This is a genomic window from Vibrio ordalii ATCC 33509 (assembly GCA_000257205.1).
Lineage (GTDB): Bacteria > Pseudomonadota > Gammaproteobacteria > Enterobacterales > Vibrionaceae > Vibrio > Vibrio ordalii.
The window spans coordinates 1-57,671 of the sequence record AEZC01000192.1 but is presented as its reverse complement, the minus strand read 5'-3'; the positions used below and the strand labels follow the sequence as shown (position 1 = coordinate 57,671).

Below are 57,671 nucleotides of genomic sequence, written 5' to 3'. Positions count from 1 at the left end.
TTGCCTTATCGATAAAATTAATTGATAGAAAAGATGTCGAAGTGGAGGCCGAATTCCCTTGCTAAAGCAAGATATTCATCTACTTGCTATTAAAAAATGGCTAAGGAATTCGACATCCGAGTAGGTGTTAAGCTTTGGCTGGAATGTGCTCTAGTAAGGCAACCATTTGCTCCCAGAAAAGGTCGACTGTGTCGATCTTAACTTTCTCATCCGGTGAGTGAGGGAATTTAATGGTTGGGCCAAATGAAACCATATCCATATCTGGGTAAGGTTTTTTGAAAAGACCACATTCTAGGCCAGCATGGATAACCATGATATTCGGTTTATGACCGTAAATACCTTGGTACATGTCTCTGAAAACAGCCATGATCTCTGAATCGGCATCTGGTTTCCAGCCCGGATAAGCACCAGTAAAGGCAATTTCCGCATTCGCTAGCTCAGCAACGGATTTGAGCATGCTTTCAACCTGTTGGCGACCTGAATCAATCAGAGAACGAATAAGGCATAACACAGTCACAGAGTTTTCTTGTGTGGTAATCACACCGACATTCAATGAGGTTTCAACCACGCCTTCAATTTCATCGCTCATCCGTATCACACCGTTTGGACATGTGTTTAATGCGGCAATAAAACGTTGTTGATCAACAAGAGCGAAGACGTTTTTCGCATTCTCTTGTGGGTTGTTGAAGGTGACGATTCCCGTTTCCACGCGTCCAAGCTCTTCTTTCACGAGCAGGGTGTAGGCACTAAATAGTTTATCCAGTTTCACTACATTTTCTGCAGGAATGGCCACAGTGACAAAGGCTTCTCGAGGAATGGCGTTACGCAAGCTACCACCGCGAAACTCGATCAAACGTAAATCAAGCTCTTGTGCGTGACCAGCAAGAAAGCGAGCCAGCAGCTTATTGGCATTCCCTCGGCCGGTATGAATATCACACCCTGAGTGACCTCCTTTTAATCCTTTTAAAGTCAATTGACGCGTTATGTAACCGACTGGCATGGCTTGTCGTTGGATATGAAAAGTCATTGCACCATCAATACCACCAGCGCAGCCCATATACACTTCGCCCTCTTGCTCTGAATCAGTATTGAGCAGGATCTCTCCTTCTAACCAACCCGCTTCAAGGCCGAAAGCACCAGTCATACCCGCTTCTTCATCAATCGTCAGTAACACCTCAATAGGACCGTGCTTGAGCTCTTTTGACGCGAGAACAGCCAAACATGCTGCCATACCCATGCCGTTATCGGCACCTAAAGTGGTTCCTTTGGCGGTTACCCATTCGCCATCGATGTACGGTTGGATAGGGTCCTTAGCAAAGTCGTGCTGCGTGTCTTCGTTTTTTTGCGGCACCATATCAATATGAGCTTGTAGAACCACACCTTTCTTATGTTCCATTCCAACTGTCGCTGGTTTTTTTATGAAAACGTTGCCGGTTGGATCTCGGCGTACCGCTAAACCCTGCTCTGTCGCCCACTGGATGATGTGTTGGGCTAAGGCTTCTTCATGCTTAGACGGGTGAGGAATGGAACAGATTTTATCGAAAAATTGCCATACGGGTGCCGATGACAATTTACTGATTTCAGAATAGAACTCAGACACGGAATACTCCTTTTATTCGAGCTTGCCAGATCATAAACAGGCGAAATGTTTCTTTGGTAGCGATATCGACTAGATCTGAGCATGACTTGTAGTGGTGGACAGCATACCACTCCCGACAATCAGCGAGTAGCCTCACCGCTTGAGAATTGTTTTGTTGGTGTCACATTAAATCGACTGGAGCGTATAAAAGAGATGACACAATCGGCGATGAGATTCTTCCCCTTACCATCTAAGAATCATTTTTTGCTGATATTTGTGTAATTTAATTACCTGTATCTATTGATGTAGATCATTAAAATAAAGTTATGTGATTTTTGTCACGCTCAATATTGTAATTTAATTTCTTAGTGGTATATTTGTAACCAACTTCGAAAGCGAAGAAAAAATGCTCAAAGGATGAGTCCGTTTATCGCCTCCATGGAACCGAGAAATCAAATTCATGTTCAATTGATTTTATAAGGTGATAGTTATGAAAGGTTTACCATCTGCAATGTTCTGGACAAACAAGTCTGTTTACACTGGCAACTTTGCTTACCCAACAAGCTTTGGTTATTAAGACCTTAAGCATGTTACTTGAACAGTATGTTCACCCCCTAAATATTGGAATTTTTTTGTAGTCAGTTTGGCTAAAATGATTCGCCGCCACCTCAGATGAGGTGGCGTTTTTTTATCTCAATGTTCCACACTTCCTTTACAGCTCGGTGACAAGACGATATTGAAGCCTGCTTTTTATTTTTGAAGAAATGAAGCGCGACTAGGTTCATAAGCTATTAATAAAAGCATATTGCAGCCTTAATTCTATCTGGAATTTGTGATCTGATCTCTCTATAATCCTCAGCCAATCGATTACGCAACCGTTTACTCTTTACCCTTTATAGGACTCGATCATGCTCGAAAGGCTATTTAAACTCAGTGAATATGGTACAAACGTGCGCACTGAGGTTATCGCAGGAATGACGACATTTCTCACGATGGCATACATTATCTTTGTTAACCCTGCGATTTTAGCGGATGCCGGCATGGACCGTGGTGCAGTATTTGTTGCTACGTGTCTTGCGGCGGCTATTGGCTGTTTCATCATGGGCTTTGTCGCCAACTACCCAATTGCGCAGGCTCCTGGTATGGGGTTAAACGCATTTTTTACTTACGCCGTTGTGCTCGGTATGGGATATACATGGCAAGTTGCGCTGGCGGCGGTATTCGTTTCTGGTGTGCTGTTCATTTTTCTTAGTATCTTTAAAATCCGTGAGTGGATCATCGGTTCGATTCCGATGTCATTACGAACGGGGATCTCGGCCGGTATTGGACTTTTTCTTGCCTTTATTGCCCTGAAGAATGCAGGCATTGTGGTTGATAACCCTGCAACTTTGGTTTCTGTCGGCGCAATTACTTCTCTTCCTGCTGTACTCGGTGCGATAGGTTTCTTCCTGACGATTGCTTTGGTTCATCGTGGTTTAAAGGGTGCCGTAATGATCGCGATTCTTGCGGTTACTGGCCTTGGTTTAGTGTTTGGTGACGTTCAGTGGCATGGCATTATGTCGGCACCACCAAGTATTGCGCCAACTTTTTTGCAGCTTGATTTCTCCGCCGTTTTTGAAGTGGGTATGATCTCAGTGGTGTTTGCGTTTCTGTTTGTCGATCTATTTGACACGGCTGGCACCTTAGTTGGCGTGGCGCAAAAAGCAGATTTGATTGGTAAAGATGGTAAAATTCCACGTCTAAATAAAGCATTGCTTGCCGATTCTACTGCTACGTCAGTCGGTGCCCTGCTAGGTACATCAAACACAACCTCTTACATTGAAAGTGTGGCGGGTGTTGCTGCTGGCGGGCGCACAGGGCTGACTGCAGTGGTTGTTGGCATTTTGTTCTTACTTGCATTATTCTTCTCGCCATTAGCTGGAATGATCCCTGCGTACGCTACGTCTGGTGCATTATTTTACGTGGCAATTTTGATGCTTTCTGGTTTGGTCAGTATTGATTGGCGCGATTTAACAGAAGCGGCTCCTGTCGTCGTTACCTGTTTATTAATGCCGCTGACATTCTCTATCGCAGAAGGTATTTCTCTTGGTTTCATTGCTTATGCGGCTATCAAACTATTTAGTGGCAAAGGGCGCAGTGTATCGATGAGTGTGTGGGTAATGTCAGCCATCTTCATCTTTAAATATATCGCCTCTGCAATGTAATGAACGACACAGATTATTTAAATAATTAGGTTTACAACAATGAGTAATAAATTCGTTATCACTTGGGACAATATGCAGACTTACTGCCGTCAATTGGCAGAAAAACAGATGCCTGCAGAGCAATGGAAAGGTATTTGGGCTGTGAGCCGTGGTGGTCTGGTTCCTGGTGCCATATTGGCGCGTGAATTAGGTATTCGCCATGTCGATACGATTTGCATTTCAAGTTACGATCATGATCACCAGCGTGACATGACAGTGATCAAAGCACCTGAAGGTGACGGCGAAGGTTTCTTAATTGTTGAAGATTTGGTTGATAGTGGTGATACCGCACGTAAGCTACGTGAAATGTATCCTAAAGCGAAATTGATTGCGGTGTGTGCGAAGCCTTCTGGAGTCAGCTTGTTAGATGATTACGTTGTCGATATTGCTCAAGATACCTGGATTGAACAGCCATGGGATATGACGATTCAGTACGCAGAACCGATTAACCGTAAGCAAAAGTAATGGTTTTCTTTGCGTTTATTTGAGAATGGCCCTTTATCGGGCCATTTTTTTTATTACTATTAGAGCACCGCTCTCAATTGAATCGACTTATGTCTGAATCTAATAGCCAAAATCTTTCTGAAAAATTATTTCAGAAACACAAGCAAGCTCAAGAAACTTCGGCATTGATTCGCTATATGCCAAGTAGCCAAGAAATTTTGGACCTAAAAAAACAGCAAGAAGGGTACGTTTGGTATCGAAACCTTAGGCGTTTACAGTGGATATGGCAAGGTGTTGACCCAGTAGAACAAGAAGAAGTTTTCGCACGCATTGCCTCTTCGAAACATTCGCGAACCGAAGCGGATTGGCTCGATACGGTTATGGGTTATCACAGTGGCAACTGGGCATACGAGTGGATCAAACTAGGTATGCGTCACCAAAAGCGCGCTAATGGCAAACAAGATGAAGAGGCGGCCAATGAACTTTTTTCCGCGTCGCTCTGCTTTAGCATTGCTGGCTATCCACATCTAAAAAACGATAATTTATCCTTACAGGCACAGATACTGTCAAACAGCGCTTACAATGAAGCGGCTAAGCTGACTCGTTATGTGATTAAGCAGGTTGAAGTACCCTATAAGAATAAAAAAATAGTCGCTAATTTACATTTACCTAATACCGATAGGCCTCATCCGGTCGTTTTGGTTAGCGCTGGTTTAGACAGTTTGCAGACCGATATGTGGCGTTTGTTTAGAGATTATCTCGCGCCTAGAGATATTGCGATGTTAACCATTGATATGCCCTCTGTCGGTCATAGCTCCCATTGGCCTTTAACCGAAGACTCCTCATGCCTGCACCAAGCGGTACTCAATGAACTGGAAAGCTTACCTTGGGTTGATCATCGAAAAGTGGGGCTTGTTGGATTTCGATTTGGTGGTAACGCTATGATCAGGCTCTCTTTTCTAGAGCAAGATAAAATCAAGGCTTGTGTTTCATTAGGTGCACCTATCCACGATATTTTGGCCTCGCCAGAAAAATTGAAAAAAATGCCTAAAATGTACATCGACGTACTGGCTTCTCGTTTAGGTAAAGAAGTCGTTGATATTAATAGTCTCGCTGGGTTGATGCGGGCGTGGTCACTGAAAGTGCAAGGTTTTCTAACCAGTCGGCGCACAAAGGTTCCAATCTTAGCTTTAGGATTAGAAGGCGATCCCATTTCACCCTATTCGGATAATCAATTAGTTGCAATTTTTAGTGAATATGGCAAAGCAAAACAGATAAAAAGCAAAACAATTACACAAGGATATGAGCAATCCCTCGATTTAGCGATAAAGTGGTTAGAAGATGAGCTATTTAGGTGACTTTTCTACTAAATTAGTTAAGCATGATATTGGTATGCGGTAACAAGCATATGATTAATAAAAATAATGATCGTTCTTAACATTGAAATGGAGAGTCAATATGTCAGAAATGACCCACAGCCCGACTCATTATCGCTTATTGTCTGCTTTAAAAGCTATTGGACCTTATTTACGAGAAGGCCAATGTCGTGAGGATCACTACTTATTTGATTGCCTTGCGTCTTGCGTTAATGACAAAAAATCCCCAGAAAAACGAGAGTTTTGGGGCTGGTGGCTGGAACTTACTAAGAAAGAATCAGGGTTTGAGGCTAAGTATCATACAGGACGTTACAACTTAGCTGGCGCGTGGGATGCTGACGCAATTCCTAAATCCGTGTTTTCTGAAGTCAAACGTACCCAAGAAGAGTTTCATGCCAAACTGGTAGCGAGTCTCTATGAGCGCTTTGAATTGAGTGTTGAGATTGCACAAGATTCCGCTGAATTCGTCTGATTTTCGTTATCCCCTTACCCTCGTGATGAAAAAGGTGCTTTTTAGCACCTTTTCTACTTGTGAATTATTGCTTTGATTGCTAAAACATCAGCTCTTATGTGTTTTCCATTTCAGAAGAAATCATGACAACGAATCAACAAAGCGGAAAAGCGGTGCAACTTCAAACAATCGTTGTGAAGCTAGGAACCAGTGTATTAACCGGTGGTACTTTGGCGTTAGATAGAGCTCATATGGTTGAGCTTGTCCGCCAATGTGCTGAACTGAAAAAGCAAGGCCACTCAGTGGTGATTGTATCGTCGGGCGCAATTGCCGCTGGTCGAGAGCACTTAGGTTACCCCGCACTCCCCAACGCAATGGCTAGCAAACAGTTGCTTGCTGCGGTTGGGCAGAGTCAACTGATTCAAGCATGGGAATCTCTTTTTGCTATTTACGGGATTAAAATCGGTCAAATGTTGCTGACTCGGGCCGATCTAGAAGATCGTGAGCGTTTTTTGAATGCGCGAGATACCATTAATGCTTTGGTCGAGCACGATATTATTCCTGTGGTCAACGAAAATGATGCCGTGGCAACCAGTGAAATCAAAGTGGGCGACAACGACAATTTGTCAGCCTTGGTCGGTATCTTATGTGGCGCCGATAAACTGCTGCTGCTCACTGACCAAAAAGGACTCTTCACCGCGGACCCGCGTAAAGATCCTAACGCTGAATTGATTAAAGAAGTCAAAACCATTGATGATACCTTGCGTAAAATCGCTGGGGGTAGTGGTACTAAGCTTGGTACCGGAGGTATGGCAACTAAGCTTCAGGCCGCTGATATTGCTCGTCGTGCAGGGATTGAAGTCATTATCGCCGCAGGGCGTGCCAGCAACGTTATTTTTGACTCTTTAAGTGATGCGCCACAAGGCACCCGTTTCTTGCCATGTACCGAAGCGTTAGAAAACCGCAAACGCTGGATTTTAGCGGGTCCTGCCGCTTCCGGTGACATTGTCATTGATGGCGGAGCCGTCAACGCTGTAGTCGCTAATGGCAGTAGCTTATTAGCGAAAGGGGTAGTGAATGTCAGTGGTACTTTTGCACGTGGTGAAGTGGCGCGAGTAACCGATAAAGAAGGCGTATTAATTGCCCGTGGCATCGCCGCTTATTCCAGCCAAGACTTAGCCAAAATCGCGGGCAAACACAGTAAAGATATCGGAGGCATTTTAGGTTACGATTATGGCTCAGAAGTCATTCATCGCGATGATCTTGTTGTGATCCAAGAATAGTAAGGAAAAGAAAGTGGATTTAACCATAATGGGTAAAGCCGCCAAACAGGCCGCTTTCCAGCTCGCTACCGTTTCAACGACACAAAAAAACAATGCATTAGCGATCATTGCCGATGAACTGGAGGCGCAGAGCGCCGCGATTTTAAAAGCGAATGCTCAAGATATCGAACTGGCCCGCCAAGCAGGGTTGAACGATGCCATGCTTGATCGCCTATTGCTCAATGAATCGCGCCTGCAAGCCATTGCTAATGACGTGCGTAATGTGATTAATCTCAATGACCCTGTCGGTAGTGAAATCGATAGCCGAGTGCTTGAAAACGGATTGTCATTGTCTCGCCGCCGAGTACCGTTAGGTGTGGTGGGCGTTATTTATGAAGCGCGTCCGAATGTAACCATTGATATTGCGGCATTGTGTTTAAAAACGGGTAACGCCAGTATTTTACGGGGAGGGAAAGAGACCTTTTTCTCCAATATGGCGCTAGTCAACGTTATTCAATCGGCGCTAGAAAAAGCACAACTACCAGCGGCTGCGGTGCAGTATATTGAAAAACCGGATCGCGAACTGGTTTCACAGCTGCTCAAGCTGGATGAATATGTTGATATGATCATTCCGCGCGGCGGCGCTAGCCTACATAAAATGTGCAAAGAAAACAGCACGATTCCGGTGATTATTGGTGGTTTTGGCATTAGCCATATTTTTGTTGACCAATCGGCGGATCTGGATAAATCAGTCGAGGTAATTGAAAACGCCAAAATTCAGCGCCCTTCTGCGTGCAACGCACTGGATACTTTGCTGGTTCATCAAGCGATTGCCAGTGAATTTTTGGCAAAACTGGTGCTACGACTTAATGATCAAGTGACCTTCGTTGTCGAGCCAAAAGCCCAAGCCTGCATGAGTCATGCAAGACAGTTGAGAGAGGCCGTTGAGGGCGATTTTGACACCGAATGGCTAAGTTACACTTTGGGCGTCAAAGTGGTCGATGACGTGCAGCAAGCGATTGAACATATGCGTGAACACAATGCAAGCCATTCGGATGCGATCATGACAAATGACCTATTTAATGCAGAGCTGTTTATTAATTCCGCGGGCTCTGCTGCAGTGTATGTCAATGCTTCGACGCGTTTTACCGATGGGGCTCAATTTGGTTTAGGCGCTGAAGTGGCCGTTTCGACCCAAAAATTGCACGCTCGCGGGCCGATGGGCTTAGAAGAGTTGACCAGTTACAAGTGGGTTGGCAAAGCCAATTACTTATCACGTCGCTAAGTTCTTTTTGTGATGGCTAACGGTGCGAGTTAACAAAGTGTGGCCGTTAACACAATAGAGATTGAAAAGGGGCTGATGCCCCTTTTGCGTTCAACTTGCGTACTAATTCCGGTACACTGATGCTCATTGCTATGGAGGTGATATGCATTGTCCTTTTTGTTCAGAGAACGACACCAAAGTGATTGATTCTCGTCTTGTCGCAGATGGCCATCAAGTGCGCCGTCGCCGTCAATGTTTGGCATGTAATGAACGTTTTACCACGTTTGAATCGGCCGAGCTCTTGATGCCAAGAGTCATCAAATCAAATGGAAATCGTGAACCGTTTAACGAAGATAAAATGGTCGGTGGTATACAGCGAGCATTAGAAAAACGCCCCGTCAGCGCCGATGCGATTGAGCTTGCAATCAGTATGATTAAATCTCAGTTGCGAGCCACTGGTGAGCGAGAAGTCCCAAGTAAAATGATTGGTAACTTGGTGATGGAGCAGCTCAAAGTACTCGATAAAGTCGCTTACATCCGCTTTGCCTCCGTGTATCGCAGTTTTGAAGATATTCGTGAGTTTGGTGAAGAAATCGCGAAGCTGGAAGATTAATCGCTTATGTTTACTCCTTTTGATTATCAAATGATGTCGCGAGCCATTGAGCTTGCCAAAGGTGGCGTTTTTACCACTCAACCTAACCCCAATGTCGGCTGCGTGATCACTCAAGGAGAGCAGATTGTTGGTGAAGGTTTTCATGCGCGTGCTGGTGAGCCGCATGCCGAAGTGCACGCCTTACGCATGGCAAAAGAGCAAGCGCAAGGCGCTACCGCTTATGTCACTTTAGAGCCTTGCTCGCATCATGGCCGTACACCGCCTTGCGCTGAAGGCTTGATTAACGCCAAAGTGGCGAAAGTGATTTGCGCAATGCAAGATCCGAATCCTCAAGTCGCTGGGCGTGGTATTCAAATGCTGCGTGACGCTGGGATTGAAGTCGAAGTCGGTTTGTTAGAAGCGGATGCCATCGCGCTCAATCCGGGTTTTATTAAACGCATGACAAGTGGGATGCCCTTTGTCCAATTGAAAATGGCCGCAAGTCTTGATGGACAAACGGCACTCAATAATGGTCAGAGTCAATGGATAACTTCAGCAGCCGCGCGGCGAGATGTGCAAAAATTTCGCGCCAAAGCGGGTGGGATTTTATCGACCAGCAAAACAGTGATTGAAGATGATGCTTCATTGACTGTGCGTTGGGATGAACTGCCTCCATCAGTGCAAGTGAACTACCCAAAACATCAGTTACGCCAACCGGTGCGAGTCATTCTTGACAGGCAAAACCAACTCCATGATGGTCTAAAGCTGTATCAACATTCCGGTGAAGTATTGGTGCTTGGCACTGAACATACGTCATTGCTCAATAACAACCAGACACAATTTGAGTTAGCGGATACCTTAGCTTATTTAGCTGAGCAGTCACAAATGAATCATCTCTGGGTAGAAGCTGGTGCCACACTGGCTCGTTCACTGATCCAAGCCCAATTGGTTGATGAGATCATTTTGTACTTAGCGCCTAAAATCATGGGTAGTGATGGTCGGGGGCTATTTGGTGCTTTGGGGCTATCTTCCATGGCGGATACGCTAGAGTTAATCATCAAAGATGTACGACAAGTTGGGCCGGATATTCGGATCATTGCCGTACCTAAAATAAAAGATAAATAGCATGTTTACAGGAATTATCGAGGCGGTAGGTACACTTGCCGCGATTACACCCAAAGGTGAAGACATCAGTGTGACCGTGAAAGTCGGTCATCTTGATATGAGCGATGTCAAACTTGGTGACAGTATTGCCACAAATGGTGTCTGTTTGACCGTGGTAGATTATAACAGCACTCAATATACAGCGGATCTCTCACTAGAAACGCTCAACAAAACCGGGTTTGCTCACTATCAAGTTGGTGACAAGGTCAACCTAGAAAAAGCCATGTTGCCCACCACTCGTTTTGGTGGACACATTGTTTCTGGGCACGTTGACGGTGTTGGTGAAATCATTGAACGTAATCCTGTTGGTCGTTCGATAGAGTTTTGGGTAGCGATCCCACCAGCATTGAATAAATACGTGGCTGAAAAAGGCTCAATTACAGTAGATGGTATCAGCCTCACTGTGAATGATTTAAGAAAGAATGCCTTTAAGCTGACCATAGTGCCTCACACTTCTGCCGAAACGACCATTGATGCGTTTCATGTTGGGCGTAAAGTGAATTTGGAAGTGGATGTGCTCGCGCGTTATATGGAGCGTTTGCTGCAAAACCAGCAAGATGAAGAGACACCAGAGTCGAAAATTAGCTTAGCATTTTTACAACAAAATGGTTTTGCGTAAACCGCGCATTGTCCCATGCCACCACGGTCGTGGATAAATCTAAGTCAGAGACTGTGCGGAAAATAGTTCAGCGATAGGAAAATAGAGTATGCCAATAAGTACCCCGCAAGAGATCATTGAAGATATTCGCCTTGGGAAAATGGTCATTTTAATGGATGACGAAGATCGTGAGAACGAAGGTGACTTGATCATGGCCGCCGAGCACGTTACTCCTGAAGCGATTAATTTTATGGCTAAATTTGGTCGTGGCCTGATCTGCTTAACCATGACTAAAGCTCGTTGTCAGCGTTTAGGCTTGGCTCCTATGGTGCAGGATAATAATGCTCAATACACCACCAACTTTACCGTCTCGATTGAAGCGGCCGAAGGCGTAACCACCGGCATTTCAGCGGCCGATCGCGCCGTGACGGTACAGGCTGCGGTGGCGAAAGAAGCGAAAGCTTCAGACTTAGTGCAACCTGGGCACATTTTCCCACTGGCTGCGCAAGAGGGGGGCGTTTTAACTCGCGCGGGGCACACTGAAGCCGGTTGTGATTTGGCGCGCCTTGCGGGATTAGAGCCCGCCTCTGTAATCGTCGAAATTTTAAATGATGATGGCACCATGGCGCGTCGTCCTGATCTTGAAGTGTTTGCCGAGCAACATGGTTTAAAACTCGGTACGATTGCCGATCTGATTGAATATCGTAACAACACTGAGACGACCATTGAGCGTGTTGCACAGTGCAAGTTGCCTACAGAATACGGCGAATTTGAACTGATCACTTACCGCGACGTGATTGATAACCAGATCCACTACGCATTGCAAAAAGGCACATTGGATGGTCAAGCGCCCTTGGTGCGAGTTCATCTGCACGATACCTTTACCGATTTGCTGCGTAGCGATCGCAATGCTGAGCGCAGTTGGACTTTAGATAAAGCGATGCAGCGTATCGGCCAAGAGGGCGGCGTATTGGTCATTTTAGGTAATGAAGAGTCGAGCGATTTATTGATCCATCGCGTTAAAATGTTTGAGCTGCAAGATAAGGGCCAAGCGCCTACTTTAGCGAAAAAACAAGGTACTTCACGCCGAGTTGGGGTTGGGTCACAAATTCTGGCGGATTTAGGCGTTCGTGATATGCGTTTACTCTCCTCAGCCAATAAAAAGTATCACGCTTTAGGCGGTTTTGGCTTGAATGTGACAGAGTATGTTTGTCAATAACCTCATCCCGGTTTAGCGCTTAGAACCTCACGTCACATTTAAAAATACACCGTGATAAACCCAATAAAGGAAGCCAAACGCTTCCTTTATTATTTCGCTGATTAGCCGCTTGGTTTGCCGTCTAAGCCGAATTTTCATTAGATATTGCTCACAAAATTGTGCTAGAATCCGGCGATTCTCACTTGTGTATATAGTTAAAGGAAGGCTTATGAAAGTGATCGAGGGTGGTTTACCCGCACCAAATGCAAAAATTGCTATCGTTATTTCTCGTTTCAACAGTTTTATTAACGAAAGCCTGCTTTCTGGTGCAATCGATACTTTAAAGCGTCACGGACAAGTTAGCGATGACAATATTACTGTTGTTCGCTGCCCTGGTGCTGTCGAATTACCTCTTACTGCTCAACGCGTAGCAAAAACGGGTAAATACGACGCTATTGTGTCTCTTGGCACTGTGATTCGTGGTGGTACGCCACACTTTGATTATGTGTGCAGTGAATGCAATAAAGGTTTGGCGCAAGTGTCTTTGGAATACAGCCTTCCAGTGGCATTTGGTGTTCTAACTGTTGATACCATCGATCAAGCCATTGAACGCGCGGGAACCAAGGCTGGTAACAAAGGTGCAGAAGCTGCACTAAGCGCGCTTGAGATGATTAACGTTCTTTCAGAAATCGATTCCTAATGGGGGCCAGTGTGAAACCAGCCGCACGTCGTAATGCACGTCAATTTGCGCTACAAGCAATTTATTCTTGGCAAATTACAAAAGAAAATGTTGCCACTATCGAAGAGCAATTCCTCTCGGGTGGTAAGTATGATGAAGAAGAGCATCATGCTGCTGAGCCAGCGTTAGCGGCTCCAGAAACCGACGTTGCATATTTCCGTGATCTACTCACGGGTGTAGTGCTAAGCCACACAGAGCTAGATAGCAAATTGCGTCCTTTCGTGTCTCGTCCAATGCAAGACTTAGACATGATGGAATTGGCGTTACTTCGTTTAGCCATGTACGAAATGACTCGTCGCGATGATGTGCCATATAAAGTGGTCATCAATGAGGCGATTGAGTTAGCAAAAGTATTTGCTGCTGAAGATAGCCATAAATTTGTGAATGGCGTGCTTGATAAAGCCGCCCCACATGTACGCAAAAAATAATAAGTCGTTTTAAAATAAAAGGTCAGCATTCGCTGACCTTTTTTATGACGGATCTTTCTCCGCGAAAGCCCTAAGCGATGAGAAATGATGTACAGAATAAAAACTCAGGGCAGGGAATTTTTTATGTTCGGTGAATTCAATTTAATCGATACCTATTTCTCTAACCGTCAGTCACAACGTAAAGATGTCTCTCTTGCTCTAGGAGATGATTGTGCATTAGTCAAAGCACCAGAAAATGTTCGGATCGCCATCAGTACCGACACCTTAGTCGCAGGCACTCATTTTTTAACCGATGCGAATCCCGCTTGGGTGGCTCATAAAGCATTGTCATCTAACATCAGTGATCTGGCTGCTATGGGGGCAACGCCTGCTTGGGTATCGATTGCACTCACTCTACCTAGTGTCGATGAAGCATGGCTAAAACCCTTTTGTGATGCTTTTTTCGAACTTGCGAACTATTACAACATTCAGTTAATTGGTGGGGATACAACCAAAGGCCCACTGAGCATTACCTTGACAGTTCAAGGTTTTGTGCCACAAGAATTGGCGCTGCTGCGCAGTGGAGCCAAAGTGGGAGATTGGGTTTATGTCACTGGCGAGCTTGGTGATAGCCAAGCAGGGCTCGATGTGGTTCTTGACCCAAGCTTACGCCATAAACCTTTTGCCCAAGAGCTTGAAAAGCGTCACTATCTCTCAACGCCAAGAATTCTTGCCGGTCAAGCATTGCTTCATTTGGCTTCTTCTGCAATTGATATTTCCGATGGTTTGGTGTCTGATCTCAAACATATTTTGCATCGTTCAAATGTTGGGGCGAGTTTAGATGTCGGTGCGTTGCCTATCTCGCAAGAGCTGTTGCAGTTTGTGGGCGAGAGACAAATAGCCCAGCAATATGCACTAACCAGCGGTGAAGAGTATGAGTTGTGTTTCACTGTTCCAGAGCATAACCGAGGTTCCATCGAAAGTGCGCTTGCTCATTGCGGTTGTAAGGTGAGTTGCATTGGCCAAATTCGCCCGCAGGGTATTTTTGAGCTCCAGCATCAAGGAAAAAAACTCAATTGGCAGTTAAGCGGCTATGATCATTTTAAGGTGAACGAATGACAAACCCTATCGCATTAATCTCATTAAAGAACCCTTGGCATCTTTTGGCCACGGGTTTTGGCAGTGGCCTATCGCCTATCGTGCCCGGCACAACGGGAACGCTCGCCTCGGTACCTTTTTATTTGCTGTTAGTACAGCTACCTATTGCTATTTATTGTGCTGTGGTTGTGCTGGCTTGCTTGGTGGGTGTGAAAATTTGCCAAGTGGCTTCTGACGACATGAAAGTGCATGACCACGGTTCAATTGTATGGGATGAATTTGCTGGTTTCTGGATAACAATGCTAGTCGTGCCATTGCTTGAACTGCCCAGTTTAGATTGGAAATGGCTGGTGACTGGCTTCGTGCTGTTTCGCTTTTTCGATATGCTAAAACCGTGGCCGATCAGTTGGTTAGATAAACGAGTGCATGGTGGTTTGTGGATTATGCTCGATGATATCGTAGCGGGTGTTGTATCGGCGATTGCGCTGTATTGGGTCGGCTTTTGGGCGGGTTGGTTATAACTCGCTCAGAGTTCAATGTTGACTGAACGCTTAGGCTTAGCAACAAAACAGCTTCCTTTGGGAACCTGTTTTGTCAGCGAAGAGTCATCTACAACAGGGTTATTCGATGCTCTGGGTATCTAAAGTTACTTTGTCGTCTCGATATTATTTTAGCTTCTTTAGGTCAGCTTCAATTTCAGCGATTTTGCTCGTGACCACTTTTTCCAAATGGTGCAAGTCGGTCAATATTTTTTGCTTCAGATCGAGATCACTCATCGGAACAGGCTTAGTGATTTTGTTCAGTTCATCAATCACCAAGGTTAAATTTCGATTGATCTCCGTCACCTCTTTGTACTGATGGCTGCCGCTATCAACTAACACATTTTTTATCTGTCGAGGGTATTTAAATTTCACGCTCTTAGCGAACAGCTCGCCTTTCTGCTTATGAAAGTAAATCTTCAGCACATCTTTATGGGCTTCTTGACGAAGTGAATAGCGCTCAATCTGTTTAGGATCTTGAATGCCTAAACCGGTGAGGTAGGGATACATAAGCGACCTCTATTGTTTTTTGTGACACATCAATGAATCATTTCAATGTAGCAGTCCATGCCCGCACGAGGTAGCTCATAGTGATATCAAAGACGCAAGTTGTGGGCAAGATCGCTTTCCTTTTTCGTTTAATTTGGCGCGAGTTCAGAAACATTTTTAATCAGTATTTCACGCAACGTGCACTCTTCTTCTTCACTCAATTTTCCGCCTTGTGAACCTGTCAGTATAAACAAGTCTTCTGCTCGTTCACCAATGGTGGTGATTTTAGCACCATGCAGGTTAATGTTTAAGTCAGCAAAGGTTGCTCCGACCGTTGCCAGTAGCCCAGGAGTATCAAGTGCGACAAATTCCATTAATGTCCTTTTGTTGCTTTTGGTAGGCAAAAAATCGACTTTAGTTTTGACTTTAAAATGTTGCAAGTTACGTGGTGTGCGGCGTAATTTCAGTTTGTTTTGCCAGCCAGTGTATAGCCCATTGAGTAGGTGTTTGATCAGCGATGGGTGACTCTCTTCATCAATCGCGTGACCGTTTTGATCCAGCACCATAAAAGTATCAAGGACATAGCCATCTTTACTCGACATTATCTGCGCATCATGGACATTGAGATTTCGACGGTCCAGTTCAGCAACCACAGTTGCAAAGAGTGCGGGTTGATCTTTAGTGTAAACAAACAATTCAGTGCCGCCACGCGTGGCTTTTTTGCTCATCAGGATCAACGGTTGGCTTGGATCACTATGTTTGAGTAGGTGCTCACAATGCCAAGCGATCTGCTTGTGAGTGTGACGCAAAAAGTAATCCGCTTTAAAGCGCTGCCAAAGCACTTCAATTTCACGTGCGCTGTAGCCTTCTTTACGAAGCAATGCGGATGCCATTTGTTGGTTGTGGCGAATGCGATCGCGCACATCTACCGGGTTTTCAAGCCCACGTCTGAGCGCCCGCTGTGTTGAATGGTAGAGCTCTGCCAGCAAGGTGCGTTTCCAACTGTTCCAAAGCTCAGGGTTGGTAGCGCAGATGTCGGCGACAGTCAGGCAAACAAGATGTTCGAGATACTCTTCATCGCGCACTTTTTTGGCAAATTCGGTAATGACATCTGGGTCGTAAATGTCGCGTCTTTGCGCCGTTACCGACATCAAGAGGTGGTTTTGTACCAGCCAAGAGACTAATTTTGCTTCAGGTTTTGATAAACCGTGTTCAATACAAAAATCATAGGCTTCTACCGCACCGATTTCAGAGTGATCGCCGCCACGCCCTTTGGCGATGTCGTGGAAAATAGCGGCCAGAATCAGCATCTCCTTTTTTTGGAGACGTGGGTAGACTTCGCAACAGATGGGGTGTTTATCGTGATTTTGTGCGTAGCTAAAGGTATTGATGTGTTTGAGAAGACGAATGCTGTGTTCATCGACCGTATAAACATGGAATAGGTCGAACTGCATTTGTCCAACAATTTGGCTCCATTGGGGAAGATAAGCGGCAAGCACGCCTAATTTATGCATTAGGCTGAACGCACGATGTAGTGCGTTAGGGTGACGTACCAATGTCATGAATTTTTCACGTGCTTCTGGAATGGTGTGCAAGAACTTATTGAGCCTCCTTCTGGCTGTGCGTAACTGGCGCATGGTTGTGGGCGCGACGCTTTCGATGCTGGAATCATTGGCGATATGAATAAACATATCTAAAATCGTTTCAGGGCGAGCTTGGAACAGCGCCGGTTTACGAGCTTCTATCAAGTTGCCACGACGTTGAAAATCATCATCTAAAATTTCTGCTGCGGCTTCTTCGCCGTTATTGAGTATGGCTTGATCAAACAGACGCAGTAACATTTTGTTGAGTTCCGCAACACGACGCAGCGTGCGGTAGAACTCTTTCATCATCATCTCGACTGCGCGATTCCCTTCACCAGTAAAACCAAGATGTTCTGCCACTTGAGCTTGATGATCGAAAATGAGCCGATTGTCATAACGTTTTAATTCAATGTGCAGCGCAAAGCGCACGCGCCATAAAAAGTCTTGGCACTCTACTAGCTCACGATATTCTGCATCAGTTAAAAAACCAAAACGACTCATTTCAAACAGAGATGTCGCACCAAAGTGGCGTCTAGCTACCCAGCTTAACGTATGAATATCCCTTAAGCCTCCTGGCGTCGATTTGATGTCGGGTTCAAGGTTATAAGTGGTGTCATGGTAACGAGCGTGGCGGTTACGTTGTTCTTGAATTTTGGCGCGGTAAAAGGTCTCGCTTGGCCAAAATGACTCGGAATGAATCAACATTTTGAGTTTATAAAATGTCTTTTCGCTGCCACATATTAACCGAGCTTCTTGTAAGTTTGTTGCGACGGTTAAATCTTCACGGCCAATCTCAGCACACTGTTGTACGGTACGCACGGCATGGCCGACTTCTAAACGCAAATCCCACAACAGGGTGATGAATTCGCTGATTTTACTGCCGAGTTCAGCGGGTAAAGTATGATGGGAGACGACCAGAATATCGATATCCGAAAGAGGATGCAGTTCACCGCGTCCATAGCCTCCGACAGCCACTAAGCTGATGTCAGGAACCTGCGAAAATGCGTAATGTTCCCATAACCTGTAGAGCAGTTGATCCATATATTCAGAGCGGCCTAGTACCAGGTCATTAACTGGATGATGGTGCAAAAATTGATATTTTTGATAATGAGTGAACTGGTCAAGTTGCTGCTTAAGCTCGCTGATAGTGAGCTGTGAGTCAGTAAAAGTGAGAGGAGACTGAAAAGGCATAACGGCAATCCATGCTGGTGATATGTCACAACGTAGCCTGACTGTATCAAATCGCTACAGATAAAAAAATATCCCTGCAAGAGGGATATTTTTATAAGGTTTCGTTTCTACGCAATTAGGCGTTGTTCATCAGACGCGGAATGGTTTCTTCTTCACGCAGCGTCAGTACTTCGCAGCCGGTGGCGGTAACCAAAATGGTGTGTTCCCACTGCGCTGAATTTTTACCATCGGCGGTATAAACCGTCCAATTGTCTTCATCATCAAGGCGGCAACCAAATTTACCCGCATTAATCATTGGTTCGATAGTGAAAATCATCCCTTCACGCAGTACGGTTCTGTCGCTGTTCTTATAATGAACCACTTGTGGGTCTTCATGAAATTGAGCGCCAATACCGTGGCCGCAATAATCCTTCACAATCGAGAATTTGAGGCGAGGGTTATTCTTATTGTTGGTTTTAATGTGTTTTTCTATTGCTGTACCAATCTCACCTAACTGAACGCCGGGTTTGACCTTTTTCATGCCGATATAAAGACACTCTTGCGCAACAAGACATAGGCGCTTATCTGCTGGGGATGCTTCACCGACAAGGAACATTTTTGAGGTATCACCGTGGTAGCCATCTTTAATAACTGTGATATCGATGTTTAGAATATCACCCTCTTTCAGCACTCCAGGGCGCTGTAATTGCCCATACTGCTCATCTTGAGTGGCTGGAATTCCATGGCAAACAATGTGATTGATAGAGGTACAGATCGATTTAGGAAAACCGTGGTAATTCAATGGTGCTGGAATAGCTTGCTGCACTTCAGTGATGTATTTGTGGCAGATCTGGTCTAGCTCTTCAGTCGTTATCCCCACTTTTACATGCGGTTCAATCATCTCAAGGACATCGGCAGCCAGTTTACCCGCAATGCGCATTTTGGCTATTTCTTCAGCAGTTTTGATTTTTACAGACATCGGCTTTCTCTATGCATTAATTCTTAAGCACGCAAATGTGCGAATGGGCGTTATTCTAGCAGTGCAGCGATGAATCGCAAGGGATCCCTGTCGGTAAGTAAGAATTGTTTGCATAAATACAAGGCGACTAACTCGTGATGTTGAATATTTTTTTCTAGCCAGTGTGAGGCAAAATATGATATAAAGCGCGCCGGAATAGAAGTGCGTTTTCTTCTGAAATGACGAAACCCACCTTCCTTTCTAAACACATTATCTTTAAATCACACACATTCCGACACGTGTTCCGGGGTGCTCCAACAAGAAAACTATCGGTAACAACCGAATAGATGTTAGGAGTCGGATTCATGGGGGATGTGGAGGCCTAACCCCATAGAGGATTTTCAAATGGCAACTGTATCAATGCGCGACATGCTAAAAGCTGGTGTTCACTTCGGTCACCAGACTCGTTACTGGAACCCAAAAATGAAGCCATTCATTTTTGGTGCTCGTAGCAGTGTTCACATCATCAACTTAGAAAAAACTGTTCCTATGTTCAACGAAGCTCTAGCTGAGCTACACAAAGTTGGCGAGAAAAAAGGTAAAGTTCTTTTCGTTGGTACTAAACGCGCAGCATCTGAAGCTGTTAAAGAAGCGGCTATCGCAAGCAACCAATTCTACGTTAACAACCGCTGGTTGGGCGGCATGCTAACTAACTGGAAAACTGTTCGTCAGTCAATCAAGCGTCTAAAAGAGCTTGAAATTCAAGCGACAGATGGCACTTTTGATAAACTAACTAAGAAAGAAGCTCTAATGCGTACTCGTGAAATGGAGAAGCTAGAGAAATCTCTTGGTGGTATCAAAGATATGGGCGGTCTACCTGACGCACTATTCGTTATCGATGCAGATCACGAGCACATTGCAGTTAAAGAAGCAAACAACCTAGGTATCCCAGTTTACGCTGTTGTTGATACTAACTCTAACCCAGATGGCGTTGACTACATTATCCCTGGTAACGACGACGCAATCCGTGCAATCCAGCTTTACCTAAATGCTGTTGCAGAAACGGTTAACGAAGGTCGTAACAAAGATGCAGCTGCACTTGCTGCTGCAAAAGACGGTTTCGTAGAAGCAGAATAATAGCGGCTCTGAGTCACACTTGATTATATGTGTCACACGATTGATGCATTGAACAAGTTATAGTTAGCATCAGGGGCCAAACAATCGGCCCCTGATTTTTACCACCAGAATCAACTGAGGAATAGAGAATGGCAACTGTAACTGCTGCTCTAGTGAAAGAACTGCGCGAGCGTACTGGCGCAGGTATGATGGAATGTAAAAAAGCGCTTGTAGAAGCAAACGCTGACATCGAACTAGCAATTGAAAACATGCGCAAAAGCGGCGCAGCTAAAGCAGCGAAAAAAGCAGGTAACATCGCAGCTGAAGGTACTATCCTAATTAAAGAAGCTGATGGTTTTGCAGCACTTCTAGAAGTGAACTGCCAAACTGACTTCGTAGCAAAAGATTCAAGCTTCCTAGCGTTCGCTAACGAAGTTCTAGCGGCTGCACTTGCTGAGCGTCTAGATATCGAAGCACTTCAAGCTAAATTTGAAGAAGCACGTATTGCTCTTGTTGCTAAAATTGGTGAAAACATCACTATCCGTCGCGTTCACTACATCGAAGGCGCTAAAGTAGGTTCATACCGCCATGGCGACCGTATCGGTGTTGTGGTTGCTGGTGAAGCGGATGAAGAGACCATCAAACACGTAGCAATGCACGTTGCTGCTGCCAAACCTGAGTACGTTAACCCTGAAGATGTACCAGCAGAAGTTGTGGCTAAAGAGAGTGAAATCCAAATCGAAATTGCAATTCAATCTGGCAAGCCAGCGGCAATTGCTGAGAAAATGGTTGAAGGTCGCATGACTAAGTTCACAGGTGAAGTATCACTTACTGGTCAAGCGTTCATCATGGATCCTTCTCAAACTGTTGGCGCCATGCTGAAAGCTAAAGGCGCAACCGTTACTAACTTCGTACGTCTAGAAGTTGGTGAAGGTATTGAGAAAGCTCAAGAACTTAGCTTCGCTGAAGAAGTTGCAATGGTTCAAAAAGGTTAATCCTAGCGATTTTGCCTAAAAAGAGACCGTGGCCAAGGCTGCGGTCTTTTTACGAATGGCATATTGAGACTAGGCATATTGAGACTAATTGTGATGATTTAGAATTCAGTATTCAGTTTTAAATCATGACTGTTAATTAACAACTCTCTATTTGGAAGGTAAGCTCCATGACTACGAACCCTAAACCAGCCTATCAACGTATCCTGTTAAAACTTAGCGGTGAAGCGCTACAAGGCGAAGAAGGTTTTGGTATTGATCCTGCGGTGTTAGATCGCATGGCACAGGAAGTAAAAGAACTGGTTGAACTGGGTGTTCAAGTGGGTGTTGTCATCGGCGGCGGTAACTTATTCCGTGGCGCAGGTCTTGCTGAAGCGGGCATGAACCGTGTTGTGGGCGACCACATGGGAATGCTGGCAACCGTAATGAATGGTTTGGCAATGCGTGATGCTTTGCACCGTGCTTATGTGAATGCGCGCGTGATGTCTGCCATTCCTCTTAAAGGTGTGTGTGACGATTACAATTGGGCCGATGCTATCAGCCAACTACGTCAAGGCCGTGTTGTGATTTTCTCTGCGGGTACTGGTAACCCATTCTTCACGACCGATTCTGCTGCCTGTCTACGCGGTATTGAAATTGAAGCCGATGTGGTTCTAAAAGCGACAAAAGTAGATGGCGTATTTAGTGCAGACCCAGTGGCAAACCCAGACGCAGAACTGTATGATAAGCTGTCTTATACAACCGTGCTTGAAAAAGAGCTAAAAGTGATGGACTTGGCTGCGTTTACGCTAGCGCGTGACCACAAAATGCCAATCCGCGTATTTAATATGAACAAACCGGGCGCACTACGTCGCGTGGTAATGGGTGAAGCGGAAGGTACACTAATTAGCACCGCTGACTAATCACTCCAAACAGAAAACAAGTAGGTGATATTTGTGATTAACGAAATCAAGAAAGACGCTCAAGAGCGTATGGATAAGAGCGTAGATGCCCTGAAAAACAACCTTTCTAAGGTACGTACTGGTCGCGCTCACCCAAGTTTACTCTCCGGCATTTCTGTCGATTACTATGGTGCTTCGACACCGCTGAATCAAATCGCTAACGTTGTGGCTGAAGATGCACGTACTCTCGCGATCACTGTTTTTGATAAAGAGTTGACGCCAAAAGTTGAAAAAGCGATTTTGATGTCTGATTTGGGTCTAAACCCAATGTCTGCAGGTACAGTTATTCGTGTACCACTGCCACCACTGACCGAAGAACGTCGTCGTAATTTGGTGAAAATTGTTCGTGGTGAAGCCGAAGGTGGTCGTGTTGCGGTTCGCAACATTCGTCGTGATGCCAATGGCGATTTAAAAGCTTTGCTGAAAGATAAAGAAATCTCTGAAGACGAAGATCATAAAGCGCAAGAAGAGATTCAAAAACTTACCGATGTAGCGATTAAGAGAATTGATGAAGTTCTTGCTGCAAAAGAAAAAGAGTTAATGGAAGTTTAATTCGCTCTTTTTAGCCTTTCTAAAACGCTGTGCTCACAGTGCAGCGTTTTTTTATGCTATTTTGCCCTATCAGTTTGGTAATCAATTAATTTCTTATGCAAAACTCATCCCTCTCATCTGATGTATTACCCCAACACATCGCAATCATTATGGACGGAAATGGCCGTTGGGCTAAAGCACAAGGTAAACCTCGTGTATTTGGTCATAAGAATGGTGTAGCAGCGGTTCGAAGAACGATCTCTACTGCAGCGAAATTGGGTATTAAAGCCGTTACTTTGTTTGCCTTTAGCAGTGAAAATTGGCGGCGTCCGGAAGCTGAAGTGGGCGTGTTGATGGAGTTATTTATTACTGTGCTATCCACAGAAGTAAAAAAACTGCATAAGAATAATCTGCGCCTTAGAGTCATTGGCGATAAAACACGTTTTAGCTCACGCTTACAAACAAAAATCGCTCAGGCAGAAGAGTTAACCTCATCAAACAGTGGCATGGTCGTTAATATCGCCGCAAACTATGGCGGAAAATGGGATATCACAGAAGCGATGCGTTCTATCGCAGTCAAAGTGGCGAGCGGTGATATTTCTCCTGATCAGATCGACGAAACGCTGATTACACAGTCGCTAACGATGTCTGATATTCCTGAAGTGGATTTACTCATTCGTACCAGTGGTGAATGCCGTATTAGTAATTTTATGTTGTGGCAATTGGCCTATGCAGAGATGTACTTTACGCCAATTTACTGGCCTGAGTTTGGTGAAGAAAGTTTAATTGAAGCAGTGACTTGGTTTGTTAACCGTGAACGCCGTTTTGGCTGCACAGGGGAACAGGTTAAGGCATTGATGGAACAGAAATAAAGGATCCATTAGTTTGAAGCAACGAATTATCACGGCGCTCATATTAGCTCCACTGGTGATGCTGGGCATTTTTGAACTGCCACTCCCCCTATTTATGGCCGTTTTGGCCCTTGTGGCGCTTGTCGGTGTATGGGAATGGACTCAGTTTATCGATACGACATCTAGGTATCTGGCGCTGTTGCCAGCCATTATCATTGGTGGAGCAAGTTACTTACTGATTTCCCCTGATGCAGTTAGCTTAGCCAGCATGAACTCGAATCACTATGTGATCTTAATTATCGGGGTGGCTTGGTGGCTGTTTTCTAGCTTTTTAGCCATTACTTATCCTAAATCCCGCCCATGGTGGGAAAGATCCAATTTACTTAGGCACCTCTTTGGTGTGCTGACGCTACTTCCTTTTTTTTGGAGCGTACTATTTTTACGCGCAGAAGCCTTTTTGAGTGAGCCATACCATGGTGCTAAGTTGGTGTTGTTTGTCTGCTTAATTGTTTGGGCTGCAGACAGTGGCGCTTATTTTGCGGGCAAAAGTTTTGGTAAGTACAAAATGGCGCCAGCAGTCAGTCCAAATAAAACCATTGAAGGGTTGATTGGTGGCATTATTACGGCATTGATTGTGGCGTGGTTTACTGCTGATTGGTTTGATATTCGGTTTACAAATACGTTGTCGATGGTCGGTATTACATTCGCGACGGTTGTTATCTCTGTGCTTGGCGATCTGGTCGAAAGTATGTTTAAGCGCGTTTCAGGAATTAAAGACAGCAGCAATATTATTCCGGGGCATGGCGGCGTTTTGGATCGTATCGATAGCCTGACAGCTGCATTTCCTGTTTTTGCTCTACTGTATTTCATTTTCTAATGCTTGGGTTAAGCTGTCTTACCCCAATCTTAATTCACGGTTTTTGCTATGCGTAAGTTAACGATTCTTGGTGCCACAGGCTCAATAGGTGCAAGCACATTAAAAGTTGTAGCCCAAAATCCTGAACACTTTTCTGTTGTGGCTTTGGCTGCTGGCAATAATGTCAATAAAATGCGTGAGCTATGTCAGCGTTGGCAGCCAGTTTATGCAGTAATGGCAAACCAAAAGGCGGCGGATGAGCTTTTTGCTCAATTGCAGTCACTGAACTTAAAAACAACTGTATTATTTGGTCAAGACGCCATGTGCCACGTCGCCGCATTAGATGAGGTGGATACGGTGATGGCGGCGATTGTTGGTGCGGCAGGTTTGTTACCAACCATGGCCGCGGTAAAGGCGGGCAAGCGTGTTTTGTTGGCAAACAAAGAAGCCTTGGTGATGTCTGGCCAATTGTTTATTGATGCGGTCGAAAAACACGGCGCGGAATTGCTCCCTGTCGATAGCGAACATAACGCGATTTTTCAATGCTTACCGCCTGAAATTCAAGGTTCTTTGGGTCGCTGTGATTTACAAGAACATGGTGTGCAGCATATTTTGCTAACAGGTTCTGGTGGCCCTTTTCGCTACAGTGATTTATCCACGTTAGCTGATGTTTCACCACAGCAAGCGATTGCTCATCCTAACTGGTCGATGGGGCCGAAAATTTCGGTTGATTCCGCTACCATGATGAACAAAGGTTTAGAATACATTGAAGCTAAGTGGCTGTTTAATGCATCGAAACAGCAATTAAAAGTGTTAATCCACCCACAATCGGTGATCCACTCTATGGTGCAGTACCGCGATGGTTCGGTGCTTGCGCAAATGGGGGAACCCGATATGTCCACGCCAATTGCTTTAACTCTCTCTTATCCAGAACGCATTACTGCGGGTGTTCCGGCACTGGATTTTACCAAATTAAGTAATTTGAGTTTTATGGATGTGGACTACGAGCGTTATCCTTGTTTGGGATTGGCGATTGATGCTTGCTATCAAGGGCAACATGCCACCACCTCTTTAAATGCAGCCAACGAAATAGCCGTTGAAGCTTTTTTAAATAAGCAAATTCGTTTTACCGATATCGCACAAATTAATGAACGTGTATTGTCAAAAGTGTGTGCAGCACATACTCAGTTACATTGCTATGACTTGGAAAGCTTGTTAGAGCTCGATAGAATGGCGCGCACTATTGCCCAGCAAATCATACAAGAGCATTTATTATGAGTGGTATTTTGTGGAATTTCGTCTCTTTCATCATTGCGTTAGGCATATTGGTTGCTGTGCATGAATTTGGTCATTTTTGGGTAGCACGTCGCTGTGGAATTAAAGTCGAAAAATTTTCCATTGGCTTTGGTAAATCACTTTGGAGCCGAGTTGCCAAAGATGGCACCGAGTACAACCTCTCAATTATTCCTCTCGGCGGCTACGTTAAAATGCTCGATAGCCGTGTTGACGATGTTCCAGCAGAATTAAAAACCTTAGCTTTTGACCAAAAACCATTATGGAAACGTGCCGCTGTTGTTAGTGCTGGGCCTGCGTTTAACTTTTTCTTCGCCATTTTTGCCTATTGGCTTGTGTTCTTAATTGGTGTCCCAGCGGTAAAACCTGTGATTGGCGATATTACCCCCCAATCGATCGCCGCTCAAGCGGGTTTAGAACCAGGAATGCAGATCAAAGCGGTCTCAGGAGTGAATACCTTAGATTGGGAATCGGTCAATATGGGGTTGATAGGCCATATTGGTGATGAGCAATTAACGCTTACTGTCGGCACGGATGATGAAATTGGTGTTGATGAAATCAAAATATTAGATATCCGTTCTTGGAACTTTAACCCAGAAACAGAGTCTGCTATGGGAGCGTTAGGTTTTAAACCATTTGTTCCTGAAATATCGCTGACGCTAACCAATGTTTCTCAAGGTAGCGCTGGAGAGAAGGCTGGGTTGCAAGTTGGGGATACATTAATCGAAGCCAACGGTGCGAAGATAAACCATTGGCAGCAAGTTGTGGCGTTGATACAAAGTCATCCCAATCGGCCAGTTCCATTGGTTGTTGTGCGTGATGAACAACGCTTGACTATCGAGCTTACGCCTGACGTTCGTGAGTTATCGCAAGGCAAAACGATAGGCTTTGCGGGAATCGCTCCTAAAGTCGCAGAATGGCCGGAAAGTTATCGATTTGAGCTGCAATATGGTGTATTTGAATCAGTCGGAAAAGCGGTTGAAAAAACACAGCAAGTGATCAACTTAACCGTCAGCATGTTGAAAAAACTGGTGGTCGGTGATGTGGGGTTGAATAATCTGAGTGGGCCGATTTCGATTGCCAAAGGAGCTGGGACTACCGCTGACTATGGTTTAGTCTACTTCCTCGGTTTTTTGGCGTTGATTAGTGTCAACTTAGGTATCATCAACCTAGTGCCACTACCCATGTTAGATGGCGGGCATTTACTGTTTTTTGCAATTGAAGCCGTTATCCGTCGTCCTGTCCCAGAAAAAATTCAAGAAATGGGATACCGAATTGGTGGGGCGATCATCTTCTCTTTGATGGCTGTGGCAATATTTAATGATTTTAGTCGCCTGTGATTTGTAACCATTAGGCAGAAGTTGTAGCAAGGAATAACAAGAATAAATATGGCAATCAAACCGATCCTTTTCGCGGCACTATTGGCAACCAGCCTTTCAGCACATAGTGCTGAGAACTTCGTAGTGCAGGATATTCAAATTCAAGGGCTTCAGCGTGTTGCACTCGGTGCCGCATTGCTGAAAATGCCCGTCCGAATTGGCGATACCCTTGATGCACAAGATGTCGCGGATATTATCAAAGCACTTTACACCTCGGGTAACTTTGAAGATGTCAAAGTATTACGAGACAACAACGTTCTGATCGTTCAGGTTAAAGAGCGTCCAACCATTGCAAGTGTTTCCTTCTCCGGAAATAAAGCGATCAAAGAAGAGCAGTTGCAGCAGAATCTTGATGCATCCAATATCCGCATCGGTGAAGCGCTCGATCGTACGACCTTGAGCAACATTGAAAAGGGGTTGGAAGATTTTTACTACAGCGTGGGTAAGTACAACGCCACCGTGAAAGCGGTGGTGACACCTTTACCTCGCAACCGTGCAGACCTTAAATTTGTGTTCAGTGAAGGGGTTTCTGCGAAAATCCAGCAAATCAACTTTATTGGCAATGACGTTTTTAGTGACCAAGAGCTTTTGTCACGCTTCAATTTGAATGTCGATGTGGCGTGGTGGAATTTCCTCTCTGATGATAAATACCAAAAGCAGGTCTTAGCCGCTGATATTGAAGCTTTGCGCTCTTTCTACCTTGATCGTGGTTACTTAAAGTTTCAAGTCGATTCCACGCAAGTTGCTATTTCTCCTGATAAAAAAGGCGTTTATATTACTTTAGGCATTAGCGAAGGTCAGCCTTATAAAATCAAAGACGTTAAATTTCGCGGAGAGCTGATTGGCAAAGAGGCTGAATTTAGCGCTTTGATCCCGTTTGAAGCCGAGGAAACCTATAACGGCTCACTGGTGACCAAGCTTGAAGAAGATGTAAAACGAGTATTGGGTGAAGCTGGCTATGCCTATCCTCAAGTTCGAACCATCCCAGAATTTAATGATGAAACGCAAGAAGTTTCCTTGGTTGTTCATGTGGAAGCGGGTAAGCGTATCTATGTCCGTGATATTCGCTTTGTCGGTAATAACTCAACCAAAGATGAAGTTTTGCGCCGCGAAATGCGTCAAATGGAAGGCAGTTGGCTGAGCTCTAAAGCGATTGATACGGGTAAGAGCCGCTTAAACCGTCTTGGCTTCTTTGAAACGGTGGATGTGCAAACTGTACGTGTACCTGGCAGTGAAGACCAAGTCGATCTGGTGTACAACGTGAAAGAGGCCAACTCAGGTAGTGTTAACTTTGGTGTCGGTTATGGTACAGAATCAGGCGTGAGTTTTCAGGTTGGTTTACAACAAGACAACTTCATTGGTTCAGGTAATCGAGTTGGCATCAATGCCATGATGAACGACTATCAAAAGAACATCAGTTTAGATTACCGTGATCCCTATTGGAACCTTGATGGTGTCAGTTTGGGTGGTAAGATTTTCTATAACCAGTTTGAGGCTTCTGAAGCAGGTATTGTTAATTATACCAATGAAAGTTACGGCACAAGTTTAACGTGGGGTTTCCCATTTGATGAACTAAACCGTTTTGACCTCGGTATCGGCTATACGCACAACAAAATCGGTAATATCGATGAGTATGTGCAAGTGAGTCAGTTCTTACAATCTCAAGCGAGTAATCGCAGTGATGATGGCAGTTTGATCACTAACGACTTTGACATCAATATTTCATGGACGCGCAATAATTTAAACCGTGGTGTATTCCCAACCGCGGGGAATCATCAACGTGCTTTTTACAAGATGACCGTGCCAGGCTCAGACGTAAAGTATTTCAAAGCGCAGTACGATGTCCGCCAGTATTTCCCATTAACCAAAAAACATGAGTTTTCACTCTTGCTAAGAGGACGCTTAGGGTATGGTAATGGTTATGGGAAAACGGATGGTAACGATAACTTGTTCCCATTCTATGAAAACTATTATGCAGGTGGCTTTACCACGTTACGTGGTTTTGGCTCTAACTCGGCTGGACCGAAAGCGATTTATAACGATGCGACAGGCTGTAATGGCAATAATGGAGGCAACAACCGCTGTTATAGCGCGACGGATGACTCAGTTGGTGGTAACGCGGTTGCGCTAGCCAGTGTTGAGTTAATTGTCCCGACGCCATTTGCTTCTGATGAAGCGCGCAGTCAAATTCGTACCAGTATCTTCGTCGACATGGCGAGTGTTTGGGATACAGAATTTGATTACCAAGATGTCAAACTCGGATATGGTGATCAGTACTATTACGATTATTCTGACCCAATGAATTATCGTGCTTCTTATGGTGCGGCACTGCAGTGGATGTCACCTATGGGGCCACTGGTATTCTCAATTGCCAAACCTATTAAAATTTATGAAGGTGATAATGAAGAGTTCTTCACTTTCACGATCGGCAGAACATTCTAATTAGAGGAAAGTATTTTGAAAAAAGCGATTCAAGCGGCAGGATTAGGCCTAGTTGTACTGAGTTCATCATTTTTTGTGCAAGCCGCTGAGGCGGCGCAGAAAGTAGGCTACATTAATACCGCGCAAGTATTCCAAGCACTGCCTCAACGAGAAGTTGTGCTGCAAAAATTACAAGAAGAGTTTAAAGATAAAGGGGCAGAGCTACAGTCAATTCAAGCTGAAGCAAAAACCAAAATTGAAAAACTTAAACGTGATGGCGAACTGTTAGGTCAAGATGAGATCGAAAAGCTGCGTATTGAAATTGGTCAATTAGACAGCAAGTACAAAATCAAAGCGCAAGCGTTAGAGCAAGCCTCAGCGCGTCGTGAGAGTGAAGAGAAGCAAAAACTCTTCATGGTGATTCAAGACGCTGTGAAGAAAGTTGCGGAAAAAGAAGGTTATGACATCGTTGTTGACGTGCAAGCTATGCAATATGGTAAGCCCGACTACAACCTATCAGAGAAAGTAATTAAACAACTAAAATAATATTATTATGGCAAAACTGACTTTAGCCGAATTGGCAACCATCACCGGCGGAGAGCTGTTTGGTGATGGCTCTGCGACAGTTTTCGCTGTCTCACCAATGGATAAGGCGCAGGAAGGTTACGTAACTTTCCTCTCTAATCCCAAATATAACAAACACCTTGGTCAATGCCGCGCAACGGTGATTATGGTCAAGGCTAGTGAACGTGAATTGTGTACAACCAATGTATTGGTCGTCGCTGACCCATACGTTGCTTTTGCAAAGGTAGCGCAAGCGCTGGACACGACACCGCGACCTGCGAGTGATATCAGCCCTTCTGCGGTTGTTGCACAGGATGCCCAGCTAGGGCAGAACGTTTCTATTGGTGCAAACGCGGTCATTGAGACGGGCGTGCAACTTGGCGATAACGTCTCCATTGGTGCTGGCTGTTTCATCGGTAAAAACGCCAAAATTGGCGCTAACACCCAGTTGTGGGCAAATGTCAGCGTTTACCACGAAGTGGAAATTGGCTCGGCGTGCCTTATTCAGTCAGGTGCGGTGATTGGTTCTGATGGTTTTGGCTATGCCAATGAGAAAGGTGAGTGGATTAAAATTCCGCAAATTGGCACAGTCCGGATCGGTAATCGAGTTGAAATCGGTGCCTGCACGACAATTGATCGCGGCGCATTAGATGACACGATTATTGAAGATAACGTCATTCTCGATAACCAATTACAGATTGCACATAACGTCTGTATTGGCTATGGCACTGCAATTGCTGGCGGTACCATCATTGCTGGCAGCACCCACATAGGTAAATATTGCATTATTGGTGGCGGTGCGGTCATCAATGGCCATATCGAGATTGTTGATGGGGTCACTATTACTGGCATGGGGATGGTAATGCGTAGCATCACCGAGAAAGGCATGTTCTCTTCCGGTATTCCGTTGCAACCGAACAAAGAATGGCGTAAAACGGCCGCTCGCGTTCACCGTATCGAAGATATGCACAAGCGACTTAAAGCACTTGAAAAGTACTTAGATCAGGAAGCGGAATCCTAATTCTACTTTTTACCGATTAGGCTCGCCAATTGCGAGTCTTTTTCGTCTATAATGCCAAATAATTTTTGAAAGTTTTACTGTATAGGAATATGACTTTGACGACTGAAACGAAAACGATGCACATCACTGAAATTCAGAGGCTGCTTCCTCACCGTTACCCATTTCTGTTGATTGACCGTGTAATTGACTTTGAAGAAGGCAAATACCTTGTTGGCTTGAAAAATGTGTCAGTTAATGAACCTCAGTTCACTGGTCATTTTCCGCAGTTACCTATTTTTCCAGGTGTACTGATTTTAGAAGCAATGGCACAAGCAACGGGCCTACTAGCATTCAAAACCTTTGGTGCACCGAAAGATAACGAATTGTATTACTTTGCTAGTATTGATAATGCGAAGTTTCGTAAACCTGTAGGTCCTGGCGACCAACTGATCATCGAAGTGCAGTTCATTAAAGAGCGTCGTGGTATTGCGTTGTTTAATGGCGTAGCGAAAGTTGATGGTGAGGTTGTGTGTTCAGCTGAAATGAAATGTGCTCGTAGAGAGTTTTAATATGATTCATGAAACTGCACAAATCCACCCAAGTGCGGTGGTTGAAGATGGCGCTATCATTGGAGCTAACGTCACCGTTGGTCCATTTACTTACATCACCTCTGGGGTAAGCATTGGCCAAGGTACGGAAGTGATGTCGCATGTAGTCATCAAAGGAAACACCGTCATTGGTGAAGAGAACCGTATTTTCCCTCACGCCGTCATTGGCGAAGAGAACCAAGATAAGAAATATGGTGGTGAAGATACGCGAGTTGTCATTGGTGATCGCAATGTTATTCGTGAAGCGGTGCAAATTCACCGTGGTACTATGCAAGATAAAACGCAAACAGTTGTTGGCAACGACAACCTATTGTGTGTGAATGCCCATATTGCGCACGATGTGATTGTTGGTAATCATACGCACATTGGTAACAACGCAATTCTTGGCGGCCATGTGACGGTCGGTGACTATGCCGGTGTTATGGCGTTGTCGGCGATTCATCCTTTCTGTAGCGTTGGTGCTTATGCCTATATCGGTGGTTGTTCTGCTGTGGTGCAAGATGTACCCGCTTACGTGTTAGCACAAGGTAACCATGCTTCACCATTTGGCCTTAACCTTGTTGGTTTGAAGCGAAATGGTTTTGAAAAAGCAGAAATTCGCGCGCTACAAAAAGCGTATAAAGAAATTTACCGATCAGGTAAAACGCAAGCAGAAGTCTTACCTATATTGGTTGAGATGGCGAAAGAGTACCCATCGATTCAGCGTTTTACTGATTTACTAGAAAAAACTGAGCGTGGCATTATTCGTTAGTTCACCACTGAGTTTCTATTAATATCCGAAGATCGCTACTTGTTTAGCGATCTTTTGTCTTTTTGACGCCGCATAACGGCTGAGCGGATTCTGTTAGGAAATGATATGCACTCACATGAAAATCCCCTAAGAATCGGTATTGTTGCCGGAGAGCTTTCTGGCGATACACTAGGAGAAGGCTTCATTCAAGCCATCAAGCAGCAATACCCCAATGCACAATTTGTCGGTATTGGTGGCCCTAAAATGATTGCTCAAGGTTGTGAATCTTTATTTGATATGGAAGAGCTAGCCGTGATGGGGCTGGTTGAGGTGCTTGGCCGCTTACCGCGTTTACTGAAAGTTAAAGCGCAGTTGGTGAAGTATTTTAAAGCCAATCCGCCGGATGTGTTTGTTGGTATTGATGCACCAGATTTTAATTTACGACTAGAGCTTGAACTCAAAAAAGCGGGCATCAAAACCGTCCACTATGTGAGCCCATCTGTATGGGCATGGCGTCCCAAACGTATTTTTAAAATCGATGCGGCGACCGATCTAGTGCTGGCATTTCTTCCGTTTGAAAAAGCGTTTTACGACAAGTATCAGGTTGCGTGCGAATTTGTCGGCCACACACTGGCCGATGCCATTCCACTGCAACCCGATAAAATCGCCGCTCGTGAACTGTTGAAATTAGAGACAGATAAACAGTGGCTGGCTGTGCTACCCGGTAGCCGAGGGGGAGAAGTCGGTTTAATTGCCAAGCCATTTATTGAAACATGTCGACAAATCAAACAGAAATACCCTGATATTGGTTTTGTGGTAGCCGCCGTCAATCCCAAACGTAAACAGCAGTTTGAAACCATTTGGCAGGAGATCGCCCCAGAGCTCGATTTTGTTATTATTGAAGACACCGCGCGCAATGTCATCACGGCCGCAGATGCTGTGCTGCTTGCCTCTGGCACAGTCGCTCTGGAATGCATGTTGCTCAAACGGCCGATGGTGGTGGGATACAAAGTGAACTGGCTCACCGGATGGTTGGTTCAGAAGCTTGCGATAACCGAATTTGTTTCACTGCCCAATATTTTAGCCGGAGAAGAACTGGTTCCTGAGTTCATTCTTGATGAATGCGACCCGCAACATCTGTTTCCTGCGGTCGATAGTATGCTCAGCCGTGATAATTCCTCTTTAATTGAACGTTTTACTGAAATGCATCACTGGATCCGCAAAGGTGCGGATCAACAAGCCGCCAAGGCGGTTTTAAGCTTGATTAACCATTAACCATTAACGATTAAGAAAGAGCGATTGAAAAATAACGAGAGGAAAATAGACAAGATGGCAGAACAAACACTGACTCCTTTTGAATACCCTAAGGGCTATGTTTTGATTGCAGGAGTGGATGAAGTTGGTCGAGGTCCATTAGTGGGCGACGTAGTGACTGCCGCAGTAATCTTGGATCCGAATAATCCGATTGAAGGTTTGGCCGACTCGAAAAAGTTATCAGAAAAAAAACGCCTAGCGCTTTTTCCTGAAATTCAACAAAAGGCGCTCGCTTGGTCTGTTGGCCGCTGTTCACCAGCTGAAATTGATGAGCTTAATATTCTTCAAGCGACTATGGTGGCGATGCAACGCGCGATTGCAGGTCTAGCGATTCAACCTGATTTGGTTTTAATTGATGGCAACCGTGTTCCACAATTACCGATGCATGGTATCGCAGTTGTCAAAGGGGATATGCGTGTGGCGCAAATCAGCGCCGCCTCAATCATTGCTAAAGTGGTACGCGATAAAGAGATGGAAGCGCTCGATAAATTGTACCCACAATTTGGCTTTGCTCAACATAAGGGCTATCCAACTAAAGCGCATTTTGCCGCGATCGAACAACATGGCGTCATTGCAGAGCACCGTAAAAGCTTTAAGCCAGTGAAACGCGTGCTGGGAATTGACTAATTGCGGGTGTCAGCCACGAGCAGATTCGCGTAGAATAACCGCCAAATCTTGTACCAAACCTAGCATCTAGGATTTTATTGCATGCCAGAACCAAAGTTTGTCCACCTTCGTGTCCACAGCGACTTTTCTATGATCGATGGCTTGTCCAAAGTGCCACCGCTTGTGAAAAAAGTGGCCGAGATGGGGATGCCTGCCGTAGCGTTGACCGACTTCACGAACTTATGTGGTTTGGTCAAATTTTATGGTACCGCTCATCACTGTGGGGTAAAGCCGATTATCGGTGCAGATTTTGTCATGCAATCCGAGGAGTTTGGTGATGAGCTCACCAAGCTGACGGTTCTAGCGAGTGATAATGTTGGTTACAAAAATCTGACCTTACTGATCTCCGATGCTTATCTACGCGGTCATGTGCAACACCTACCTGTGATTGATAAAGCGTGGCTAGTGAAATATGCCGAAGGCTTGATTGTGCTTTCGGGTGGAAAAAGTGGTGAAATAGGCAAAGCACTGCTTAAAGGTAATCAGGCGTTAGTCGATAAATGTGTCGAGTTTTATCAAACTCATTTTGTCGATCGTTTTTATCTTGAATTGACTCGCACAGGGCGAGCCGACGAAGAGAGCTATCTGCACTTTGCTCTAGAATTGGCTGAAAATAATGATCTGCCCGTCGTTGCAACCAATGAAGTGGTGTTTCTCAGCGAAGAGTTTTTTGAAGCGCATGAAATTCGAGTCGCAATTCATGATGGCTACACCATGGAAGATCCTCGTCGGCCAAAAAATTACAGCCCACAGCAATATTTGCGCACCGAAGCGGAAATGTGTGAGCTGTTTGCCGACATTCCTGAAGCGCTGCAAAACAGTGTTGAGATTGCCAAACGATGTAATGTCACCGTCCGTTTGGGGGAATATTTCTTGCCTGCCTTCCCAACGGAAGGAATGAAAGAAACCGAATACTTGGTGATGAAATCACAAGAAGGCCTTGAAGAGCGTCTTGAATTTCTGTTCCCCGATCCTGAGGTTCGCGCACAACGTCGCCCTGAATATGATGAACGGCTGCAAATTGAGCTCGAAGTAATTAATAACATGGGATTCCCCGGTTATTTCTTGATTGTGATGGAGTTCATCCAGTGGTCAAAAGATAACGATATTCCGGTGGGACCGGGGCGCGGATCGGGTGCGGGTTCATTGGTGGCCTACGCGCTCAAAATCACTGATTTAGATCCACTACAATATGATTTACTGTTCGAACGTTTCTTGAACCCAGAACGGGTTTCAATGCCCGATTTTGACGTCGATTTCTGTATGGATAAACGTGACCAAGTTATTGATCACGTTGCTGAAATGTATGGTCGTGATGCGGTATCACAGATCATCACCTTTGGTACTATGGCTGCCAAAGCGGTCATTCGTGACGTGGGACGCGTGCTTGGTCATCCGTTTGGATTTGTCGACCGCATTTCAAAGCTTATTCCACTAGATCCAGGAATGACACTCGAAAAGGCGTTTAAGGCTGAACCCGCGTTACCTGAGCTGTACAACAATGACGAAGACGTCAAAGAGCTGATTGATAAGTGCCGAATTCTAGAAGGGTGTACGCGTAACGCCGGTAAGCATGCGGGTGGGGTGGTGATCTCCCCAACCACCATTACCGACTTTTCGCCGATTTATGCGGATGCTGAAGGGCATTTCCCCGTCACTCAATTTGATAAGAACGATGTTGAAACCGCAGGCTTGGTTAAGTTTGACTTCTTAGGTCTACGCACCTTAACTATTATCGATTGGGCACTAGGGCTGATTAACCCGCGCTTACAACGAGAAGGCAAAGAGCCCGTTCGTATTGAAGCTATCCCGTTAGAAGACCCTGTTTCATTTCGTGTATTGCAAAATTCTGAAACCACCGCGGTATTCCAGTTAGAATCGCGCGGCATGAAAGATCTGATCAAACGTCTCCAGCCAGACTGCTTCGAAGATATCATTGCATTAGTGGCCCTGTTTCGTCCTGGGCCTTTGCAATCGGGGATGGTGGATAACTTTATCGACCGTAAACATGGCCGAGAGGCGATCTCCTACCCAGATGAAAAATGGCAACATGATTCATTAAAAGAAATTCTAGATCCAACCTACGGCATCATCTTGTACCAAGAGCAAGTGATGCAGATCGCCCAAGTTCTAGCGGGATACACACTGGGCGGCGCGGATATGCTGCGCCGTGCGATGGGTAAGAAAAAGCCAGAAGAGATGGCCAAGCAGCGGGCGATTTTTGAAGAAGGTTCGATAAAAAACGGCGTGGATGGCGAATTGTCGATGAAAATCTTCGACTTAGTAGAAAAATTCGCCGGCTACGGTTTTAACAAATCGCACTCTGCGGCTTATGCTCTGGTTTCTTATCAAACCTTATGGTTAAAAACCCACTACCCAGCCGAATTTATGGCGGCCGTAATGACGGCCGACATGGACAACACCGAAAAGGTGGTTGGCTTAGTCGATGAATGTTTACGCATGAATCTTAAAGTGTTACCACCGGATATTAACGCCGGCTTGTACCGCTTTAACGTCGATGAAAATGGCGCGATTGTCTATGGTATTGGCGCGATAAAAGGTGTCGGTGAAGGGCCGATTGAAGCGATTTTAGAAGCGCGCACAGCAGGCGGCTATTTTAAAGATTTGTTTGATTTTTGCGCCAGAATTGATCTGAAAAAAGTCAATAAGCGTGTGATTGAAAAGCTTATTTATGCGGGTGCTTTGGATCGTTTAGGCCCACACCGTGCTGCCATGATGGCCTCATTAAATGATGCTGTGAAAGCGGCCAGCCAATTCCACCAAGCTGAAGCCTTTGGTCAGGTTGATATGTTTGGTGTATTGACTGATGCGCCAGAAGAAGTAGAACATAAATATACGCAAGTCCCCGAGTGGCCTGAGAAAGTTTGGCTTGAAGGTGAGCGCGATACATTGGGCCTTTATTTGACCGGGCATCCAATAAACGCACATATTAAGGAACTTGCGAAGTACACCAGTTGTCGACTCAAAGATGCCACGCCAACGCGACGCGATCAATCCGTCACTTTAGCGGGGTTAGTGATTGCTGCTAAAGTCATGACCACCAAGCGTGGCACGCGGATTGGCATCATGACCTTAGATGATCGTTCAGGACGTATGGAAGTGATGTTATTCTCTGATGCGTTAGAGCGGTATGCAGAGTTGTTAGAAAAAGATAGAATTTTAGTGATTTCTGGACAGGTCAGCTTTGATGACTTCAATGGTGGCCTTAAAATGTCCGCGCGCGAAGTCATGGACTTGGGCAGTGCGCGTGAAAAATATGCCCGTGGCTTGTCGATATCGATTGAACAATCACAGATAGACAGCCAGTTTTTTGAGCGCTTTAGTCAGATCTTAGAGCCTCACCGAGCAGGGACTATACCTGTCAATGTATACTACCAACGCGCAGAGGCGAGAGTGCGACTCACTCTTGGTACGCAGTGGCGTGTAACCACAAGTGATACATTGTTAGACGAATTGAAACAGCTACTTGGCAAAGATCAGGTAGAACTCGAATTTAACTAAAATTTGGCGTCAAATATGTTGAACGCTGAGTATAAAAGGATCGGTAGATGAGCCTAAATTTTCTAGAATTTGAAAAACCAATTGCTGAACTTGAGGCTAAAATTCAGGCGCTACGCGACGTGTCTCGCCATGGTGGTGATAAGTCCGTTGATCTCGATAAAGAGCTCGAACAGCTAGAAAAGAAAAGCTTAGAGCTTAAGAAGAAAATCTTTGGTGATTTAGGGGCATGGCAAGTGGCTCAATTGGCTCGCCACCCACAACGCCCTTATACGCTTGATTACATCAACCATGTCTTCACTGAGTTTGACGAGTTGGCTGGTGATCGCGCTTTTGCTGATGACAAAGCGATTGTCGGCGGCATTGCTCGTTTAGAGGGACGTCCAGTGATGGTGATTGGTCACCAAAAAGGACGTGAAACGAGAGAGAAAGTAAGACGTAACTTCGGAATGCCAAAACCAGAAGGCTATCGCAAAGCGCTACGTTTGATGAAAATGGCTGAACGTTTTGATATGCCTATTATTACCTTCATCGATACCGCAGGCGCCTATCCTGGTGTTGGCGCTGAAGAGCGTGGTCAATCTGAAGCGATTGCCACAAACCTAAAAGTGATGTCAGGCTTGAAAGTGCCAGTTATTTGTAATGTTGTCGGTGAAGGTGGCTCTGGTGGCGCTTTGGCGATTGGCGTGGGTGACTACGTGAACATGCTGCAATATTCCACTTATGCGGTAATTTCGCCAGAAGGATGCGCTTCAATCTTGTGGCGAGATTCAGATAAAGCGCCGCAAGCGGCTGAAGCGATGGGCTTAGTCGCTCCTCGCTTAAAAGAGCTTGAGCTGATTGATGAAATTATCGAAGAACCATTAGGTGGCGCGCATCGCGATCCAATACAAATGGCCGCCAACATGAAAGCAACATTGTTGAAACAGCTTGCCGACTTAGAACCATTGGATGAAGAAACATTATTGGCTCGTCGTTATCAACGTTTGATGAACTACGGCTACTGCTAAATAGCCGAGTGAACAATAAATTTAAAGGGTTGGATTCTGTTCAGCCCTTTTTTATCGGCCCGATTTCAGGGCTGGTTTGCTTGGCGCGTTTCAAGGTAAACTTGCATCAATTCCTCTTAGCGCTGAAAACCCATGTCTGAACTTTATTCGCTATTTTCACACGTTATCAATCGCCATCGCTTAGCAAGCAGTCAATTAGTCTTGGGTTTTAGTGGGGGTATGGACTCGCGAGTGATGCTTGCACTACTGGCGCAATATCGTGATGAAACCAACTGCGAGTGCTGCGCCGTTTATGTTCATCATGGATTAAGCCAACATGCCGATGAGTGGGCCAAACAGTGTCAGCGCTGGGCTCAACACGCCGCGATCCCTTTTTTTATTGAACGGGTACAACTCGATACTGACAGCGGTGAAAGTGTGGAGTCATTGGCGCGTACGGCGCGTTACCAAGTTTTAGCGAAATACATTAACACTGACGATTTGTTGCTAACTGGACAGCATAGCGATGATCAGATCGAGACATTTTTGCTCGCGTTAAAGCGTGGTAGTGGACCCAAAGGACTCTCTTCGATGGCGCAAGCGATGTCATTTGGCGCGGGGAAAATCGTCCGTCCTTTGCTTGCGGCGACTCGCGTACAGATCGAAAGCTTTGTCATAACCCAGAATTTGGATTGGGTCGAGGACGAAAGCAACCAAGATACCCGTTTTGATCGTAATTTTATCCGTCATCACATCACGCCAGTTCTTATGCAGCGCTGGCCGCATATTCACCAAGCGGTTGCTCGTAGTGCGACATTATGTGCTCAGCAGCAGGTGTTGCTTGAAGAGCTGCTACAAGAGGCAATGCAAGAGGCAAAGATGCCTGATGGTAGTTTATCAATTACCGCGCTTTCTCATCGCAGCGAATTAGCACGCTATCAATTGCTAAGAATGTGGCTTGCTCAATTGGGGGAGTCAATGCCGACTCAAGAACATTTGGCGATGATTTGGCAACAAGTGGCGTCTGCGCGTATTGATGCGAATCCTCGTCTTAAACTAGGACAAAGTGAGATCCGCCGCTTTGACCAAAAGCTATATTGCATCCAAACTTATCAAGACATTTCAGATTGGCAGGCGATGATTGTGCCCGATCAATCAGTCACCTTGCCTGATGGATTAGGAAATCTGACGTTATCGTCTAATGGTGCTAGCAAGGGAATAGCCTTGCCTGATGATTGCCATCAATTAAGCGTTACGTTTAATCCTGAAGGGCTGGCAGCATGCCCTTCAGGACGAGTGGGAAGTCGAAAGCTAAAAAAATTGTTCCAAGAGTATGGCGTGCCGAGTTGGTTACGACGAAGAACGCCAATATTGATGCATCGGAATCAAGTGGTTGCGATTGCAAATTTATTTGTTGATCGTGACTTCAGCGGGCAAGATTGTGAACTCATCTGGGACAAATGAACGCTTTTCATGCAGAATTCGTATAAAACATACAATGAATATGGACATAAAGGTGGAGCAATGAAAAAAATCGCGATTGGAATAGTTATGGGTTTTACGTTGTTAGCGGGAAGTGCGTTTGCTGGAGACCCAGCCGCAGGGCAAGCCAAAGCGGCTATCTGCGCGGCGTGTCACGGCGCAGACGGGATTGCACTGATCCCGGGTTACCCAAACCTAAAAGGGCAAAATGAGCAATACCTCATAACATCAGTTAAAGCTTATAAAAACAAAGAACGCAGTGGTGGTTTAGCCGTCGTCATGCAAGCACAATCTATGATGCTCACTGATGAAGATATTGCCAATTTAGCGGCTTATTATTCCAGCTTGAAGTAGGTCTATACCCTTCCTACTTGAAGCTGCAGCGGTGTTGGCTACGTTCGTTCACCCCAATCACATAGTTTGCCTATGCTCATGGGGACTCACTCACTTGCCGCCTACCTGCAACTCCAAGTTGTTTGGGTATATAGTGGTTCTTAAACTCATTATAGGTTTCGCCTGATTAAAAGTTCGATATGGTAAAGTCCATCGGACTTTTTTATAAATTCAGTAAATTAATTCTTAGATAAAATTCAGCTCAAATACTCATTTCTGTGGCACAGAATACAAGTTACATATTCATTTTGCTTCTGATTGCAACCAATCCAATGATGGAGACTCTCAGTACAAAAGTAATTATTCCAATAAGCCACAATCTATAATAGAGGACCCATCATGAATTTTGAGCGAAATGATTTAAGTTATTTTCTGGGTAAAAGCTTCATCTATACCTATGATCAAGGTTGGCGTTATGAACTGTATATAAAAAATGAGACAACCATTGATTACCGTGTCCACTCAGGCATCGTTGGTGGACGTTGGGTCAAAGATCAACGAGTGTCTATTTCACGCGTCGCACAGTCGGTTTACCGAGTTTCTTGGGTTGAAGCGACAGGCACAAGTGTCGCATTAACATTGAACTTATATGATTATGTGGTTCATGGGGCTATCTATTTCCCTCGTTGGATTGTGGATGCGCCAGAAAAGATAGTTTGCTACCAAAATGACCATTTGCCTTTAATGGAAGCATATCGAGATGCGGGACCCATTTATCCAACGCACGTGATTGATAGCTTTGCTACCTTGATGTATATGCGTGACTGTGGCCTAAATAATGAACAAGTGATCAGTTGTCCTGCTAGTGAACTTTCAGAGGATTACCCTTTTTGTTTACCAGATAAAAACTTGTTGCCAGCGCGAGCTTAATAACAGAGCGACTTCTACCGTTACTCAAAGTGCTAGTCCATTTCAAATAGTTGTGAACTTTAAGTAACAAAAGGGCTAAATCCAGTAGAGCTTTGGTTGATTGTTATTAACGGCTAGCAGATAATGCCACCAATTGATGAAAGTTTAAGGGATGAACATGAAAAAAATCGAAGCCATTATTAAGCCATTTAAACTTGATGACGTCCGCGAAGCGTTAGCTGAAGTGGGGATCACGGGTATGACTGTTTCTGAAGTAAAAGGATTTGGTCGTCAGAAAGGGCATACTGAATTGTACCGTGGCGCTGAGTACATGGTGGATTTCTTACCTAAAGTGAAGCTTGAAATTGTGGTGACTGACGATGTCGCTGATCGCTGCGTTGACACCATTATTGAGACGGCGCAAACGGGAAAAATTGGTGATGGTAAAATTTTCATTACTAATATTGAACGAGTGGTACGAATTCGTACCGGTGAAGAAGACGAAGACGCTATTTAGCTATATACCGAGAAGAAGGGAGCCAATGGCTCCTTTTTTGTCTCTTTTGAATACATCCCTACCAATTTTGTTGAACGTTATGAAAAGAAAATATCTGCTTGTTTTGCCGCTGTTGCTGATTACCGCGGCTGTGGTTAGTTTTTTCTCTATTTTTACTATTCCTTCAACGCCGCAATTGTTGACTATTGATGGCAAAAGCACTTCATCGCCACTGATTTGTTACGATAATCCAAACGCTCGCGTAATAGATGAGCATGGTCAGCTCAATGTACTGGTTTGGAATATCTATAAACAAAATAGAGCAACATGGCAAAGTGAGCTGAATAAATTCAGCCAAGATGCCCAATTGGTGTTGCTACAAGAAGCGAGCATGACCTTGTCATTGAAAGAGTGGATCAGCCAAAAACAGTGGGGTGGGACACAAGAGGATGCTTTTCGAGTTTTTGGTGAATCAGCCGGAGTGTTAAATCTTGGTAGGCAGATGCCAGTATTAGCGTGTGCTTACACCGAATTAGAGCCTTGGTTGCGCTTACCCAAATCGGCGATTTACGCCCTGTATCGTTTAAGTGATGGTCAGACTCTGGCGGTTGTAAACCTGCATGCAGTGAACTTTACCTATGGTACGCAAGAGTATGCCAATCAGTTGGAAGCGTTACTCGTTCAATTAAAAACACATCACGGGCCGCTGATTGTCGGTGGCGATTTTAATAGCTGGAGTCAAGCAAGGATGGACACATTAACTGCTGCATTAAATCGTGTGGGTTTGCAGGAAGTGTCGTTCGAACCCGATCACCGAGTTCAATTTGTGACGGGCTTGGTGCTCGATCATCTTTTTTATCGCGGTTTAACACTACTCAATGCAAAAGCGCCCGTAACGGACGCTTCTGATCATAACCCACTATTGGCGAGTTTCAGCTTATAACGGCTTTCTAGCTGATTGAGATGTACAGTGCCCAAATCAGGTAATAGCCAATCCAAGGCAGCGCCGAAATCACCAGAGCTTGGCCGCGTTCAAGCTCTGTCCATGCGCCCACCGCCGCGTAGCCAAGTACGATGTACCAAGGCAAAAGCAGTGGGAAGGAGCTGGCAAATTGGGACCAATCATTAGTCAGTGGCAACTTAATTAGACCATTTAAACTGTTAAGATCAGCAGCGTAAGTCATCACGTAGCCATGTTTGAGTAATAAGCTCGCGTAACTGGCGAGATCGCCCAACACGGCTGGGAAAGTGATGACAGCACTTGCGGCAAACCAACGCCAGAAACCGTGCTGATGTTGGCTCTGCTTGGTCGCCAAATTGAACCACAATGCCAACATGAAAATCGTTAGCGTGCGGCCTACCACATCACTGATAATTTCACTGGCCATCAAGGTGTTGGCATCTAACATTTCAAGCTGAGTAGGGTTGACCATTGCCAATTGCGCTGAGAGTCCCGCTTTTAGCCATTCAAAGTTAACCACGTCAAAATAAGCCCCCCAAAATAGAAAGGGGCTCAGGATTAAAAAGAGATAAGGCTGCCAACCCCACATTCCACGTTGATGAAGGGCTAAAAAACAAGACGTAGGGGAACGGAAAACATCCACCAACATGATTAATGGGTTACTGGAAGGATTCATACACTGACCTTAGTGACATCGACGTAGAGCTTGAGTTTTTGACCCGGCTTTAAGTACTTTTGGTTTGCAAGCTCGTTCCATTTCACAATGTCGAGGCTTTTGACTTTAAACTTATTGGCTATGGTGCTGAGTGTATCGCCGCTACGCACTTGATAAAAAACAGTACGAATGATGGCACCTTCACTGCTATTTTTCCAAATGACCAGTTTTTGGCCAATCTTCAACGTGTCTCTTGGCCCCATACCGTTCCATTGTGCTAAGGATTGATGGGAAACATTGTGCTGTTTGGCAATGATCCATAAGCTATCACCTTTGGCTACCGTATGAGACAGCTTATACTGACCACGGGCCATCGCTTGCGTTTTTGCTAAGCGGTTACTGGCACTGAGTGCGTATGTTTTTTCGTCTTTTACGGATGTCGGGATCATTAAATGCTGCCCAATGCGAATGACGTTGCCATTGAGATTGTTGGCCGTCTGAATCACTTTACTGGTGGTATTGTGCTGTTGAGCAATCACACTCAAGCTATCGCCGGATTTTACCTTGTAGCGTACTAACTTCATCCCCTTACCGCGATTCTCTTCAACTTTCTGTACAAATTGCTCGACTTTATTCAATGGGAGTAACAGTTGATAAGGCCCCGTTGGTGAGGTTGCCCAGTGGTTGTAAGCCGGATTGTAACTTTGCAGCTCTTTCACGCTCATTCCCGCGTAATTGGCGGCAATGGCAAGATCAAGCTGCTCTTGAGGGTCGACTAACGTTAATACTGGTTTGTTAGCAATCGCTGGGATTTCAATGCCATATTTTTCTTGATTGGCAACAATATCGGCCAGTGCGAGTAATTTAGGGACGTAGCCTGTGGTTTCATCGGGTAAGTCGAGTGAGAAAAAGTCGGTTGGTTTACCAGCCTTGTGATTTTTACGAATCGCGCTAGAGATCCGCCCACCACCGCTGTTATAGGCGGCAATCGCATGGCTCCAATCACCATCAAAACGCTTATTTAATGCAGTGAGATAATTCAAAGCAGCATCCGTTGCAGCGTCTACATCTCGTCTTCCGTCATACCAAAAATTTTGCTCTAGGCCATACATTTCTCCCGTACTCGGCACAAATTGCCACAGCCCCGCAGCGCTACCGTGTGAGTAGGCAAAGGCATCAAACGAGCTTTCAACAATGGGTAAGAGTGCTAACTCAAGTGGTAAGCCGCGCTGCTCAATTTTCTCTGTGATCAGGTAAAGAAATGGCTTTGCTCGCTCAGCAACAGTTTGCAGGTGATTAGGGTGTTTAAGATACCAAGTTCGATAATAATTTACTGATTTTTGATCTGGGATATCCATCGACAGCTGCATGGCAATACGCTGCCATACGTCCTTCTGCTCTTGTGGCGTGATCGCTTTAGGCGTTGTCTTTTTTGCAGATGACGGCTTTGGTTTAGTTATCTCTTTTGGTGTCTGAATCTGAGGGCTATTGGCCTCTTTGGCGTTTGGCGCTGTTGTTTGGTCTGTTGGCTGAGTGATTTGGCACCCCGCGAACAAGAGCACCATCACCCAGCTAAATTGAAATCGCATCTATCTCAGCCCTTTGACTTAATGGCTGGTGATAATACTTGGCACTTTATTGCTATGACAAGCAGCAAATCGTTAAAATTCGTTCTTCCACTCACGTAATGCGGTAAAAATTGATAAAGGATCGGTTTGCTGAGTACGATTCGCAACGGATTTCATCACACTCTCTTGTTGGGTTCGCAAGAACGGATTGATCCATTTTTCTTGGCGGATCGTGGTCGGTAATGTCGATTTCTGCTGGGCTCGAAGCCGGTTGACGGTATCTCGATATTGTTGAAGCTGGTCATTATCGGGCTCAACAGCCAAAGCAAATGCGATGTTACTTGCGGTATATTCGTGCGCGCAATAGACCTCAGTCTCTTCTGGTAATGCGGCAAGTTTACACAGTGACGTAAACATTTGCTCCATTGTGCCCTCAAAAACACGGCCACACCCTGCAGAGAACAGTACATCGCCACAAAACAGTTTATTGTCACCGACATAGCCAATGTGACCTTTTGTGTGTCCGGCGAGATCAAGCACCATAAAGATTTCATTGAACAGTTCTAGCTGATCGCCAGCTTCAACCGCGTGCGTTAAGGTAGGAATAGGTTCATGAGCGGGACCAACAACGTTAATGCTGGGAAACTGGCGAACCAGTTCTGCAACACCACCAATGTGATCATGGTGATGGTGGGTAATTAATATTGCTTCGAGCGTAAATTGATGCTTCGAGAGGTACTCAAGCACTGGTGCTGCATCACCGGGATCGACCACAGCACAACGCTGATCGCTATTTTGGATCAGCCAGATGTAATTATCATTAAATGCGGGTATGCTTTTGATCTGTAACATGAGTATCTCCAATCACCGAGGTGAAATAGGTTATCGATGAAGCCAGCACGTAGCGAAAAGAAATTAGATAAACCTCACTCTTGGTCACAACTTAAAAATGGTCAATGGGTTAGCGATTCTATTCAGACTCGGCTTGATGAATGGTGCCCTAAATTATTTGGCTATCATATGCTTAAGCTCGGTGGTTTGAGTTGTGAGCTTGCCAGTTGCAACTGCAATATTCAACACCAAGTTCATCTTGATATCAAAAACCCACTTCATAATGTGATTGCCGATAGTGGTGAGTTGCCTTTCCTTGAGAGGAGTTTTGATGTGGCTATTTTAGCGCATCAACTGGATTATTGTGGCGATCCGCATCGTATCTTACGCGAAGTTGACCGCGTGATGATGGATGATGGCTACATCATTATTACGGGGTTTAATCCAATCAGTTTTACGGGGATCGCAAGTTTGATGCCTTGGCGAAAACATAACTTACCTTGGAGCGGTCGTATGTTTACCGCTAACCGGATTAAGGACTGGCTGAGTGTCTTGAACTATCAAGTGATTGACTGTGACCAATATGCCCTTTTTCCGATGCAAAAATATCAACCCATGTGGGCGTGGTTGGAAAATGGTATTGGCGACTGGGCCGCTCCATTTGGTAGCCTGTATTTCATTGTAGCGCGCAAACGTACTTATCCCTTGAAACCGATTAAACCTCATTGGCGTTTTAAACGGCGTCTTTCGCCCGTTAGCTTGAACTACCGTTTATCAACTCAGAACCAAGATAAGGCCTGTGACCCTTATTCGGATGCTTGATACCCAATATCGTCTTCGGTTGGGTTTTCTGCTGCATTGCGTGCTAATTCATCGCACATTTCATTTTCACGATGACCCGCATGGCCTTTCACCCAGCGCCAGTCAATGGTGTGGCGGGCGCTTTCTTTATCGAGTGCTTGCCATAAATCGGCATTCTTCACTGGTTTTTTATCCGATGTTTTCCAACCGCGTTTTTTCCAGTTGTGGATCCACTGAGTAATACCTTGACGAACGTATTGGCTGTCTGTGGTGAGAATAACATTACATGGCTCTTTCAGTGTTTGCAGTGCAACCACTGCCGCTAACATTTCCATTCGGTTGTTAGTGGTGAGTCGATAGCCTTTGGCTAACGTTTTTTCGGTTCCTTTATAACGAAGGACAACCCCATACCCACCCGGGCCAGGATTACCTAAGCAAGATCCATCAGTGAAAATTTCCACCTGTTTTGTCATGATTTGATACTATTAGGTTACGCACATTATTGGCATAGTCTGACATACATATCCTTATGAATACTAGCAGCAATTCCCAATCCCAACGTATCGTCGTTCTTGATACGGAAACCACGGGTATGAACCGTGAAGGCGGCCCTCATTATGAGGGACACCGCATTATTGAAATCGGTGCCGTTGAAATTATCAACCGAAAGCTTACTGGCCGCCACTTCCATGTCTACCTGAAACCCGATCGTGAGATTCAGTTAGAAGCGATCGAGATCCACGGCATTACCGATGAATTTTTGGTGGATAAACCGCAATATCGCGATGTGCATCAAGAGTTTTTAGATTTCATCAAGGGAGCAGAGCTGGTGGCACACAACGCTCCCTTCGACGTCGGTTTTATGGATTACGAGTTTCGCAAGCTCGACGCTAAAATCGGTAAGACGGAGCAGTATTGCAAAGTGACCGATACGCTTGCTATGGCAAAGCGTATTTTCCCCGGCAAACGCAACAATTTGGATATACTTTGTGATCGTTATGGTATCGATAACTCACATCGTACCTTGCACGGTGCATTGCTCGATGCGGAGATATTAGCGGACGTTTATCTGCTGATGACAGGTGGGCAAACCTCTTTACAATTTAATGCTGGAACGCGCAGTGATGGCAGTGTGGGAGGAGAGTCAATAAAACGAGCTGTCGCAGGTCGGAAAAAGCTAAAGGTTTTGCATGCTTGTGCCGATGAACTACAAGCACACCAAGAAAGATTGGATCTAGTCGAAAAGAGTGGAAGTTGCCTTTGGCGTCAGTAGGAGAAAATATGTTGAGGATAATGGTGGCTATTGCTGCGCTGATGTGGAGTATTGGCGTTTTTGCGGCAAATCCCTCCTCGATGTCGCTGCTCGATAATCGTTTTCGAGTGGATCCAACCATTTCACAAATTACTTTTGTCGTGTATCGCGAAAAGTCATCTCAGCCAGTGGTGCTTGTGCGGCCAGATGGTAAGAAATATTACGCGTGGCGGTACGATGAGAATATGCGTTGGTATCAGGAACCCACAATGGATATCATTTCAATTGATAAGCCAATGCCTGGCCCTTGGCAGGCTATAGGAAAGGTTTCGCCACAAAATAGCATTAAGCTAATCTCACACTTGCAATTGGATACAGATGTATTTCCTAGCCGTTTGTATCATGGTGAAGAATTAAAATTTACAGCTCGCTTAACCTCCGACGGTAAGCCTTTATTGTTGAGAGACTTTCTCGATAGAGTCAACTTAAAAGTGACTTTTACTAAGTTCGTTGAAAATGAACAAGAACTGATCAAAGAGGCGCGTCCATTACCTGAGGTTATTGGTGAATTTGCTGATGATGGACGTGGTTTAGATGAACGTCCTGGTGATGGTGTATTTACGGTTGCGTTGTCTATCACTCCAGTGCCGGGTAAATACCGTGTTAGGATCACTTCTGGTAACGGTGTGTTTTTACGCGCTCAAGAGCAAGAAGTGTTAGTTTACCCTACGCCAGTGTCGACTACCTTTATCCAGTCCCGAGTAGATGGCGCGCCGCACCAAATTGTCTTTGCAGGTGAGTTAGGCATGGTTGAACCCGGATCGATAGCGGCGCATGTTGAGCATGCCAATATTTATGATGATATTTTTGCTACTGAAGGACTATCCGGAAAAGAGTCACTCAAGCTTAATTTGGAAATTCCATACAAAGGGGATAACGGTAACTATCGTTGGTCTGGAAGGTTATATGCAACAGAACTCGCTAGCCAGCGCCCACTTTATTTCCCACTTTCAGAGCGTACTTACAGCGTGGTGGATGATGTTAACATTGAGGAGACTCGCCGTTTGCAGATGGAAGAAGAGATTAAGCAGCGTAGGCTTGAACAGGAGCAACTGATTATTCAGATGAGAGAAGAGGCAACGAGTCGCAGTATTATGTTCATCGTGATTGGTAATATTGTTGCAATATTCATAGGTCTTCTAGCGTGGTTTGTGATGCGTAAGATTAAAGCGAAAAAGGCGTTGCAACCCGAATTACAGTTGAATATGCCGAAGAAATAACAAGGGATGTTGCCGAGTTGGCAACCTCTTGATTCTGTATTCTAGTCATAGAAAAGGGCGCTTAAAGCGCCCTTTGACATTCAATAGATTGACTTACGCAACATCATTTATTGCCGGATATTGAGGCTTTGCGGCCAGTTCCTGTGGCGCAAAATCATCGACATTAATGGTATACAAACGATGAGCCTCAGCTTCCGTTAATAGCTGTGCTTCTTGTTCGGTTAGAATTTTTTGTTGTAAGCCAATGGCGGCCACTTCATCTAAACGCAAAAATGGACGGCGTTGATTGGTGACGCTGCACACTTTATCGAACAAAGGCTCTGCACGTAAAATGATGTCCAGTGCTTGTTCAATCTTACCCGCCGCATTATGCGCCGTTGGGGCGAGATATTGGTTGCGACCGATGCGTGAACGAGTTTCACTCGGTGTTTGTAGGATCTGCGCAACTTGGCTATCTAATTTATCGCTAGGTGCTTTGCGTACTCGACCAATCGGCATCAACAATATACGAAGTACCTTACCAATCGCTTTATTCGGGAAGTTGGCTAATAATTCATCAATAGCGACTTCCGTCTGCTTCAAACTGTCTTGCAGACCCCAATGAACCAAAGGAAGATCCTCCACAGGACGACCATCATTTTCAAAACGCTTAAGTGTGGCAGAACTGAGGTAGAGTTGGCTCAAAATATCGCCAAGGCGTGCTGACAAACGCTCTTTACGTTTGAGAGAGCCTCCCAATACAGCCATCGAAATATCAGAAAGCAGTGCTAAGTTAGCGCTGTAACGGTTTAGTTGTTGATAGTAGCGTTTGGTTGCATCATTAGTCGGTGCAGATGAACCAAAACCATCGGTAACGCCAAACCAAATACTGCGGACAAGATTACTCATGGTGAAGCTGACGTGACCTGCAAGAGCTGCGTCAAATTTCTCAACGGCATCAGAATCTTGTGAATAAGCGGCGTTCATTTCTTCTAAAACATAAGGATGACAACGGATAGCGCCTTGACCAAAGATGATCATTGAGCGAGTCAGAATATTGGCCCCTTCGACGGTTACGGCAATCGGTGCACCTTGGTAGCTGCGAGCTAAAAAGTTAGCAGGACCAATACAAATGCCTTTGCCGCCCACGATATCCATTGCATCAATAATGCTGCGTTGACCACGGTGGGTACAGTGGTATTTGACTATAGCGGAAATGACCGAGGGTTTTTCGCCCAGATCAATACCAGCTACGGTTAAATTGCTCGCCGCATCCATCACATAAGCGTTACCACCTAAACGTGCTAATGGCTCTTCGACACCTTCCATATGGCCAATTGGTTGCTTAAATTGACGACGAATCCGAGCGTAAGCTCCTGTTGCTAGCGCCGCAGTTTTAATTCCGCCCGTCGAGTTAGAAGGTAACGTAATGCCACGTCCAACCGATAAACACTCTACAAGCATACGCCAGCCTTGTCCTGCCATGCTTGGTCCGCCAATGATGAAATCCAGTGGCACAAACAAATCGTTAGCACGTGTCGGACCATTTTGGAATGGAACGTTCAATGGCATGTGGCGATTGCCAATTTCAACTCCTTTTAAGTGGGTTGGGATGAGCGCACAAGTGATGCCAAGCTCTGTTTTATCCCCAAGTAAGCCGTCAGGATCGCGCAGTTTGAATGCTAGGCCTAATACGGTTGCAACTGGGGCGAGCGTGATATAGCGCTTGTTCCACGTTAGGCGCATCCCTAACACTTCTTTGCCTTCCCATTTCCCTTTACATACCACGCCAAAATCAGGAATTGAACCTGCATCGGAACCCGCTTCTGGGCTGGTTAATGCAAAACAGGGAATCTCTTTACCTTCCGCTAAACGTGGCAGGTAATGGTTTTTCTGATCTTCAGTACCATAATGTTGTAAAAGTTCGCCTGGGCCTAAAGAGTTCGGTACACCAACGGTGGATGAAAGCACACCAGATACACCCGTTAGCTTTTGTAGCACAATGGATTGTGCATAAGCTGAAAATTCCAAGCCGCCGTATTGTTTTTTAATGATCATGGCGAAGAATTTATGATCTTTTAAATATTGCCAAACCTCAGGAGGTAAGTCGGCTAATTCATGCGTAACTTGATAATCGCTAACCATGGCACACACTTCGTTGACTGGTCCATCAATAAAGGCTTGCTCTTGTGCACTTAATGTCGGCGCTGCAATTTTGTGTAGTTTGTTCCAGTTCGGTTTGCCTTTAAACAGTTCAGCTTCCCACCAAACGGTTCCTGCATCTAATGCCTCTTTTTCGGTTTGTGACATTGCAGGCAGCACTTTTTTGAACAGTGTTAATGCTTTTTCGCTAATCACGCTTTGACGGATAGAGGGAACGGCTAATAAAGCGATAGCCGCTAAATACAGCAACCATCCAATCACCCCGGTGTAATCCAGCAGGGTAAGAACCACCATGGTTACCGTTAGCGCAACTAATGCGCTAAAAAGTGACATTCTGTGGTAGAGGCACACACCGAACACGGTGAGAAAACCAAGTATAGAGAGCAAGATGTCCATAATTTCATTCCTTTGAGACTGTATTCACGCCATTGCGGCTGATTTTTCTCAGTGCATTGGGGAGTGTTGTTAGTCGTCTCGTTTGTGTAAGTGGTCTAACCAGTGCTAAGTGTAATCAAATTATTAACGAAATGTAAAACCTTGTATTGTTCAAAAAGTGATCCATGTAGGGCAAAACCTCAAAATAAACAACCCATAGAGGGCTTTCTGGAGTGGGAAGCGAGAGAAAACAACAATTCTTGAAGTCGAACTATCGACAGAAAGGATGGTTTGGGTAAACTCAAGACTGTTACTGGCTCTTGATTGATGGAGCCTATCGGTAAACAGATTAAAAAGAGAATATATCTATGTATCAGGATTTAATTAAAAGTGAATTGACCGAAGCGGCTGACGTGCTAAACAAATTTCTTAATGATGAGCATAACATCGCTCAAATTGAGGCCGCCGCAAAACTGATTGCCGACTCATTTAAGCAAGGCGGAAAAGTGCTCTCTTGCGGTAATGGCGGTTCCCACTGTGATGCAATGCACTTTGCTGAAGAGCTGACGGGGCGCTATCGCGAGAATCGTCCGGGTTATCCTGGTATTGCTATTTCAGATCCAAGCCATTTGTCTTGCGTTAGCAATGATTTTGGTTACGATTTTGTATTCTCTCGCTATGTGGAAGCTGTGGGTTCAAAAGGCGATGTCCTGTTTGGCCTATCGACTTCTGGTAACTCGGGGAACATTTTGAAAGCGATTGAAGCGGCCCAAGCTAAAGGGATGAAGACCATTGCACTGACCGGTAAAGATGGTGGGAAAATGGCGGGTTTAGCGGATATCGAGATTCGTGTCCCGCACTTCGGCTACGCGGATCGTATCCAAGAAATCCATATCAAGATCATCCATATCGTTATCCAACTGATTGAAAAAGAGATGGCGTAAGAAGTTCAACACCGTTCTTTTCTTTTAATATGTTTGTGGTTGCAAAAGGGAGTGCATTAAACCATGTGTGAATTGCTCGGTATGAGTGCCAATGTGCCGACTGATATTTGCTTTAGTTTTACTGGGTTGATTCAGCGTGGCGGGAACACGGGGCCGCATCGTGATGGTTGGGGAATCACTTTCTATGAAGGGAAGGGGTTTCGCACCTTTAAAGATCCTAACCCTAGCTTTCAGTCAAAAATTGCAGAGCTTGTGCAGAGTTACCCTATAAAAAGTCGGGCAGTGGTTAGCCATATTCGTCAAGCAAATCGCGGTGGGGTGAATTTGGAAAATACTCACCCATTCACTCGAGAATTGTGGGGGAGATATTGGACGTTCGCTCACAATGGACAGTTGGCGGATCACCAGCAGCTAGAAACTGGGCGCTATCGCCCTGTTGGTGAAACGGATAGCGAGCAAGCTTTCTGTTGGTTGTTAAAGCAGTTAGAAGCGCGTTATCCTGAACCGCCTCAAGATATGCTCAGCATGTTTCAATTCGTTGCGAAGTGTTGCGATCAACTGAAGCAGCAAGGTGTGTTTAATATGCTACTTTCTGACGGTGAGTTTGTGGTGACCTATTGCACGAATCATCTGTACTGGATTACTCGACGTGCCCCCTTTGGTAAAGCGAGCCTGCTTGATGAAGATGTCGAGATTAACTTCCAAGAAGAAACAACGCCTGATGATGTTGTGTCTGTGATTGCGACTCAGCCACTGACGGGAAATGAAACTTGGCAACGAATGAAACCAGGCGAATATGCGATTTTCCATTATGGCGAATACGTTGATGGCAATGCGCAGTCCTTAGCTGACATTCCCTTTGCCGCGGCAAAGCCAGGCTGTCAAGCACCCATTTAAGTTTTTTATTCTTAAGCTTGTTCTATTTACTGCGGTTTGAATCGCATTTGAGATGACAATAAAAAAGGTTGCTGTTGAGGCAACCTTTTTCGCACTATTCAGAGATACGATTTATTCATCGAAAGCATAACCATGCATGCCAAGTAATTGGCCATCTAAATAGGCTTTACCTTCACGCATTTCCAAGCGTCCTTCAACGAACCATTGTGCCACTAGTGGGTAAATTCGATACTCTTGAGCTTGGACACGTTGAGTCAAAATATCAACGGTATCTTCATCAAAAATAGGCACTTTTGCTTGTAGAATGACTGGGCCACCATCAAGTTGTTCAGTCACAAAATGCACACTGGTGCCATGCTCTTCATCACCCGAGTGAATCGCGCGTTGGTAGGTATTCAACCCAGGATATTTAGGAAGTAAAGAAGGATGAATATTGAGCATCCGTCCTAAATAGTGACGCACAAACTCACCACTCAGAATACGCATGTAGCCAGCAAGAATGATTAAGTCAGGCGCGTATTGGTCAATTTGCTCCATCAATACCGCATCAAACGCATCTCGCGTGTCAAAGGCATTTGGGTCAATATGCACCGCCGCCGCACCTGCTTTTTTAGCTCGTTCTAAGCCATAAGCAGTTGCTTTGTTTGAAAAAACAGCCGTTACTTTGCCATCTTTAATTTTCGTTTCACACGCATCAAGGATAGCCTGTAAGTTGGTGCCATTTCCTGAAACTAAAACAACAATACTTTTCATCAGTTATTTGATCTCTACTTGCTCTTCATCGAGTTGAGCTTCAGCAATATGACCGATAACCCACGCATTTTCGCCTTCCGCTTGCAGTAATTGAACCGCCGCTTGTGCTTGATCCATTGGAAGCGCAACAATCAGTCCTACACCACAGTTAAATGTGCGGTACATTTCGTGAGTGGTTACATTCCCTTTTTCTTGCAGCCATTGGAAAATAATTGGCCATTCCCAGCTATTGCCGTCAATCACCGCTTTCGTCCCTTGCGGAAGAACGCGAGGAATGTTTTCCCAGAAACCACCGCCAGTAATGTGCGAAATGGCGTGAATATCGTGCTCGGCGATCATCTTAAGCGCTGATTTGATGTAAATCTTGGTTGGTGTCAGTAAGTGCTCACCAATCGTTTTGCCAGCCAAGTCTTCATTTTTGTCGGCACCTGATACTTCCAAAATCTTGCGAACTAATGAATAGCCGTTTGAGTGAGGGCCGCTAGAGCCAACCGCAATCAGAGCATCACCTGCTGCCACTTTTGAGCCATCGATGATCTCTTCTTTTTCAACCACACCGACACAAAAGCCAGCGACATCGTAATCTTCACCTTCGTACATGCCCGGCATTTCAGCGGTTTCACCACCGATCAAAGCGCAACCTGCTTGCACACAACCATCGGCAATACCCGACACCACATCAGCCGCTGTATCTACATCCAATTTACCCGTGGCATAGTAGTCCAGAAAGAAAAGCGGTTCAGCACCTTGAACAATCAAATCGTTAACGCACATCGCAACCAAGTCAATGCCAATGGTGTCGTGCTTATTCATATCCAATGCGAGGCGAAGTTTTGTGCCAACTCCATCGGTGCCAGAGACTAAAACAGGATGTTTATATTTAGTTGGTAGCTCGCAAAGCGCGCCAAAACCACCAATGCCACCCATAACTTCAGGGCGACGAGTGCGTTTGACGGCGCCTTTAATTCGTTCAACAAGTGCATTGCCTGCATCAATATCTACGCCAGCATCTTTGTAACTAAGAGAAGTGTTATTACCGCTCACGGGGAAGTCCTCGGTCATAAGTTGGATATGAAAACGGCGCTATTCTAACAGGGCTTAAAACAAAAAGGAAAACGTTTGCGTCAGTTTTTTTGTTTATAATTGGCACTGAAATTAGCATAAAAAGTGTGTACAATTCGAAGGTTTGTTTAAATGTCGTCGGAGATGAAAATGAAAGTTGTTGAAGTTAAACACCCTCTAGTTAAGCACAAACTTGGGTTAATGAGGGAAGGGGATATCAGCACTAAGCGTTTTCGTGAGTTAGCTACAGAAGTGGGTAGCCTACTAACTTATGAAGCAACCTCAGACTTTGAAACAGAAAAAGTGACGATTGAAGGCTGGAATGGCCCAGTTGAAATTGATCAAATCAAAGGTAAAAAAGTAACGGTAGTACCTATTTTGCGTGCTGGTCTTGGCATGATGGACGGCGTTTTGGAGCACATTCCAAGTGCGCGGATTAGTGTTGTTGGCATCTATCGTGATGAAGAAACGCTTGAGCCTGTCCCTTATTTCAACAAACTCGCTTCTAATATTGAGGAGCGAATTGCGCTTGTGGTTGACCCAATGCTGGCAACTGGCGGTTCCATGATTGCGACGATCGATTTGCTCAAGGAGCGCGGCTGTAACCAATTTAAAATTCTCGTTTTAGTTGCAGCGCCTGAAGGCATCGCGGCGTTAGAAAAAGCGCACCCTGATGTGGAGCTCTATACGGCGGCAATTGATGAGAAATTGAATGATAAAGGTTATATCGTTCCTGGTCTTGGCGATGCTGGCGATAAGATTTTTGGTACGAAATAAGCGTTAATTTTATGCTGTCTTAAAGGAGAAACGAATGTTTCTCCTTTTTTATCGTTGCTTCAGTGATGCGTCATTACGGTCATTTTATTGCTCAACAGAATTAACGCATTGTTCGATGATTATTTTTTAAGACTTAATGTACTGCTTTTTCTGTGGCTATTAGCTGGAGTACCTTGTGATGAATTTGTGGGTCGGCGCGGTGCTCTTTTTGTATTTGGAGCATGGCGAAACTCATCAGCATTGCGTCCTTGGAACGTTTTTGGCTTTTGATTTCTGCGTGCCGTCGAGGTTTGATTTTGCTCACGACTATCATACAGTTTTGCATCGGTGGCTTTGCGAATACGCTTACCGGTTGCATCAAGTTTTGACGCATCTTCTGTACCACAAGAACTCTCACACATTGCTAATATTTCAGCGACTTCCTCGTCGCTTAAATAACGCCATTCACCATTAGGGATACCGTCTAGGCTGATGTTCATAATACGAACTCGGCGTAGTTTAAACACTTCGTAACCTAAGGCCTCACACATACGACGAATTTGACGGTTTAACCCTTGTGTTAACACAATTCTAAAGGAGAACTTCGTTTCTTGGGTTACTTTGCAAGGCAGTGTCACCGTATCAAGAATTTCCACACCAGAGGCCATCTTATGTAGAAATTCGTCGGTGATGGGTCTATCTACTCGGACGACGTACTCTTTTTCATGGTTATTACCAGCACGTAATATCTTATTGACTATGTCACCATCGTTAGTCAGAAAGATCAGTCCATCAGATGGTTTGTCTAATCGACCTATCGGGAAAATACGTTTGTGGTGGCCAATAAAATCAACAATGTTACCTGGAATATCGCGCTCTGTTGTGCAGGTGATTCCAGTCGGTTTGTTAAGGGCAATGTATATCGGTTTTTCTTTTGATTTTAATGGATTACCATCAATACACACCTCATCGTTCGGCGTGACTTTAGTGCCCATTTCTGGCAATAACCCATTGATGGTTACTCGGCCTTGTTCAATTAGCTTATCAGCCTCTCGACGAGAACAGAAACCAGTTTCACTGATGTATTTGTTTAAACGGGTGGTGGCTTGTTGTGACATAGGTTGCTCTTACGTTTCCCAACGGCGGTGAATAAAAACAAAGCAACACTCTGAGTGTTGCCTATTGACGTTGCGATATTTTAGCAGTTAATAGTAATTAACCAAGGCGTTTTTATTTATGTGCTTATTGTG

Annotated in this window: 55 protein-coding genes; 43 read left to right on the top strand and 12 right to left on the bottom strand. The window is 45.0% G+C overall.

Translation table 11 applies throughout. The features are described 5' to 3' along the window. Positions 1–127: 127 nt before the first annotated feature. A complete protein-coding gene (locus VOR_RS0113050; RefSeq protein ID WP_010320143.1) occupies positions 128–1,600 on the bottom strand; it encodes an aminoacyl-histidine dipeptidase in 1,473 nt (490 codons plus the stop codon). A 469-nt stretch (positions 1,601–2,069) separates the two neighbouring features. On the opposite strand from VOR_RS0113050, the gene vcdP reads away from it, so the two are divergent. The 15 genes from vcdP (at position 2,070) to pgpA (ending at position 14,936) form a co-directional block, all read left to right on the top strand. After that, positions 2,070–2,156 (top strand): small protein VcdP, encoded by an 87-nt coding sequence (gene vcdP / locus VOR_RS19315; protein WP_481008213.1) that lies wholly within the window; start codon positions 2,070–2,072, stop codon positions 2,154–2,156. A 331-nt stretch (positions 2,157–2,487) separates the two neighbouring features. After that, positions 2,488–3,783 carry an NCS2 family permease gene (locus tag VOR_RS0113045; protein WP_010320142.1) on the top strand — a complete coding sequence of 432 codons (1,296 nt, stop codon included), beginning with the start codon at positions 2,488–2,490 and terminating at the stop codon, positions 3,781–3,783. Positions 3,784–3,822: 39 nt separating this feature from the next. Continuing rightward, positions 3,823–4,287: a xanthine phosphoribosyltransferase gene (gene gpt, locus VOR_RS0113040; protein ID WP_010320141.1), complete on the top strand. Its 465-nt coding sequence runs from the start codon at positions 3,823–3,825 to the stop codon at positions 4,285–4,287. A gap of 89 nt (positions 4,288–4,376) precedes the next feature. After that, a complete protein-coding gene (gene frsA, locus VOR_RS0113035; RefSeq protein WP_010320140.1) occupies positions 4,377–5,624 on the top strand; it encodes an esterase FrsA in 1,248 nt (415 codons plus the stop codon). A gap of 100 nt (positions 5,625–5,724) precedes the next feature. After that, positions 5,725–6,114: a sigma factor-binding protein Crl gene (gene crl / locus VOR_RS0113030; protein WP_010320139.1), complete on the top strand. Its 390-nt coding sequence runs from the start codon at positions 5,725–5,727 to the stop codon at positions 6,112–6,114. A 122-nt stretch (positions 6,115–6,236) separates the two neighbouring features. Beyond that, positions 6,237–7,376 (top strand): glutamate 5-kinase, encoded by a 1,140-nt coding sequence (gene proB, locus VOR_RS0113025; RefSeq protein ID WP_010320138.1) that lies wholly within the window; start codon positions 6,237–6,239, stop codon positions 7,374–7,376. Positions 7,377–7,389: 13 nt separating this feature from the next. Next, entirely contained in the window at positions 7,390–8,640 is a 1,251-nt protein-coding gene (locus tag VOR_RS0113020) for a glutamate-5-semialdehyde dehydrogenase (RefSeq protein ID WP_010320137.1), read from the top strand. A gap of 142 nt (positions 8,641–8,782) precedes the next feature. Next, positions 8,783–9,232 (top strand): transcriptional regulator NrdR, encoded by a 450-nt coding sequence (gene nrdR / locus VOR_RS0113015; protein WP_010320136.1) that lies wholly within the window; start codon positions 8,783–8,785, stop codon positions 9,230–9,232. 6 nt (positions 9,233–9,238) lie between these two features. Beyond that, a complete protein-coding gene (ribD, locus tag VOR_RS0113010; protein ID WP_010320135.1) occupies positions 9,239–10,336 on the top strand; it encodes a bifunctional diaminohydroxyphosphoribosylaminopyrimidine deaminase/5-amino-6-(5-phosphoribosylamino)uracil reductase RibD in 1,098 nt (365 codons plus the stop codon). A 1-nt stretch (position 10,337) separates the two neighbouring features. Then, positions 10,338–10,994, top strand: a complete 657-nt coding sequence (locus VOR_RS0113005) for a riboflavin synthase (protein ID WP_010320134.1) — start codon at positions 10,338–10,340, stop codon at positions 10,992–10,994. 88 nt (positions 10,995–11,082) lie between these two features. Then, on the top strand, positions 11,083–12,192 hold the full coding sequence (gene ribBA / locus VOR_RS0113000) for a bifunctional 3,4-dihydroxy-2-butanone-4-phosphate synthase/GTP cyclohydrolase II (RefSeq protein ID WP_010320133.1): 1,110 nt from the start codon (positions 11,083–11,085) through the stop codon (positions 12,190–12,192). Positions 12,193–12,400: 208 nt separating this feature from the next. Beyond that, positions 12,401–12,871 carry a 6,7-dimethyl-8-ribityllumazine synthase gene (gene ribH, locus VOR_RS0112995; protein ID WP_010320132.1) on the top strand — a complete coding sequence of 157 codons (471 nt, stop codon included), beginning with the start codon at positions 12,401–12,403 and terminating at the stop codon, positions 12,869–12,871. Then, the gene (gene nusB, locus VOR_RS0112990; protein ID WP_013856197.1) at positions 12,871–13,338 is read left to right on the top strand and encodes a transcription antitermination factor NusB; all 468 of its coding nucleotides are present in this window, start codon (positions 12,871–12,873) and stop codon (positions 13,336–13,338) included. Before ribH ends, nusB begins: the two co-directional genes overlap by 1 nt. A 123-nt stretch (positions 13,339–13,461) precedes the next feature. Next, a complete protein-coding gene (gene thiL, locus VOR_RS0112985) occupies positions 13,462–14,436 on the top strand; it encodes a thiamine-phosphate kinase (protein WP_010320130.1) in 975 nt (324 codons plus the stop codon). Then, positions 14,433–14,936: a phosphatidylglycerophosphatase A gene (gene pgpA, locus VOR_RS0112980; protein WP_010320129.1), complete on the top strand. Its 504-nt coding sequence runs from the start codon at positions 14,433–14,435 to the stop codon at positions 14,934–14,936. Before thiL ends, pgpA begins: the two co-directional genes overlap by 4 nt. Positions 14,937–15,080: 144 nt before the next feature. Here the strand turns inward: pgpA and VOR_RS0112975 are convergent, their stop codons facing one another. The 3 genes from VOR_RS0112975 to map all read right to left on the bottom strand — a co-directional run bounded on the left by VOR_RS0112975 (position 15,081) and on the right by map (position 19,175). Next, the gene (locus VOR_RS0112975) at positions 15,081–15,464 is read right to left on the bottom strand and encodes a DUF3461 family protein (RefSeq protein ID WP_010320128.1); all 384 of its coding nucleotides are present in this window, start codon (positions 15,462–15,464) and stop codon (positions 15,081–15,083) included. A gap of 128 nt (positions 15,465–15,592) precedes the next feature. Further along, a complete protein-coding gene (gene glnD / locus VOR_RS0112970; protein ID WP_010320127.1) occupies positions 15,593–18,217 on the bottom strand; it encodes a bifunctional uridylyltransferase/uridylyl-removing protein GlnD in 2,625 nt (874 codons plus the stop codon). A gap of 115 nt (positions 18,218–18,332) precedes the next feature. Then, positions 18,333–19,175, bottom strand: a complete 843-nt coding sequence (gene map / locus VOR_RS0112965) for a type I methionyl aminopeptidase (protein ID WP_010320126.1) — start codon at positions 19,173–19,175, stop codon at positions 18,333–18,335. A 384-nt stretch (positions 19,176–19,559) separates the two neighbouring features. Between map and rpsB the strand changes: the two genes are divergently transcribed. The 22 genes from rpsB to VOR_RS0112855 all read left to right on the top strand — a co-directional run bounded on the left by rpsB (position 19,560) and on the right by VOR_RS0112855 (position 43,087). Continuing rightward, positions 19,560–20,291, top strand: a complete 732-nt coding sequence (gene rpsB / locus VOR_RS0112960) for a 30S ribosomal protein S2 (protein WP_010320125.1) — start codon at positions 19,560–19,562, stop codon at positions 20,289–20,291. Positions 20,292–20,419: 128 nt separating this feature from the next. Then, the gene (tsf, locus tag VOR_RS0112955) at positions 20,420–21,265 is read left to right on the top strand and encodes a translation elongation factor Ts (RefSeq protein ID WP_010320124.1); all 846 of its coding nucleotides are present in this window, start codon (positions 20,420–20,422) and stop codon (positions 21,263–21,265) included. Positions 21,266–21,432: 167 nt separating this feature from the next. Further along, positions 21,433–22,164: a UMP kinase gene (gene pyrH / locus VOR_RS0112950; RefSeq protein WP_010320123.1), complete on the top strand. Its 732-nt coding sequence runs from the start codon at positions 21,433–21,435 to the stop codon at positions 22,162–22,164. Positions 22,165–22,197: 33 nt separating this feature from the next. After that, positions 22,198–22,755, top strand: coding sequence for a ribosome recycling factor (frr, locus tag VOR_RS0112945; RefSeq protein ID WP_010320122.1), 558 nt, complete (start codon positions 22,198–22,200; stop codon positions 22,753–22,755). 95 nt (positions 22,756–22,850) lie between these two features. Beyond that, positions 22,851–23,606 carry an undecaprenyl pyrophosphate synthase gene (gene uppS / locus VOR_RS0112940; RefSeq protein ID WP_010320121.1) on the top strand — a complete coding sequence of 252 codons (756 nt, stop codon included), beginning with the start codon at positions 22,851–22,853 and terminating at the stop codon, positions 23,604–23,606. 13 nt (positions 23,607–23,619) lie between these two features. Continuing rightward, positions 23,620–24,462: a phosphatidate cytidylyltransferase gene (locus tag VOR_RS0112935; protein ID WP_010320120.1), complete on the top strand. Its 843-nt coding sequence runs from the start codon at positions 23,620–23,622 to the stop codon at positions 24,460–24,462. 48 nt (positions 24,463–24,510) lie between these two features. Next, positions 24,511–25,719 (top strand): 1-deoxy-D-xylulose-5-phosphate reductoisomerase, encoded by a 1,209-nt coding sequence (ispC, locus tag VOR_RS0112930; RefSeq protein WP_010320119.1) that lies wholly within the window; start codon positions 24,511–24,513, stop codon positions 25,717–25,719. Then, positions 25,716–27,074, top strand: coding sequence for a sigma E protease regulator RseP (rseP, locus tag VOR_RS0112925; RefSeq protein ID WP_010320118.1), 1,359 nt, complete (start codon positions 25,716–25,718; stop codon positions 27,072–27,074). The genes ispC and rseP overlap by 4 nt, the downstream gene beginning before the upstream one ends. A gap of 48 nt (positions 27,075–27,122) precedes the next feature. Further along, the gene (gene bamA, locus VOR_RS0112920) at positions 27,123–29,555 is read left to right on the top strand and encodes an outer membrane protein assembly factor BamA (protein ID WP_010320117.1); all 2,433 of its coding nucleotides are present in this window, start codon (positions 27,123–27,125) and stop codon (positions 29,553–29,555) included. A 15-nt stretch (positions 29,556–29,570) separates the two neighbouring features. After that, positions 29,571–30,080, top strand: a complete 510-nt coding sequence (locus VOR_RS0112915) for an OmpH family outer membrane protein (RefSeq protein ID WP_010320116.1) — start codon at positions 29,571–29,573, stop codon at positions 30,078–30,080. A 7-nt stretch (positions 30,081–30,087) separates the two neighbouring features. Beyond that, entirely contained in the window at positions 30,088–31,119 is a 1,032-nt protein-coding gene (gene lpxD / locus VOR_RS0112910) for a UDP-3-O-(3-hydroxymyristoyl)glucosamine N-acyltransferase (RefSeq protein WP_010320115.1), read from the top strand. A gap of 116 nt (positions 31,120–31,235) precedes the next feature. Continuing rightward, positions 31,236–31,667 carry a 3-hydroxyacyl-ACP dehydratase FabZ gene (gene fabZ, locus VOR_RS0112905; RefSeq protein ID WP_026027636.1) on the top strand — a complete coding sequence of 144 codons (432 nt, stop codon included), beginning with the start codon at positions 31,236–31,238 and terminating at the stop codon, positions 31,665–31,667. 1 nt (position 31,668) lies between these two features. Further along, the gene (gene lpxA / locus VOR_RS0112900) at positions 31,669–32,457 is read left to right on the top strand and encodes an acyl-ACP--UDP-N-acetylglucosamine O-acyltransferase (protein WP_010320113.1); all 789 of its coding nucleotides are present in this window, start codon (positions 31,669–31,671) and stop codon (positions 32,455–32,457) included. A 105-nt stretch (positions 32,458–32,562) separates the two neighbouring features. Beyond that, positions 32,563–33,711, top strand: a complete 1,149-nt coding sequence (gene lpxB, locus VOR_RS0112895) for a lipid-A-disaccharide synthase (protein ID WP_010320112.1) — start codon at positions 32,563–32,565, stop codon at positions 33,709–33,711. 24 nt (positions 33,712–33,735) lie between these two features. Further along, positions 33,736–34,377, top strand: coding sequence for a ribonuclease HII (rnhB, locus tag VOR_RS0112890; protein ID WP_017044001.1), 642 nt, complete (start codon positions 33,736–33,738; stop codon positions 34,375–34,377). Positions 34,378–34,458: 81 nt separating this feature from the next. Continuing rightward, on the top strand, positions 34,459–37,938 hold the full coding sequence (gene dnaE, locus VOR_RS0112885) for a DNA polymerase III subunit alpha (protein WP_010320110.1): 3,480 nt from the start codon (positions 34,459–34,461) through the stop codon (positions 37,936–37,938). Positions 37,939–37,985: 47 nt separating this feature from the next. After that, complete coding sequence (gene accA, locus VOR_RS0112880) at positions 37,986–38,945, top strand: acetyl-CoA carboxylase carboxyl transferase subunit alpha (RefSeq protein ID WP_010320109.1); 960 nt, start codon at positions 37,986–37,988, stop codon at positions 38,943–38,945. Between the two features lie 132 nt (positions 38,946–39,077). Beyond that, positions 39,078–40,388 (top strand): tRNA lysidine(34) synthetase TilS, encoded by a 1,311-nt coding sequence (tilS, locus tag VOR_RS0112875; RefSeq protein ID WP_010320108.1) that lies wholly within the window; start codon positions 39,078–39,080, stop codon positions 40,386–40,388. Positions 40,389–40,448: 60 nt separating this feature from the next. Beyond that, positions 40,449–40,760 (top strand): c-type cytochrome, encoded by a 312-nt coding sequence (locus VOR_RS0112870; protein ID WP_010320107.1) that lies wholly within the window; start codon positions 40,449–40,451, stop codon positions 40,758–40,760. Between the two features lie 378 nt (positions 40,761–41,138). Next, positions 41,139–41,669, top strand: coding sequence for a phenolic acid decarboxylase (locus tag VOR_RS0112865; RefSeq protein WP_010320106.1), 531 nt, complete (start codon positions 41,139–41,141; stop codon positions 41,667–41,669). Positions 41,670–41,826: 157 nt separating this feature from the next. Next, positions 41,827–42,165 (top strand): nitrogen regulatory protein P-II, encoded by a 339-nt coding sequence (gene glnB, locus VOR_RS0112860; RefSeq protein ID WP_010320105.1) that lies wholly within the window; start codon positions 41,827–41,829, stop codon positions 42,163–42,165. A 79-nt stretch (positions 42,166–42,244) separates the two neighbouring features. Continuing rightward, entirely contained in the window at positions 42,245–43,087 is an 843-nt protein-coding gene (locus VOR_RS0112855) for an endonuclease/exonuclease/phosphatase family protein (protein WP_029627177.1), read from the top strand. 7 nt (positions 43,088–43,094) lie between these two features. On the opposite strand, the gene VOR_RS0112850 is transcribed toward VOR_RS0112855, so the two are convergent. From VOR_RS0112850 to gloB, 3 genes are all read right to left on the bottom strand, one after another. Then, positions 43,095–43,781 (bottom strand): YIP1 family protein, encoded by a 687-nt coding sequence (locus VOR_RS0112850; RefSeq protein ID WP_010320103.1) that lies wholly within the window; start codon positions 43,779–43,781, stop codon positions 43,095–43,097. Beyond that, positions 43,778–45,349, bottom strand: a complete 1,572-nt coding sequence (locus VOR_RS0112845; RefSeq protein ID WP_010320102.1) for a lytic transglycosylase — start codon at positions 45,347–45,349, stop codon at positions 43,778–43,780. Before VOR_RS0112845 ends, VOR_RS0112850 begins: the two co-directional genes overlap by 4 nt. Positions 45,350–45,421: 72 nt before the next feature. Continuing rightward, positions 45,422–46,180, bottom strand: coding sequence for a hydroxyacylglutathione hydrolase (gene gloB / locus VOR_RS0112840; protein ID WP_010320101.1), 759 nt, complete (start codon positions 46,178–46,180; stop codon positions 45,422–45,424). A 36-nt stretch (positions 46,181–46,216) separates the two neighbouring features. On the opposite strand from gloB, the gene VOR_RS0112835 reads away from it, so the two are divergent. Next, positions 46,217–46,981 (top strand): class I SAM-dependent methyltransferase, encoded by a 765-nt coding sequence (locus VOR_RS0112835; RefSeq protein ID WP_010320100.1) that lies wholly within the window; start codon positions 46,217–46,219, stop codon positions 46,979–46,981. Here the strand turns inward: VOR_RS0112835 and rnhA are convergent. Continuing rightward, the gene (gene rnhA / locus VOR_RS0112830; protein ID WP_010320099.1) at positions 46,966–47,433 is read right to left on the bottom strand and encodes a ribonuclease HI; all 468 of its coding nucleotides are present in this window, start codon (positions 47,431–47,433) and stop codon (positions 46,966–46,968) included. The two genes, VOR_RS0112835 and rnhA, sit on opposite strands and share 16 nt — an antisense overlap. Positions 47,434–47,489: 56 nt before the next feature. Here rnhA and dnaQ point away from each other — a divergent pair, with 56 nt between their 5' ends. Beyond that, positions 47,490–48,233, top strand: a complete 744-nt coding sequence (gene dnaQ / locus VOR_RS0112825; RefSeq protein ID WP_010320098.1) for a DNA polymerase III subunit epsilon — start codon at positions 47,490–47,492, stop codon at positions 48,231–48,233. Between the two features lie 8 nt (positions 48,234–48,241). Further along, positions 48,242–49,492 (top strand): TIGR03503 family protein, encoded by a 1,251-nt coding sequence (locus VOR_RS0112820; RefSeq protein WP_029627176.1) that lies wholly within the window; start codon positions 48,242–48,244, stop codon positions 49,490–49,492. A gap of 93 nt (positions 49,493–49,585) precedes the next feature. Here the strand turns inward: VOR_RS0112820 and fadE are convergent, their stop codons facing one another. Beyond that, complete coding sequence (gene fadE, locus VOR_RS0112815; protein ID WP_010320096.1) at positions 49,586–52,030, bottom strand: acyl-CoA dehydrogenase FadE; 2,445 nt, start codon at positions 52,028–52,030, stop codon at positions 49,586–49,588. A gap of 347 nt (positions 52,031–52,377) precedes the next feature. On the opposite strand from fadE, the gene lpcA reads away from it, so the two are divergent. Both lpcA and VOR_RS0112805 read left to right on the top strand, forming a co-directional pair. Next, positions 52,378–52,953 carry a D-sedoheptulose 7-phosphate isomerase gene (gene lpcA, locus VOR_RS0112810; RefSeq protein WP_010320095.1) on the top strand — a complete coding sequence of 192 codons (576 nt, stop codon included), beginning with the start codon at positions 52,378–52,380 and terminating at the stop codon, positions 52,951–52,953. A 63-nt stretch (positions 52,954–53,016) separates the two neighbouring features. Further along, entirely contained in the window at positions 53,017–53,850 is an 834-nt protein-coding gene (locus VOR_RS0112805; protein WP_010320094.1) for a class II glutamine amidotransferase, read from the top strand. Between the two features lie 111 nt (positions 53,851–53,961). Here the strand turns inward: VOR_RS0112805 and purN are convergent, their stop codons facing one another. Both purN and purM read right to left on the bottom strand, forming a co-directional pair. After that, a complete protein-coding gene (purN, locus tag VOR_RS0112800; RefSeq protein ID WP_010320093.1) occupies positions 53,962–54,603 on the bottom strand; it encodes a phosphoribosylglycinamide formyltransferase in 642 nt (213 codons plus the stop codon). Between the two features lie 3 nt (positions 54,604–54,606). Continuing rightward, positions 54,607–55,647, bottom strand: coding sequence for a phosphoribosylformylglycinamidine cyclo-ligase (gene purM, locus VOR_RS0112795; protein ID WP_010320092.1), 1,041 nt, complete (start codon positions 55,645–55,647; stop codon positions 54,607–54,609). Between the two features lie 168 nt (positions 55,648–55,815). Here purM and upp point away from each other — a divergent pair, with 168 nt between their 5' ends. Next, positions 55,816–56,442, top strand: coding sequence for a uracil phosphoribosyltransferase (gene upp / locus VOR_RS0112790; RefSeq protein ID WP_010320091.1), 627 nt, complete (start codon positions 55,816–55,818; stop codon positions 56,440–56,442). Positions 56,443–56,561: 119 nt separating this feature from the next. Here the strand turns inward: upp and rluF are convergent, their stop codons facing one another. Beyond that, positions 56,562–57,539: a 23S rRNA pseudouridine(2604) synthase RluF gene (rluF, locus tag VOR_RS0112785; RefSeq protein ID WP_010320090.1), complete on the bottom strand. Its 978-nt coding sequence runs from the start codon at positions 57,537–57,539 to the stop codon at positions 56,562–56,564. Between the last annotated feature and the right edge of the window lie 132 nt (positions 57,540–57,671).

Excerpts from the sequence above, each read along its gene's own strand:
- vcdP (WP_481008213.1), top strand. The coding sequence starts at position 2,070 with ATGAAAGGTTTACCATCTGCAATGTTCTGGACAAACAAGTCTGTTTAC.
- VOR_RS0113045 (WP_010320142.1), top strand. The coding sequence starts at position 2,488 with ATGCTCGAAAGGCTATTTAAACTCAGTGAATATGGTACAAACGTGCGC.
- gpt (WP_010320141.1), top strand. The coding sequence starts at position 3,823 with ATGAGTAATAAATTCGTTATCACTTGGGACAATATGCAGACTTACTGC.
- frsA (WP_010320140.1), top strand. The coding sequence starts at position 4,377 with ATGTCTGAATCTAATAGCCAAAATCTTTCTGAAAAATTATTTCAGAAA.
- crl (WP_010320139.1), top strand. The coding sequence starts at position 5,725 with ATGTCAGAAATGACCCACAGCCCGACTCATTATCGCTTATTGTCTGCT.
- proB (WP_010320138.1), top strand. The coding sequence starts at position 6,237 with ATGACAACGAATCAACAAAGCGGAAAAGCGGTGCAACTTCAAACAATC.
- nrdR (WP_010320136.1), top strand. The coding sequence starts at position 8,783 with ATGCATTGTCCTTTTTGTTCAGAGAACGACACCAAAGTGATTGATTCT.
- ribD (WP_010320135.1), top strand. The coding sequence starts at position 9,239 with ATGTTTACTCCTTTTGATTATCAAATGATGTCGCGAGCCATTGAGCTT.
- VOR_RS0113005 (WP_010320134.1), top strand. The coding sequence starts at position 10,338 with ATGTTTACAGGAATTATCGAGGCGGTAGGTACACTTGCCGCGATTACA.
- ribBA (WP_010320133.1), top strand. The coding sequence starts at position 11,083 with ATGCCAATAAGTACCCCGCAAGAGATCATTGAAGATATTCGCCTTGGG.
- ribH (WP_010320132.1), top strand. The coding sequence starts at position 12,401 with ATGAAAGTGATCGAGGGTGGTTTACCCGCACCAAATGCAAAAATTGCT.
- nusB (WP_013856197.1), top strand. The coding sequence starts at position 12,871 with ATGGGGGCCAGTGTGAAACCAGCCGCACGTCGTAATGCACGTCAATTT.
- thiL (WP_010320130.1), top strand. The coding sequence starts at position 13,462 with ATGTTCGGTGAATTCAATTTAATCGATACCTATTTCTCTAACCGTCAG.
- pgpA (WP_010320129.1), top strand. The coding sequence starts at position 14,433 with ATGACAAACCCTATCGCATTAATCTCATTAAAGAACCCTTGGCATCTT.
- VOR_RS0112975 (WP_010320128.1), bottom strand. The coding sequence starts at position 15,464 with ATGTATCCCTACCTCACCGGTTTAGGCATTCAAGATCCTAAACAGATT.
- glnD (WP_010320127.1), bottom strand. The coding sequence starts at position 18,217 with ATGCCTTTTCAGTCTCCTCTCACTTTTACTGACTCACAGCTCACTATC.
- map (WP_010320126.1), bottom strand. The coding sequence starts at position 19,175 with ATGTCTGTAAAAATCAAAACTGCTGAAGAAATAGCCAAAATGCGCATT.
- rpsB (WP_010320125.1), top strand. The coding sequence starts at position 19,560 with ATGGCAACTGTATCAATGCGCGACATGCTAAAAGCTGGTGTTCACTTC.
- tsf (WP_010320124.1), top strand. The coding sequence starts at position 20,420 with ATGGCAACTGTAACTGCTGCTCTAGTGAAAGAACTGCGCGAGCGTACT.
- pyrH (WP_010320123.1), top strand. The coding sequence starts at position 21,433 with ATGACTACGAACCCTAAACCAGCCTATCAACGTATCCTGTTAAAACTT.
- uppS (WP_010320121.1), top strand. The coding sequence starts at position 22,851 with ATGCAAAACTCATCCCTCTCATCTGATGTATTACCCCAACACATCGCA.
- ispC (WP_010320119.1), top strand. The coding sequence starts at position 24,511 with ATGCGTAAGTTAACGATTCTTGGTGCCACAGGCTCAATAGGTGCAAGC.
- rseP (WP_010320118.1), top strand. The coding sequence starts at position 25,716 with ATGAGTGGTATTTTGTGGAATTTCGTCTCTTTCATCATTGCGTTAGGC.
- bamA (WP_010320117.1), top strand. The coding sequence starts at position 27,123 with ATGGCAATCAAACCGATCCTTTTCGCGGCACTATTGGCAACCAGCCTT.
- lpxD (WP_010320115.1), top strand. The coding sequence starts at position 30,088 with ATGGCAAAACTGACTTTAGCCGAATTGGCAACCATCACCGGCGGAGAG.
- fabZ (WP_026027636.1), top strand. The coding sequence starts at position 31,236 with ATGCACATCACTGAAATTCAGAGGCTGCTTCCTCACCGTTACCCATTT.
- lpxA (WP_010320113.1), top strand. The coding sequence starts at position 31,669 with ATGATTCATGAAACTGCACAAATCCACCCAAGTGCGGTGGTTGAAGAT.
- lpxB (WP_010320112.1), top strand. The coding sequence starts at position 32,563 with ATGCACTCACATGAAAATCCCCTAAGAATCGGTATTGTTGCCGGAGAG.
- dnaE (WP_010320110.1), top strand. The coding sequence starts at position 34,459 with ATGCCAGAACCAAAGTTTGTCCACCTTCGTGTCCACAGCGACTTTTCT.
- accA (WP_010320109.1), top strand. The coding sequence starts at position 37,986 with ATGAGCCTAAATTTTCTAGAATTTGAAAAACCAATTGCTGAACTTGAG.
- tilS (WP_010320108.1), top strand. The coding sequence starts at position 39,078 with ATGTCTGAACTTTATTCGCTATTTTCACACGTTATCAATCGCCATCGC.
- VOR_RS0112870 (WP_010320107.1), top strand. The coding sequence starts at position 40,449 with ATGAAAAAAATCGCGATTGGAATAGTTATGGGTTTTACGTTGTTAGCG.
- VOR_RS0112865 (WP_010320106.1), top strand. The coding sequence starts at position 41,139 with ATGAATTTTGAGCGAAATGATTTAAGTTATTTTCTGGGTAAAAGCTTC.
- glnB (WP_010320105.1), top strand. The coding sequence starts at position 41,827 with ATGAAAAAAATCGAAGCCATTATTAAGCCATTTAAACTTGATGACGTC.
- VOR_RS0112855 (WP_029627177.1), top strand. The coding sequence starts at position 42,245 with ATGAAAAGAAAATATCTGCTTGTTTTGCCGCTGTTGCTGATTACCGCG.
- VOR_RS0112850 (WP_010320103.1), bottom strand. The coding sequence starts at position 43,781 with ATGAATCCTTCCAGTAACCCATTAATCATGTTGGTGGATGTTTTCCGT.
- VOR_RS0112845 (WP_010320102.1), bottom strand. The coding sequence starts at position 45,349 with ATGCGATTTCAATTTAGCTGGGTGATGGTGCTCTTGTTCGCGGGGTGC.
- gloB (WP_010320101.1), bottom strand. The coding sequence starts at position 46,180 with ATGTTACAGATCAAAAGCATACCCGCATTTAATGATAATTACATCTGG.
- VOR_RS0112835 (WP_010320100.1), top strand. The coding sequence starts at position 46,217 with ATGAAGCCAGCACGTAGCGAAAAGAAATTAGATAAACCTCACTCTTGG.
- rnhA (WP_010320099.1), bottom strand. The coding sequence starts at position 47,433 with ATGACAAAACAGGTGGAAATTTTCACTGATGGATCTTGCTTAGGTAAT.
- dnaQ (WP_010320098.1), top strand. The coding sequence starts at position 47,490 with ATGAATACTAGCAGCAATTCCCAATCCCAACGTATCGTCGTTCTTGAT.
- VOR_RS0112820 (WP_029627176.1), top strand. The coding sequence starts at position 48,242 with ATGTTGAGGATAATGGTGGCTATTGCTGCGCTGATGTGGAGTATTGGC.
- fadE (WP_010320096.1), bottom strand. The coding sequence starts at position 52,030 with ATGGACATCTTGCTCTCTATACTTGGTTTTCTCACCGTGTTCGGTGTG.
- lpcA (WP_010320095.1), top strand. The coding sequence starts at position 52,378 with ATGTATCAGGATTTAATTAAAAGTGAATTGACCGAAGCGGCTGACGTG.
- VOR_RS0112805 (WP_010320094.1), top strand. The coding sequence starts at position 53,017 with ATGTGTGAATTGCTCGGTATGAGTGCCAATGTGCCGACTGATATTTGC.
- purN (WP_010320093.1), bottom strand. The coding sequence starts at position 54,603 with ATGAAAAGTATTGTTGTTTTAGTTTCAGGAAATGGCACCAACTTACAG.
- upp (WP_010320091.1), top strand. The coding sequence starts at position 55,816 with ATGAAAGTTGTTGAAGTTAAACACCCTCTAGTTAAGCACAAACTTGGG.
- rluF (WP_010320090.1), bottom strand. The coding sequence starts at position 57,539 with ATGTCACAACAAGCCACCACCCGTTTAAACAAATACATCAGTGAAACT.